This window comes from Thalassospira sp. MCCC 1A03138 (genome assembly GCF_002115785.1).
Classification (GTDB): domain Bacteria; phylum Pseudomonadota; class Alphaproteobacteria; order Rhodospirillales; family Thalassospiraceae; genus Thalassospira.
Genome location: NZ_JFJY01000003.1, coordinates 287,518 through 345,188, shown reverse-complemented (window position 1 = coordinate 345,188; position 57,671 = coordinate 287,518). Strand labels below are relative to the sequence as shown.

The following is a 57,671-nucleotide window of genomic DNA, read 5'->3' as shown; positions in this document are numbered from 1 at the left end:
GTATCGCATTTTGGGTATTTGCACCTGTCAGACATCCACGAACTAGCATTATCGGCGTCCGACAATACCGGAGGAGTGGCATGAGTATCGGATCAGGCAAACCGTCGCTTCGGGCGGACAAATCGAAAATGCCGGTGGTGAAGGCATTTTTTGACGAGGCGACCTTTACGATCAGCTATGTGGTGCGCGATCCGCAAAGCAGTTGTTGCGCGATTATTGACTCGGTTCTGGATTATGACCCGGCAAGTGGCCGGACCAATACCGTTTCCGCCGATGCGATTGTTGCCTTTGTCCGCGAGGAAGGGCTTACGGTGCAATGGATACTTGAAACCCATGTCCATGCCGATCATCTGTCGGCGGCCCCGTATTTGAAGGACAAGCTGGGCGGGCGCATGGGTATCGGATCAAAGATCAGTGTGGTGCAGGAAACTTTTGGCAAGGTGTTTAATGCCGGAACGGAATTCCAGCGCGACGGCAGTCAGTTCGACCATCTGTTCGAGGATGAGGAAACGTTTGAAATCGGCGGGCTTTCGGCGCGTGCGCTGCATACGCCAGGGCATACACCCGCCTGCATGTCCTATGTGATTGGTGATAGCGTTTTTGTCGGCGATACGTTGTTCATGCCCGATTTTGGCACCGCAAGATGTGATTTTCCGGGTGGGGACGCGGCGACACTTTATCGGTCGGTGCAAAAGATTCTGGCCCTTCCGGGAGAAACACGGATGTTCCTTTGCCATGATTACAAGGCACCGGGGCGCGATATTTATATCTGGGAAACCACGGTGGCCGAAGAACGCGCCCATAATGTCCATGTCCGCGAAGGTATCAGTGAGGATCAATTCACCAAAATGCGCAAGGCCAAGGACGCGACATTGGATATGCCGCGCCTGATCCTGCCATCGGTTCAGGTAAATATGCGCGCTGGGGAGTTGCCACCAGCCGAAGATAATGGCATCCGTTATCTCAAGATTCCGCTTAACAGCCTTTGAGGGCAAAGGCGGGACGTTTCCGACGCGAAAGAATGGATGCAAGGACGATGAAACGCCTGAATGACGATCTTACCGTATCGCCCCAGATGCCGATTGAGGCACTGGATCACATTGCCCAAGCCGGTTTCAAGACGATCATTTGTAACCGGCCGGACAATGAAGATCCCGGCCAGCCACCGTTTAGTGCGGTCAAGGCGCGCGCCGAGGAACTTGGCCTTACGGCGGTGTTTCAGCCCGTGATGAGTGGCAATGTGCAGGACGGCGATGCCGATGCCTTTGCCAAGGCGTTAAACGAAGCTCCCAAACCGGTGTTTGCCTATTGCCGGACCGGAACGCGCTGCACGATTTTGTGGTCGCTTGCCAATGCCGGGAAGATGCCGGTCGAGGATATTGTCAAAACGGCTGCGGATGCGGGGTATGACATGTCTGGTCTGGCACCGCGGATCGCCGCACGGAGCTGATGATCCAGCGGTGTAGCCATTGGCGGAAACGGGCCGACGTGATTTGTGGCCTTGATGCCCCGGAGTGCCGAATGTGAAACGGTTGCACCGTTATTTTCCGATCCTCGACTGGGGACGGACCTATAACCGGCACGACGCCGCCAACGATATGACGGCGGCGGTGATCGTGACGGTAATGTTGATCCCGCAAAGTCTGGCTTATGCGATGCTGGCGGGATTGCCGCCCGAAGTCGGGCTTTATGCCTCCATCCTGCCATTGATTGCCTATGCGGTGTTTGGCACGTCCCGTGCCTTGGCCGTCGGGCCGGTTGCGGTCATTTCATTGATGACGGCATCGACCATTGGGGCGGCACAATTGCCCGAGGGCGTTAATGCCTTGATGGCGGCGGTGACATTGGCGGTGATGTCGGGTTTGATGTTGCTGGCGATGGGGATTTTCCGTTTGGGATTTCTGGCCAGCTTTTTGAGCCATCCGGTCATATCAGGTTTCATTACCGCATCGGGCATCCTGATTGCGTTGGGGCAGATGCGCCATATTCTGGGCCTTCAGATCCCGTCGGGAAATGCGATGCAAACCGCGACTGCGATTGTGCGATCCGTTGCAGACAGCAACCTTTCGACGGTTTTGATCGGGATTGGCAGCCTGATTTTCCTGTTTTGGGTGCGGATGTCGATGGGGGCGCTTCTGGTGCGGTTGGGGATGGCCAGGGTTTGGGCGTCGTTCTTGACCAAGGCCGGGCCGGTTCTGGTGGTGATCGTCACAACGTGGCTGGTCTGGCAGTTTGATCTGGCGGCGGTGGGCGTGCGGATTGTCGGCGATGTTCCGGTCGGGTTTCCAGGGCTGTCGATCCCATCCTTTGATCCGGAACTTGTCGTGCAATTTGTGGTGCCGGCATTGCTGATCAGCGTGATCGGATTTGTTGAATCGGTTTCGGTTGCCCAGACATTGGCGGCCAAGCGCCGCCAGCGCATTGTTCCCGATCAGGAATTGATTGCCCTTGGCGCATCGAACATCGCCGCCGGTTTTTCGGGCGGATATCCGGTGACGGGCGGGTTTGCCCGGTCGGTGGTGAATTTCGATGCCGGGGCGCAAACACCCGCCGCCGGTTTGATAACCGCGATTGCGATTGGGGCGGCGACATTTTTCTTAACGCCGCTTTTGTATTTTCTGCCGCATGCGACATTGGCCGCAACCATCATTGTCGCGGTATTAAGTCTTGTGGATATTGCGGCGATCCGGCGGGTCTGGGTTTATTCGAAACGCGATTTCAGCGCGATGATGGCAACCATTGCCGTAACGCTTTTGTTTGGTGTCGAGCCGGGGGTGATCAGCGGTGTGCTGCTGTCGATCATTTTGCATCTGCATCACACCAGCCGCCCGCATATTGCGGTGGTCGGTCTGGTGCCTGGAACCGAACATTTTCGCAATATCCATCGTCATCAGGTTTTGACCGGCACGCGGGTTTTGACGGTGCGCCCCGATGAAAGTCTTTATTTTGCCAATAGTCGTTATCTGGAAGACCGGATTTATGATCTGGTGGCGAAGAATCCGGGTTTGGCGCATGTGATTTTGATGTGTCCGGCGATTAATGAAATTGACGCTAGCGGTCTTGAAAGCCTTGAAGATATCAATCTGCGTCTGCGCGATGCCGGGGTTAAATTCCATCTATCTGAGGTCAAGGGACCGGTGATGGACCGGTTGGCGCGCACCGCGTTTTTATCGCATCTGAGCGGGCAGGTGTTTTTATCCCAATATGCCGCGATTGCCGCCCTTGACCCAATGATCATCAACCCGGATCAGGATGGCGACGGCATCGCGACCGTAGAGGCAGGATAGCGTTTTTGCGTGACACATCTGCCAAAATTGCACTTTAAGTTTCGAGGGATTAGAACGATATGGTCACGGCGCGCGACAATGGCGCGCATGCCATGTGTTTGAAGGTGCCGTTTTGAGCGACTTATCACTTCGTATGGCGGTCGAGGGCGATCTGGATGCCCTTTGTGCCATCGAAAACCAATCCTTTTTGATCGACCGTCTGTCGCGCCGCGCTTTCAAGCGTTTCCTGGGCAGCGAGACGGCGCGCCTTTGTGTTGCCGAACGCGATGGCGCGGTTGTCGGCTATGCCCTGGTGATTTTCCGATCCAACGTCGCGATGGCACGGCTTTATTCCATGGCGGTCCTTGATGCGCACCGCGGGCATGGGATCGGCCGGGCACTCCTGACCCGGGCCGAGGAACTCAGCCTTGATTTCGGGGCCCCGATCCTGCGGCTTGAAGTCAACCCGGGTAACGAAACGGCGATTGGATTGTTCAAGGCGGCGGGATATCGCGAATTTGCCCTGTATCCCGATTATTATCCCGATCATTCCGACGCGCTGCGCATGGAACGTGTTCTGGTGCCGCAATCCCTGCGTCGGCCATCGCCGATCCATTTTTATCACCAGACCATGCCATTCACCTGTGGACCGGCGGCATTGATGATGGCGATGAATGCGCTTGATCCCAATGTCGAAATGGATCGCAATCAGGAAATTGCGCTTTGGCGTGAGGCAACCACGGTATTCATGACATCGGGGCATGGCGGCTGCGGGCCGCTTGGCCTTGGACTGGCGGCGCATAAACGCGGATTTGATGTCGAGGTTTTAAGCAGCCGTGACGGGCCGCTTTTTGTTGATACGGTGCGTAAACCCAAAAACCGCGAAGTTGTCGAGCTGGTGCATTATGATTTCGCCCGGCAGGCACGCGAGGCCGGTATTCCGGTAACCACCGGGCCGTTCAGCATTGCCGAGATCGAAGAGCGGTCAAAACAGGGCAAGATCGCGCTTGTCCTGATCAGCCAGTATCGTATTTACGGCGATAAAATCCCGCACTGGGTCGTGGTTTCGGGTTTTGATGACCGCTATGTCTATGTCACCGATCCGGATATTGGCGAAGATCACGAACCGTTCAGCGGCAGCGATTGCGTATCGACACCGATCCTGCGCAACGAGTTTGACCTTATGGTTCGTTATGGCCGGGACAAGCTGCAGGCGGCGGTATTTATTGAAAAAAGGGCCGGATAAACCGGCCCTTTGTCATTTTGATTGGAATGCATTACGGACGCGCGATCTTGCCCAGAAGGTGGGCGATGATCCGGCGATACAGGTCCATGCCGAGCACGACATCCTCGACCCCGCCGTCGATGTTGGGGTTGTCGTTGACTTCGATCACCATCGGGCCGTGCGGGGTTTCTTTCATATCGACACCATAAAGACCATCGCCCATCAGGCGGGCCGCAGCCAAGGCTGTGGAAACGATATCAGCCGGGGCATCTTCGACGGCGACGGTTTCAAAGCCGCCTTCCTCGAACGATTTGCCGTCGTCTTCGTGTTTGACGATCTGCCAGTGGCCCGGCGCCATGAAATAGCGGCTGGCAAATAGTGGCTCGCCCCCCAGAACGCCAATGCGCCAGTCAAAGGTGGTTTCGACATATTCCTGAATGACGAGAAGTTCGGAATTTTTGAACATCTCGGTCGCGACTTCGGCCAGATGTTCGGGTGATTTCACCTTGCGCACCCCGCGCGAGAAGCAGCCATCGGGTACCTTGAGCACCGATGGGAAGCTGAATTGCTGTCCGATTTCGGCAATGCGGCGTTTATCGAAAATCATGCTGCGCGGGGCCGGAATACGGTGCGTACGCAGCAATTCGGCAAGATACACCTTGTTCGTGCAGCGCAGGATTGAGTCCGGATCGTCAATCACCGGAATGCCTTCCTTGCGCGCCCGTTTGGCAAAGCGATAGGTGTGATGATCAAGGGCGGTGGTTTCGCGGATCAGCAGCGCATCAAATTCCGACAGGTGATGGAAATCCTTGGCCGTGATCAGTTCGGCCTTGGCACCAAGGTCGGAGGCGGCCTGAATGAACAGGGCCAATGCATCACTATCGGATGGCGGCAGGACCGCATCGGGATCATGCAGGATCGCCACCAGCGCGCTTGGCGGGTTGCCGCCAGATGCCGGTTTGCGCACGCGACCGCGCAGATAGGCACGGATGGCGCTTTCGAATGCGGGCAGGTCTTCGGCACCCAGTTGGCTTAGTGCCGGGGCTTCGATTTCGCGCAGGATTTTCTTGTCCGACGGGTTCAGATGCAGACGCAGGATAGGACAGCGGAACTGGTCAAAGGCGCGTTGAGCGATATCGCGGAAGCGTTTATCGACGGTGCGGCCAAAGAATACGTCGATCTTCGTCGGGTGATCGCCCGGTTTGGCCAAGGCCTCGACGATTTGCGGGCTCATTTCCGCGCGTGCGGTTTTTTGCAGCCGTTTCCAGTTCAGATCAAGAAGGACGTCTGCTTCGGGGATTACGCGTTCGCTGCGTGCGGCGGCAAGCAAGCTGCAATAATAACCGCGTGACAGATATTCATAGGACTGGCACAGGTTGATGACACGGCGGTTACGCACCCCATGATCAAGCGCAAGATATTCGCGCACCCGCATGATGCGTGCGCCGGGGACCTGAAACGGCAAATCTTTCAACCGGTCGACAAGGATCAGCGGCGCACCGGTTGCGACCGCGGGGGATCGTTCGGTCGGGATGTCATACAGATCATGTTGCAGGCGAATGCCATCGGCACCGTCTTCGTAATAGCCGGGCAGATCGGCAATCTGTTGATAGCCGTGGCGGTCATAAAGATTGCGGGCATTGCTGTTTTCAACGCGCACTTCAAGGCGGATACGCACACATCCGGCATCAATCGCCAGGTTTTCAAGCCCGGCCAGAAGTTGGGTGCCAAGGCCCTTGCCACGCCATTTATCGGAAATCGCCAGCGAATAAATGCGTGCGGTTGTCGTATTGGCGCGCAGCAAAAGCAGGCCATAGCCGACAATGTCGGGTTTGCCGCTTTCGCCGGCATCGGCGACCAGAAGGCGGGCGGAAGATTGGCGCAGGAAGCGTGAAAAGCCCGATCGTGAAATCGTATCGCTGGTGAAGCTGCCAGCTTCAAGGGCGCACAGGCCATCCAGATCGGACCGGGTTGCTGTGCGGATGATGACGGGCAGGGAGAAATTTGATGTCGCGTTCGAATTCACGTGGGGCCTCCGGCTTTTGGGTGGCAGCAGCAAAAATTGCTTTCAACTTCGAGTAAGGCTGGCACATTTTTATGACAAGTGCGTTTAACGATCACAGCCATGCCATTTTTTCATGCTGTCTGATCCTTGGTGTCTTCGACCTGCGTATAGAATGAAAATATGGTAGACGCTTGGCAAGTGGCTTAAAACAATAAACGGATTGGTCTGCGCGAAAATGCGGCCAACCGTTAAATAAGTCTATCGGGACAGAGTGAAAATATTGGGGACGTCTTTGGCCAACAGGGGTAAACGCTACAACCGCAAATCCAGACTGCGTGGCATTGGTGTTGTGTCTGTTCTGTTGATGGGGACGGCGGTTTCGGGATGTTCGGGCGATGGCGTTCTATCCGAACTTGGTTTCGGTAAGGACAGCGATAGTGCGGCGCAGGATGCGCTAGGTGCCAAAGTTCCCTATCAGGTCAAGATCGAAGGCATTGATCCGCAGGAAGAAAAACTGATCAATGCGTTGCGCGAAGTCAGCACATCAATCCGGTTGCAATCGCGTCCCACGCCATCACTTGCCGGGCTTGAACGCCGGGCCGAGGATGATGTGGAGCGGTTCGAGACCGTTTTGCGGGCCTTCGGGTTTTATGACGGGCAGGTCGCGTTCAATATCCGCAAGGCAGAACCCGATGATCCGAACATATCGGACGACGAAAATGGCGGCGATGGCGATGACGTTGTCAGCGCGACAAGCGAGCCGGCTGCTGGCGCACCGGCAGGTGGGGAACAACCCGATCCGGTCGACTTAGTTTATGTGGTCGATGTCAAGCAGCCCTATCTTTTGTCTGAAGTGAAATTTTCAATTGTCCGTCCGGATCATACGACCAAACGCGAGGCCACGGATGAGGAGCTTGAGCGGTCAAATTTGCACCTTGGACAGCGTGCAGCCGCAGATCCGATTATTCTGGCCGAACAATATGCCGTCGATATCATGCGTGATCGAGGTTATCCATTGGTGGAAGCGGGCCAGCGAACCGTAATTGCAAATACCACCGAAAAGACCATTTCGGTGACCTATGAGCTGATCACCGGTGCGCAAGCCAATTTTGGCAAGGTCAATGTCAAAGGGGCAGAAAGTGTTGATGAGGATTTCATCGCCGGTTATCGCAGTTGGAAACCAGGGCAGAAATATTCCCCCGAAGAAGTCAAAACGACGCGCCGCGATCTGGCGCAATCGAACCTGTTTGACAGCGTGATCGTCAAACCGGTCGGGCCGGTTGCCGAAAATGGTGAAATCCCCGTCGAGATCGAAGTGCACGAACGCAAACATCGTACGATTGGTGGCGGGGTTGATTTTTCAACTGCCGAAGGGCCGGGGGCGAATGCGTTCTGGGAAAACCGCAATCTGTTCGGGGCGGGTGAACGGCTCAGACTTGGTATCGAAGGTTCGGGACAAAGCCAGGGGCTTGAGGCAACATTCCGCAAACCGCAATTCCTTAAGCGTCGTCAGGCGCTTGTGGCGGATGGGTCGGCCAAGAATTACAGCACGGATGCCTATGACGGCGAACTGGTCGAAAGCTTTGTCGGGGTCGAACGCAAGTTTGGTGATTACTGGTCTGTCACGCTTGGCCCGACGGCAGAATATTCCAACCTTACCGGTGCGGATTCGCCCAATGAAGAATTCTATCTGGGTGGTTTGCGGGGGATTTTGCGGCGTGACAGCACGGATAATCCGCTTGATCCGACCGAGGGCAACCGGCTTGAATTCAATGTGTCGCCCTATACCAGTCTGAGCGGTCCAAGCGCACAATTCACATCCGTTTCATTGAACGGATCGCAATATTTCGCCTTTGACGAAGAAGGCGATTATGTCCTTGCGGGGCGGGGGCGTGCGGGGATGATTATTGGCGAAGACAGATCGGATCTTCCGGCCAACAAACGGTTCTATTCCGGTGGTGGTGGATCGGTTCGCGGTTACGAATATCAGAAAGTCGGGCCGCTTGATGAGGATGGTGATCCGCTTGGCGGGCGTTCGGTGCTTGAGGCCGGGGTCGAATTCCGGGCGCGTGTGACGGAAAGTTTTGGCATCGTGCCATTCATCGAAGGCGGCAACGTGTTTGAGGCAAGTGACCCCGAAGACCTTGATCTGCTTTGGGCGGCGGGGCTTGGTTTCCGGTATTATACGGCGGTCGGGCCGTTGCGTTTTGACGTCGCCGTGCCGCTTGATAAGCGTGACAATGTTGACGACGATTTCCAGATTTATCTTAGCCTTGGACAAGCATTTTGACGTTGCCTGACGATCCCAAACCATCCGGAACCACCAAACGCGGAAGGGTTGCCAAATGGGCGCGACGTGGCGCGATTGCGTTTACATGTCTTTTGCTGACCGTGATCCTGATTGTCGGTATTGCGGGGACCGGGCCGGTATTGCGTGCGCTAACGCCGTGGCTGAACGATACGGTTTCTGATGCGATAGAAGGCGATTTTGAACTGGGCCGGATCGAGGGCAGCCTTTGGACGGGGCTTTCGCTTGATCGTTTGTCGATGTTGATGCCGTCATCCGGCTTGGCCGTGGATGTCAGTCAGTTCGGGTTTGACTGGTCCCCGCTTGCCCTTTTGGGTGGGACGCTTCGGATCAATCGCGTCGAAAGTGCCGCGATTGATGTGGTCTTGCCCGATATGTCCGGCACGGACGAGACGGCAGAGGAAGAAGAGGCCGCATCAGGCGGTTTTGCACCGCCATTGGCCATCGAGCTTGGCAAACTGGCGCTTGGCAATGTACGCATTTCCGATCCCGCCAGCGGCAAAAGTTTTGACTATGGTCTAAGCGCCAGTGCGGCAATTCGCGAAAACCTTGAAGCGGCCTTGTCACTTGATCTGCAACCGCTTGATGACAGCATTGACCGGTTGCATGTCGAGCTTGATCTTGATGCTGATGCGCAGCGATTAAAGGCCGATATCGAAGGCGAGCTTGATCGTGCAGGGTTGGTCATGACCCTTGCCGGGTTGGCACCAGAAGATGCGCCAAATATCACGATCAGCCTGAAAGGGGATGGCCCGGCGACAGGCTGGAAAGGGCGGATCGAACTTGCGGCAAGTGACTTGGTCACGCTTGGCGGTGATTTGGGCTTGCTGCTTGATGACAGCCGGATCGGGTTTGACCTTGATGGTCTGTTGGCAATGCAGGGAGAGCTGGCCGGACAGCTTCCCGACCCGTTGAAGGGCGACGTTGATTTGGGGATTGGCGGGCAGTTTGATGCGGATGCCAATATCCTTTCGGTCACACGCGCCGACATCGCAAAATCCGGTCTTGCGACGATTGGCGCGACGGCGGAAATCGATTTTGATGAGAGCACTCTTCTGGCCGATCTGCACGGGGATATTGATCCGGCGACATCGGGACTGATTGAGGATGCGGTGACATGGGGCGGGCTTGATGTGGTCGCGCATGCCGAAGGGCCGCTTGAATTGCCTGATGTGACGGTGATGCTGCGCGGGGATCAGGTTGCGACACCGGTATCAACCATCGAAACATTGGCACTTGATGCCGATCTGCGCGGGGATGAAGACGGGTTTTCTGTTCAAAGCCGGATCGATGTTTCGGGCAATGAATGGCAGGATGCCGATCTTGGCGCGATGCTGGGCAATGCGCAGCAGGTTGCCCTTGATGCGGCAATTGCACCGGATTTCAGCAAGTTTGCCCTTGGCAACATCAGTATCATCACGTCGGGTATTTCGGTTAACGGTAAGACCGATATCAATGACGTGATGGCGGTGACGGATGGCGAATTGATTGCCGACATTCGTGATCTTGCTATTTTTGCGCCGATTTCGGGTCTTGACCTGCGCGGGACAGGTCAGGTTGCGATACGCGATCTGACATGGTCGGTTGAGCAGGGCGGGACGGCTAATATTGCAATCGAGGCCGATCAGGCCGGGTTTGGCATTGCCGATCTTGATCGCATTGTCGGGGCGACGCCAACCATTGATGGCAAGCTTGCGGTCAGTGATGCATTTGATCTGTCGATCACGCTTGATCAGATTGTCACCGCGATGGTTTCCGGCCCGGCGCAGATCGATATTTCAAATGAATTCAGCGATTTGTCGATTGATTCTGAACTTTCAGTTCAACCTGGTGTGGTGCCGCCTGATGTCGGTGTTTCCATCGCCCCGGCGACGATTTCGATCAATCTTGACGGGGATATTGCGGCACCGGCGGGAACGATAAAGCTTGCGACACCATCGGTTTTGGCCGATGGGCAGAAGTTTGAAAAACTTGATCTTGTGAGCGAAATGCGCTGGTCCGATCAGGCGGTATTGTCGCTGATCAACAAGGCCGGGTTTGCCTTGATGGGGCGTAATTACGATCTGGCGGCGGATGTGGTTTTGCCCACGGATGGATTACGGGTTGATAACATTGCCCTGAGCGGCGAGCGGCTTGAGCTTGTTGGTAGCCTGATGTTGCCAGATTACGCCGTGCCGATGCGTGGCAAGATTTCGGTGCGTAAACTTGATGCCGTGATGCTGTCTGATTTCGGGGCACCGGTGACGAACGGTGCGCTAACCGCGGATGTGGCGTTTGTACCGAAATCAGGCCAGCAGCAGATTGACGTGAATGCGAACATCAAGGGCATTCGGCTTGCCGCCGAAGAAGGTGCGGAGCAATCTGCGATCGAGGATGTCGTTCTGGCGGGATCGATCCTGAACGCGTTTGAAAAGCCCGGCTTTGATTTGACCCTGAACGGGCGTGATATTCGTTTTGCGCCGCTTGCCATCAATGAGTTGCAGACCGAGATTTCCGGCGATCTTTCGGCCATAGGAATTGCAACGAATGCCAATGGTCAGCTTCGCGACAGTATCCCGATTAAACTTGATAGCATGGTCGAACTTGGGCTTTCGGATGGCATCAATGTTCGTGCCGATCTGCTTGATATCAATATCGGCAGCCAGAGCATCGCGCTTCGTGAACCATTGCTGTTTAGCCAAACCGACACAGGGCAGCAGAAGCTTGATGCGGCATTGAATGTGGGCGCGGGGCAAGTGATTGCCAAGCTTGATCTGACGCCAAAGAAAAGCTTTGCGGCCAAGGCGCAGATTTCCGATCTGGTACTAGGCCCGTGGGGAGAGATGTTTGGCCTGAGCGGGCTGGACGGCACAATGAATATCGCCGCTGAGATGTCGGAACGTGCCGGGGAACTGCCGGTGGCGACCGTTTCGGGCGGGATTGGCAAGATCACGACCGTCGCGGTCAAGGACCTGAAGCCATTTGAAATGGTGCTTGATCTGGCGTTGCGTGACGGTCAGTTCGATGGCAATGCGACACTTGGTAATGATGAGGCCCAGATTGTAGAGGCGCGCGGTACCGTGCCGCTTGGTATTTCCATACTTAAACAGGATTACACCCTTGATCCGGTGGCTCCGATTGATGCACTGGTCAAGGTTGATGGCGAAATCGCGCAATTCTGGCCATATGTCCCAGCCCCTGATCATGTCCTGTCTGGCAATCTCAAACTTGATGTGGTCGCCAAGGGTACACTCGATGCGCTTGATTGGAATGGCAATATCGCCCTTTCGGGTGGGGCGTATGAGCATCTGGAATATGGCACGCTGTTAAAGCAGATCACGATCAATGGCGATTTTGATCAGAACGGTTTGCGGGTTTCGGAAATCTCGGCAACCGATGGCGGCAATGGCCGGATTAGCGGGGCAGCCGAGGTGACGTTGGATGGCGATCCGCTTTTGAGCTACAAGGCGGAGCTTAAGGTTGATAACGCAGCGCTGTCGCGTAAGGATGAACTGCAATTCTGGGCTGATGTGACGGCATCTGTTACCGGAACCGAACAGACTGCTGATATCCAAAGCAATGTGACGCTGCGCCGTGGTGAAGTCGACCTGACCCTTGCGCTGCCAGTGTCGGTCTCGACGCTTGATGTCGAGAATATCGAAGATTCCAGGCAGCGTGAGGAAGAAGAGGAAAAGAAAAACGCGGCATCGGGTTTTGTCGGCAATCTTGACGTGACGGTTGATATTCCAGGGCGTTTGTTTGTGCGTGGGCGGGGGCTTGATTCCGAATGGGGTGGCAAGCTTGATATCAGCGGGACAACCGCAGAGCCGATCATTGTCGGGCAATTGCAGGCGCTTCGCGGGCAGCTTGATATCATTGGCAAGACATTTGTGATCAAGGATTCCAAAATCACGTTTTCCGGTGCGACACCGCCCGATCCGTTGCTGGATATCGCAGGGGTTTATACCACTGATGATCTGACTGTAACCGCCGGGTTCCAAGGCCCGGCAAGCGACCCGGAACTGGTTTTGACATCCAATCCGTCCCTGCCAGAAGATGAAATCCTGTCGCAGGTCCTGTTTGGCAAGTCCCAAGGCAGCCTGAGCGCGATTGAGGCCGTGCAGCTTGCCAGTGCGGTGAACGAGCTTTCGGGTGGTGGCGGTGGCCTTGATATTGTTGGGTCGATCCGCCGCTTTATCGGGGCCGATGTTTTGCAGGTTGGCGGCGGCGAAGACGGCCCGAACGTCAAGGTGGGTAAATACCTGACGGACGGGGTCTATGTCGGGACCAAGACCGGCACGACCCCGGGGTCAAGCGGGGTCGAGGTCGAGATTGAATTGACGCCAAATATCAGCGTGACCAGTGAAACCACCGAAATCGACAGCAAGGCCGGTGTTCAGTTCCGGCTTGATTACTGATCAAGTTTGATGTCGCTGATATCAACCAGCGCCCCGCGCCGTGAAATCACACGGCCTGCGACCTTTTGCGCAACCGCGATCGCGGCGGGCACATCACGCCCGGCATTGCGGGCGGCAAGGTATGATCCGTTAAACGAATCCCCGGCCGACGTCGTATCGACGATATCGGTGACTTTGGGTGGTGTTACGGTGCCGGTTTCGCCGTCCTTGATCGAATAAAAGGTCGGTTCACCACCGCATTTGACAACAACCTCGTCCGCGCCCAGCGAATGCCAGCGTTTGGCGGTGGCAGAGGCCGTTGCATCGCCAAACAGCGCGCTGTCGTCATCAAATGTCGGCAGGACGGTGTGGCAATGGGGGGCAATCGCCAGATAGGTTGCCATTGCATCGTCCTGATCGGCCCAAAGGCGCGGACGGTGATTGGTATCAAAGCAGACTTTGCCGCCCTGTTTGGCAAAATCCTTTGCAATGCTGATCAGGGTCTGGCGGTCTTTATCAGACAGGATTGCCAGTGTGATTCCCGAAAGATACAGGCAATCGAACCCGCCAAGCGCATCGCGCACCACGGTATCGTGGCCGCCCTGAAGCATCTGTTTGGCGGCGGCATTGTTGCGCCAGTAGGAAAAGCTGCGTTCACCGGTTTCATCGGTCTGGATGGCATAAAGACCGGGAAGGGCGCCATCGATGCGACGAACCAGCGTCGTGTCGATATTATCGTTCTGCCAGGCGGCAATCATCGCGTCGCTATAGGGGTCCGTGCCCAGTGCCGTGATGTAGGAAACATCTGTATCAGGTGTCGCAAGCAGGCGGCTGGTGCGTGCCATATAGGTTGCACCATTAAGCGTATCACCGGCAAAGCCGAGATTGGCCGCGCCAAAAATGCTGCCGGGGGATGTTCCGGCAAGCTCGATCATACATTCGCCGATAAAGGCAGTACGGGTCATTGGGGCCTCGATGGGGATGGTGGCGTGATTAGTCGCCGATAGGCTGGCGGCCGGTCGGCGGATTGAGAGTCAGCAAAGATGACCTGATCCGGCGAAGTTTTTCAAGTGTTCGGTCCGGCGTGCGCCGGGCAACCGCGGTGGCAATGATATCGATGGTTGCCAGAAAAACATGCCGGGTGGCCGTTGGCTTATAAATATCAGGGTTTTCAGGCATATCAATGCCAATCACAAGGTCGCTTTCGGCGGCAAGCGGACTTTGCGGGTGGGTCATTGAGATGACCTTCGCGCCATATTGGCGGGCAATGGCGGCACTGTGGATCAGTTCGGTCGGGCGGCCGCTGGTGGAGATGGCAAAAAGCACATCTTCCTCGCCAAAGGTCGAGGCCAGCATGCGCTGAAGGTAACCATCACTTTGTGCCTGTGCGGGAATGCCAAGTCGGAAAAACCGGTTGGCGGCATCAAAGGCAACCGTCGTGGAGCCGCCGCCGACCCCCATAAAGGCGATCTGACGTGCGTTGGCCAGAATATCGGCGGCCTTGTCGATTTCAGTACTTGAAAGCTGTTCGCGCAGCAGACGCAGGTTATCGACAATCACGCCCAGCACGTGATTGGAAAGCACGTCGGCGGCAGTTGTATCGTCGGCCAGGTCTTCGGGGGCGAGATATTGCATGCTGACCGCAAGGTTCTGCGCCAGCCGTATTTTAAAATCGCGAAATCCGTCACAGCCAAGGGTCCGGCAAAACCGGATCACGGTCGGTTCGCTGACGCCAACCTTTTGCGCAAGATCGGATAGCGCGATCGTGGTGACATCTTGCAGGTGATCCTGAACGTAGTCGGCAACCCGCTGTTCACGTGCGGGAAAGGTTCCGGCCTTTCGACGCAGGAGGCTGATGATATCGACAGTAGGTTGCATGCGAGCGTTCCGATCATTCTCGAATATGAGGTGTTGTTGTCGACACCCCGCTGATAAATATCACTTTTTGGTTTGCAGGCGATAGCTTGGATCTTGATGCCGAGATTGCCCATCCTGTCGGGGATAACCGTAAAGCGGGCAGGGCGTTCATTGCCGAATTGCTTGATCGCTATTGTTGTCTTCCGGTGGTTTTGGGTGGTTGGCCCAAATAGTATAGGTAAAAATGTAGTTTAACTACCTATAATGTCACTGGTTGCAGATCGTTCGTGGTGATATTTGCAATTATGACTCAAAAATATGTAGACAAGCTACAAAAATGTCATCACGATGTAGAAAAATTACATAAAACATTCATCAGCGGAGAGATTAAGTAAGATGGCGTTGCGCCGTGTTGAAGCCACAGCCGCATTGATCAGCCGGTCGTTGAACTGGGTGGTCGAACGAGTAATTGCAGTCCTGATGCTGGCCCTTGTGCTGGATGTCTGGCTTGGCGTGATTGATCGTTACATTTTTCACTGGCAATTACCCTGGCCCGAAGAACTTGCACGCTACCTGATGATCTGGGCGGCTCTTTTGGCGGTATCGGCCGGGATTGCGCGGCGCGAACATATCGGCATCGGGATGTTTATCCTTAGCACGCCAAAGCCGGTTCAGCGCACGATTCTGTTCTGTGTCGATCTGATTGCGCTGTGTGCGTTTCTGTATCTGGCGATTTACGGCTTTGACTTTGCCGCCGGTGGCATGCGCCGTCAGGCAATGATTTTCGGTATGACGCTGATGCTGCCATATGCGGCGGTGCCGGTTGCATCCCTTCTTGCTGCCATCCAGCTATTGCTGGTCGCGCTGCGCGATCAGGGGCGCTTTGTTCCCATTGATCTGGCGGAGGGCGCAGAATGATCGTCGGTATTACATTTGTCGTTCTGATGGTTCTGGGCATGCCGATTGGCTTTGCCCTTGGCGTTGCCGGTGTGATCGGCCTTTATGACATGGGCGGGGGCATGTTCCTTGTTCAGGGGCCAAGCAAAGTCTTTAACGGTCTGAACGTATTCCCATTTCTTGCCATGCCGTTCTTTATTCTGGCGGGCGAAATCATGAACCACATCGGCATCACCAGCCGCCTTGTCCTGTTTGCGCAGGCGCTGGTCGGGCATTTCCGTGGCGGGTTGGCGCATACCAACATGTTGGCATCGGTTTTCTTTGCCGGGTTGACCGGGGCGGCGACCGCTGATGCGGCGGCCTTTGGCAAGACACTTGTGCCAGCCATGGTCGAACGGGGTTACCGCCGTGATTATGCCTGCGCGGTGACGGCTGCCGGATCGATCATCGGCCCGACCATTCCGCCGTCAGGATTGATGGTTGTTTACGGGTCGTTGATGGGGGTTTCCATCGGCGGTTTGTTTGCCGCCGGTATCCTGCCGGGGCTGATGATCTGTCTGATCTGCATGACGGTGATTGCGGTAACCGCGCGGTCCAAGAACCTGCCGAAGAACGAACGTCGGGCAAATCTTTTGGAAATCTGGAAGATTTTCAAGTCATCGATCACGGCGTTGATCATGCCCCTGATCATTCTGGGCGGCATTCTGGGCGGGATTGTCACCCCGACGGAGGCGGCATCGGTCGCCGTCGCCTATGCCCTGTTTATCGGTATCTTTATTTACCGTGCGCTGACATTTGCCGATTTCTTCAAGATGCTGATCCGCACCGCGCGCGTTACGGGGGTGATTTTCATCATCATTGCCTTTGCGTCGATCCTTGGCTGGTGGCTGAGCTTCAATCGCATTCCGCAGGAAGTCGCAAGCCTTGTGCTGAGCCTGTCATCCGATCCCTATATGGTCATTTTCATGATTGTCGCCCTGTTGCTGATGATCGGGATGGTCATGGATATCAATGCGATTCTGATCATTTTGGCCCCGGTTCTGGTGCCATTGACGGTTCAGATCGGCATGGACCCGATCCATGCCGGGATCATCTTTGTCCTTGCGCTTAACATTTCCCTGATGACGCCGCCCGTGGGGGCCTGCCTTTTCGTGTTGTCGTCTGTCACGGGTGAAAAGCTTGAAAAAATTGCTGCACAGCTTTGGCCGTTCCTATTGGCGGAACTGGGTGTGCTGTTCCTGTTTGCCTTCTGGTCCGATCTTGCACTCGCGATCCCGCGATTGCTTGGCTTCCGGTAACCAGTGGCAATGAAACGCCCCAGTCACGTCCGGATCGGGGCTCCAAAACCAAGACCGCGGACAGAAATAAAAGGCCTTAATCAAGGAGAGGTAGAATGAATACGATGAAGCGTTTCGGGGCATTTGCCCTTGCGACGGCCATGCTGGCCAGCACCACGTCATTGGCTTATGCGGAACCCAAGGTTCTGAAATTTGCCCATGACAACAAGGAAGACCCGTTTGAAAACCCGGCGCATGCCTGCACCGCTGTTTTTGCCAACATTGTCGAAGCCGACACCAATGGTGAGATCAAGGTAGAGGTTTATCCGTCCAACCAGCTTGGTTCGGCGGCCGAACATGTGCAGATGGTTCGCGATGGTCTGATCCAGGCGACCCTGACCTCGACCGGGGCGATTGCATCCTACTATCCGCGTATCGACGTTCTGAACCTTGCATTCGCATTTGACAGCAACGCATCGACCTATGACGTGTTTGATGGTCCGTTTGGTCAGAAACTGGCGGCGGATATCGAAAACACCCTTGGCGATGTCAAGGTTCTTGGTTTCCCGGATACCGGTGGGTTCTTTGCCGTGACCAACTCCAAGCATCCGATTGCAACGCTGGACGATTTCAAGGGCATCCGTGTTCGCACCATGTCGCTGCCGTCGCATCAGAAAATCATGCAGGCACTGGGCGCAGAAGCCTATCCGATGGCGTGGGGCGAAGTTTATGCCGGTCTTCAGACGGGCGTGATCGATGGTCAGATGAACCCGGTCCCGACCGTGACCTTTGCCAAATTCAACGAAGTGCAGGGTTATCTTACCCTGACCAACCATCTGTTTTCGCCCTATACCTTCATGCTGTCGAAAGCATTCTGGGATGATCTGACTGCCGATCAGCAGAAGATTGTTCGTTATGCAGCACAGTCCTGCGTTGTTGCCAGCCGTGGTGTATCGCGCGTGATCGAAGCATCTGACCGTGGTCTTGCCGGTTTGACCGACAAAATGGAAATCACGGCACTGAGCTCGGAAGAGCGTCAGAAGCTTAAAGATGTGACCCAGCCGGTCGTGGTCAAACACGTTCAGGAATCTTTGGGCACGGAAGGCGTTGAACTTCTCGAACTGTTCCAGACGGAAGTCGATAAAGCCAACGCCCACCGCTACATGGAATAATCCATGCGCGTGCGGGTGGTGCTTCACCCGCACGCATTTTTCTTTTGCACATAAAATATGATGATTACAAAGAACAAAAAGGATGGGGTCATGAGGATTTTTTGCGCCTCTATTGCGACCGAAACCAATACATTCTCGCCGTTGCGTACCGATTTTTCCGATTTCAAGGAAAGCTTCTATGCACCGCCCGGACAGCATCCGGTAACCCCGACGCTGTGCAGTGCCGTCTTTACCGAGGCGCGCGTGCGGGCGGCAAAGGAAGGCTGGGACCTGATCGAGGGTACGGCCACCTGGGCCGAGCCGGGAGGATTGGTCAATCGGGAAACCTATGAACAATTGCGCGACGAGGTTCTGGGTCAGTTGCGTGCGGCGATGCCGGTTGATGCGGTTATTCTGGGCCTGCACGGGGCGATGGTGGCGCAAGGATATCTGGATTGTGAAGGTGATCTGATTTCGCGTGTTCGCGACATTGTCGGGCCCGACGTTATTATCGGCACCAGTTATGATCCGCACAGCCACCTGACCGAACAGCGCATTGCGAACGCCGATATTATCGTTGCGTTCAAGGAGTTCCCCCATACCGATTTTGTCGATGCCGGGCGTTCGGTGGTTGATTTGGTATTGCGCACGCTTCGTGGCGAGATCAAGCCGACCAAGGCGGTTTTTGACTGTCATATGATCGAAGTTCTACCGACGTCACGCGAACCGATGCGGTCCTTTATTGACCGGGCCAAGGCGATGGAGGGGGCGGGTGATGTCCTTTCGGTATCGTTTATTCACGGATTTATGGCCGGTGATGTGCCTGATCTTGGTGCCAAGGTGATTGTGACCACCGATAATGATCCGGCCAAGGCAAACGAGATTGCCCAAAAACTGGGTCAGGAGCTTTTCGGGTTCCGTGGTACGACACGGCCAAGTTTTGTAACAGCGGATGTCGCGCTTGATCAGGCATTGGCAAGCGACGCACGACCGATTGTTCTGACCGATGTCTGGGATAATCCGGGTGGCGGTGTTCCGGGTGACAGCACGATTTTGCTGCGGGCCGTAATGGCGCGCGGGCTTCGTGATTTTGCGGTTGGCACCATCTGGGACCCGATGGCGGTTCGGATTTGCATATCGGCCGGCGAGTGCGCGACATTGCCGTTACGCTTCGGCGGGAAAACCGGTGCACATGCCGGGGCACCGATTGATGCCGAAGTGCGGGTGAAAAAAATCCGGCGCGACTCATGGCAGTATTTCGGTGACAGCATCGTACCGCTGGGTGATTGCGCGGTGATCGAGCTTCCGGGTGGGGGAGAGGTGATCCTGAATTCGAACAGATCGCAAAGTTTCGATCCCAGCCTGTTTTCGAATATGGGCATTGATCCGACGGCGAAAAAATATCTGTTTATCAAATCGACCAATCACTTCTACGATGCGTTCGCCAAGATCGCGGGCGAGATCATTTATGTCGATGTCCACGGACCTTATCCGTCCGATCCCAAAACCAACGGATATCGCCATGTGACACGCCCGCTTTGGCCGATTGTCGATGATCCGTTTGCGGCCATCGCAAGCTGATTTCTGCCACCACCTGATTTGATAAGGACGCTGCCCCGATGACCGGAATGCCCCAATATCCCGAACTTGATACGCCGTGCGCGGTTGTTGATCTTGATATCGTTGACCGAAATATCGAAAGCTATCAGGCTTATTGCGACAAGCACGGGATCGGGCTGCGTCCGCATATCAAAACCCATAAAATCCCTGCCTTCGCCGCCCAGCAGATGAAGGCAGGTGCGATTGGCATCACCTGCCAGAAAATCGGCGAGGCCGAGGTGATGGCAGATGCGGGGCTGGATGATATTCTTCTGACCTATAACGTTTTGGGCGAACGCAAGCTTGCACGTCTGCGGGCATTGTTTAACCGCGTAAAAAGCCTGCGCGTGGTGGCCGATAATGCGGTTGTGGTTGAAGGATTGTCCAAGACCTTTGCCGACAGTGCCAAGCCGCTTGAAATCCTGATCGAATGCGATACCGGCGGCGGGCGCTGCGGGGTGCAAAACCCGGCAGAAGCCGTTGAACTGGCAAAGAAAATCAAATCATTGCCGGGGATCAGTTTTGCCGGGATAATGACCTATCCGGCGACCGGCGGTGGTGCCAAGGTTGAGGCATTTTTTACCACGGCCATGAAGGAACTGGATGCGATTGATATTGAATGCCCGGTGCGCAGTTCCGGCGGGACACCCGATATGTGGCTGGCCCACGAAGTACCGTCCGTGACCGAACATCGCATCGGAACTTACATCTATAATGACCGGTCCCTTATGGCGCGCGGCGTTTGCAAGGAAGATGATTGCGCGCTTCGGGTGTTGAGTGAGATCGTATCCTTGCCAACCCCGGGCCGGGCGATCATTGATGCCGGGTCAAAGGTTCTGACATCCGATTTGCTGGGCCTTGAAGGATATGGCTATGTCGTCGGGTACCCCGATGTCGCGGTCAAATCGCTTTCGGAAGAACATGGCATTCTGCATTTTGATCCGGCGACACAGCCGTTCGAGATTGGCCAGCGGATTGAAATCATCCCGAACCATGTCTGCGTCGTCAGCAACATGCTTGATCAGGTGCATCTGGTGCGCGATGGCGATATCGAAACAGTTGATGTTGCCGCGCGTGGTTGCGTGCTTTAAGGCCGGTTTTTATGCCGGATCATGGTTGGGCAGATAGCCGGTGAAACCGGTAATCTGCCATTTTCCATCAGACTGTTTTTCACAGTAATAATGGGTTTTCCAAAGCAGACGGTCGGTTGATCCGTCTGCTTTTTTTATGGTGCCGTTGAAATGTTTGCGCACCAGTGCACGGTTGCCGGTGATATCGATTTTCGAAAGGTCTGTGGCCCGGAAAACCGCGTCAAACAGGTCTTCGGCATAGTCGATTTTCTGTGCTGCAACCGCCTGACGCAGCCATTCATCACGATAGGCGGCCAGATCGGGAAACATCATTTTCCAGTCATCAGGATCGTCGGATATACAGGCATCAATCGCGTAAAAGCCGTTTGCCTTGAAGTCATCTTGAACCATGGACCAGTCGGCCGCGACGAAGGCTGCGATGTCGCGTGGCACCAGCATTTCCCAAATCTGGTTGCGATCCGTGTCATCGGCGGGGAACGGGCTTTGGGTTTTGCGGTTGCTCATGGTCTATCCAACTGATTTTAAAATTGATTTTCGATATTCTGCCATTGCCTTTCAGGTCTTGCAATCACGACCGCATTTGTATCGCATTGCGTGAAGAACCTTAGCGTAGCATTTGCAAAAACCTGAAAAATAAAGAAAGATTGCCCGACAGGTTTGATATGGCAGCAATGATTCCGGTCGGGCAACGCAAACGAGGTTCAGATGAGTTGGGGTGGTTTTACCCTTGCCGAACTTGAATGGCAGTATAATCCGCGCGAAACCGTGCCGGAATATATGACCTGTTTTGACCGCTTTGTTCGGTTGTCCGACGACACACGGGCAAGTGTCCACCACATGACCGATATCCGCTATGGGGACGGGTCAAAGGAAACCATGGATGTTTACCCGGCGGCCGAGCCGGACGCACCGGTGCATGTGTTTTTTCATGGCGGTTATTGGCGAAGCCAGGACAAAAAGGACTATGCGTTTGTTGCCCGCGACCTGAATGCCGCGGGCTTTACTGTCATTTGTGCGAATTATGATCTTTGCCCGGATGTGACGGTGGCGGAAATCACCCGGCAGGCGATCCGTTGCATGACCTTCATTTGCCAGAATATCGGCGAATTTAACGGGGACCGGGATCGTATCAGCATTTCCGGTCATTCGGCAGGCGGGCAGATTGTCGCGCGCCTCGCGGTCCATCATTGGGAAGATACCCTTAATGATGCCTATCCGTTTTGTGCGGTTGTTCCGGTTTCCGGGGTTTTTGATCTGGAACCGATCCGGTTCACCAGTATCAACAACGATGTGCGGCTTAATGCCGCGACGGCGGCTGATAATTCACCGATGCTTGATGCCGTCCCACACGACATCAAAATGATGGTCGTGGTCGGCAGTAACGAAAGCCCGGAATTTGTCCGCCAAAGCGATGCTTATGCCGCCTATTGCAGTCGGGAAGGGCTGCATGTTCCGGTTTATAAGGCATGGGGGGCGAACCATTTCACGGTGCTTGAAGAACTTTATCTTGGCACCGGTTCACTGTTTGGCCATTTTAAACGTTTTTTGCAGCGTTAATTTCACCCTTTTGGGGAAGATTTTTCACCGGAAACAAAGTGAAAAACAGTGTGCGATCCTGTGACGCATGTCCTTTGACGTGGTATAAGATATCCACGCTACCATGCTGAAATCGAAAATAAATTTACAGGAAGGCCCATGCGTTTCATCTCTGCCGAAGAAATCGATAAATTCGTCTCACCCCGTGATCTGGTTGAGGCGCTGCGCAAAGGATTTGCCGAAGGTTGCGAAGCTCCGTTGCGAAGCCATTTCAACATGGAACGCAGCAATGAGGATGACGCGACGTTTCTGATCATGCCTGCCTGGCAAAAGGATGGCGCGGCCGGGGTGAAGGTTGCCGCCGTGGTGCCGGGCAATTCGGCGCGTAACCTGCCGGCTGTTTCGGGGACTTATATCCTGCTTGATGCGGTCACCGGGCAACCATCCGCCGTGATTGACGGCACCAAACTGACCACACGCCGGACGGCGGCGGCATCGGCATTGGCGTCGGATTACCTTGCACGCAAGGACGCCCGCGAAATGGTCATGGTCGGTTCCGGGGCGATGGCACCCAATCTGATTAATGCGCATGCCTCGGTGCGTCCGATCAAAAAGGTCACGATCTGGAACCGCAATGGCGACAAGGCCCGCGCATTAGCAGCCGAAACCGCCACCCTTGGGTTTGAGGCGGTGGGCACGGATGATTTGGAAACGGCCTGCAGGAGTGCCGATCTGATTTCATGCGCGACACTTTCGACCGAGCCGCTGGTGCGCGGTGAATGGCTTCGTGAGGGGACGCATGTTGATCTGGTCGGGGCATTCAAGCCGACCATGCGCGAAACCGATGATGCCCTGATGCAGAAATGCCGGATTTATGTTGATAGTTTTGAAGGGGCCGGGGCCGAAGGCGGTGATGTGGTGCAGCCGTTAAATGCCGGATCGATTGCCAAATCGGATATTCTCGGCGATCTGTTTGGTCTGACGCTTGGTGAGGTCAAGGGACGCCAAACCGATGCAGAATGCACCGTTTTCAAATCCGTCGGTCATTCGCTGGAAGATTTTGTCGCAGCAGTCGCGGTTGTCGATGCAGTGGGAAAGGCCGGTAAATGATCCGTACCGACCTTTTTGCCCCGGAGATGCTGGAAAGCTATCGCGGGACGGTACCGCAGGACTGGATCGATTTTAACGGGCATGTGAATGTCGGGTATTACGTGGTTGGTTTTGATCTGGGATCTGTGGCGTTTCTGGACGGGGTCGGTATGGGGCGGACTTATCCCGAACGGCGCGGATTTTCGACCTTTGCGCTTGAAATGCACATTACCTATGACCGGGAAATTCACCTTAACCACCCGTTCGTGATCCATACGCAAATTCTTGATTGCGATCACAAACGCATTCACATGTATCACGAATTGCGCCACGGGACTGAAGGGTGGCTTTCGGCGACCAATGAAATCATCACGATGCATATCGATATGGAAACGCGTCGGTCGGCACCCTTTCCCGATGACATTCAAAAGACGCTTGATCTGATCTGTGAGGCGCATCGCGATTTGCCGGTGCCAACGGGTGTCGGTCGCAAGATCGGTATTCGCCGCAAGGAATAACGATTTTCAATGCTCCGAAATGAGCAAACCCGCATCATCAGATGCGGGTTTTTGCGTTCAGGCGACCTTTACAAACAGCTTGCAGATTTCACCACTATTATTGACGTCCTGATCCCGTTCATAGGTCAGGCCCAGTTTGGCGAGAAGTTTCAGCGATACGGTATTTTCCGGCAGCGTATAGCCAAATATCCGATCAAAGCCCAGCGTATCGTGACCATAGTCGATCAGGGCGGTACTGACTTCAAACGCATAGCCCATGCCATGATGGCTTTCGGTAATGGCATAGCCGATATCGGGCGCATCAAGGGTATCGCGTTTGACAAAGCCGCATAGACCGATTGCGGTATGCGTTGCTTTTTCGTCCACGATATAGAGCCCGAAACCGTGTTTCAGATAGCTGCTGAGAAGCCGTTCATCGATATAGTCACGAGCGGCATCAATATCCCGAATGTTGCGATCCCCGATAAACCGGATCCAGCCCGGTTCGTTCAGCAGTTGCAGGATAAAGGGAGCATCATCATGGGTGGCATGACGGACAAGCGTTCTTTTGGTTTCCAGTATTGTCATACTGTATTACCCTTGGTTTCGTGGTGGCGGATACGCATGCTAACGCAGAACGTGTGTAAACAAATAACGAATTCGCGAAACACCGGCAGCGGAGGTCCGATATGGCTGTAAGGCCGATTAAGCTTAGCTTTGAAGGTGCACTGGGGGCACAGCTTTCGGCACGGTTGGATTTGCCAACGGGGCCGGTTAGGGCCTATGCGCTGTTTGCGCATTGCTTTACATGCTCCAAGGACCTGACGGCGGCACGCAAGATCGCCCAGTCACTGACCATGCAGGGGATTGGGGTCTTGCGGTTTGACTTTACCGGGCTTGGCGGGTCGGGCGGTGATTTTGCATCAACCAATTTCACATCCAATCTGGATGACCTGAAACGTGCGGCTGATTTCCTTCGGCATGAATTTGCCGCCCCCCGTTTGCTGATCGGGCATTCGTTGGGCGGGGCGGCGGTTTTGGCCGTGGCCGATAGCGTGCCCGAAGCAACCGCGGTTGCAACGATTGGTGCGCCCGCCGATGTCGAGCATGTGACCCATAATTTCGCAAGTTACCTTGAAGATATCGAACGCGACGGGCAGGCCGAAGTTTCGTTAAGCGGGCGGCCCTTTGTGATCAAAAAGCATTTCATTGATGATCTGCGCGCCCACAATATCGAAAAATCGGTCGGCAAATTGCACAAGGCGTTGCTGGTTCTGCATGCGCCGATGGATCAGACGGTGGGCATCGAAAATGCGGCGCGGATTTTTGATGCAGCCAAGCATCCGAAAAGCTTTGTGTCGCTTGATAGTGCCGATCATTTGTTACGTGATCCAGATGATGCGACCTATGCCGCCGAGGTGATCAGCGCCTGGGCCAAGCGTTATATTACCGACGAAGACCCGGTAAATGACGAAGTGCCGGACGGTGCCGTCGTGGTGCGTGAAACCGGGCTTGGCAAGTTTCAGGCGATGGTTCTGGCCGGGCATCACAGAATGCTGGCCGATGAGCCCGAAGATGTTGGTGGGTTTGACAGCGGACCGTCACCTTATGATTTTCTGGCAGCCGCCCTTGGGTCATGTACTGTCATGACCATACGGATGTATGCCGATCAGAAACAGATACCGGTTGATGGCATTCGGGTTGAAGTCAGACATGATAAAATCCACGCAAGTGATTGTATGGAATGCGGGGCAGAGTTCGAACAAAAGGGCGGCAAGATCGACCGGTTCGAACGGATCATTACCCTGCATGGTGATTTTACCGAGGAAGTCCGGGGAAAGCTGATCGCGATTGCCAATAAATGCCCGGTGCATCGCACGCTGGAAGCCAAGTCGCTGATCGTGACACGGGACGAGCGGGATCGGTAGAATTCATATTCCCTTACAAATGGCCAAAATAAAAACGCCCGGCGAAATCAGCCGGGCGTTTTGTATTCGGGTCGGAAGTGACCGGACTACGGTTTTGCCGCAATCACGATGAATTCAACCAGATAGTCCGGGGTGGCAAGTTTGGCTTCGCCGCATGCACGTGCCGGGGTGTGACCCTGCGGGACCCATGCATCCCAGATTTCGTTCATTTTCGCGAAGTCGGCCATATCGGCAAGCCAGATGGTGGTCGACAGGATGTTTTCCTTTGACGCGCCGCATTCGGCCAGAAGCGCATCAACCTTGGCAAGGCATTCCTTGGTCTGGTTGGTGACGTCACTGCCCGGTTCGCCAACCTGACCGGCAAGATAGATGGTGTTACCATGGACAACGGCCTGGCTCATGCGGGGGCCGGTGTGAAAACGCTGAATACTCATCAAAGTCTCCTGATATCAAGATATGATTGGGTTTTGGTATGATTATGCGGCGTGATTATCACGTTTGGTAACGCCGCACCAGTCGGCAATAAACAGGGCAAGGACTTCGGTGACTTCCATCATGCTGGAAATCGAGACCCGTTCGTCAATGCCATGAATTCGTTCGACTTTCGGGCCATAACAGGTGGCCGGGATATTGCCGTAAATCTGGAAGAACCGCGCATCCGTTGTCGCGGTGGAAGCATAGTTTTTGATCGCATTGCCGGTGACTTCGTGATGGATGTCGCCGATCATCGTCATCATTGGATGGGTTTCGTCCATCACGCATCCCTCGGCCTGAAAACCGCGATAGGTTATCTTGAATTCTGCCCCCTTGCAGGCCGGATGATTTTCCATCGCACTTTGTGCAACCGCCTCGATGGTTTCGCGGACCTTGGATAATTCCATACCGGGATAAAACCCGACACGGATATCGGCCGAACAAACCGGCGGTACGGTCGATGCCCATTCACCACCTTCGATCTTGCCCAGATTGAAGTTCACCGGATGGACATGAGCACCATAGGCCGCATGACGGTGGGTGGGGTGGTTCCAGATGTCTTCGACTTCTTTCAGGGTTTCGAAAAAGCCAAAGGCCGCCTCGATCGCGTTGCTTCCGGCTGAGGTATCAAGCACATGCGCCGGACTTCCCGTGATGTGAAGCTGAAACCACATCACGCCAAGCTGGGCGGTCATCAATGTTTGATTGAACGGTTCGGGAATGATCGCACAATCGGCGCGATACCCGGCATGCAGGCAGGCCAGCGCGCCATTGCCGGTACATTCTTCTTCGACAACCGATTGCAGGATCACCGGGGCGGCGGGCTCAAGCCCCAGATCATGAAGGGCGGCAAGGGCGTTACAATAGGCAATGATGCCGGCCTTCATATCGCCAGCCCCACGGCCATAAAGCCAGTCGCGTTCGACATAGGGATCAAACGGTCCGCGTCGCCATTGCGCCACCGGTCCGGTCGGCACGACATCGATATGCCCGTTTAAAATCAGGCTGCGTCCGGTTTGTTTGGCCGGTTGATGAATGCCGACGATATTTTCCCGTCCGTTATATTCCGTCGTAACCGGTGGGGAAAAGCCCGGTAAATCGCGCAATTCGTCAATATTGATTGCAACCCGTTCGACCGAAAGCCCCATATCGGCAAAACGATCCGCAACCCAGTTCTGGGCCGATGTTTCATTGCCCAGAAGGCTGTCATGGCGAACCAAGGCACACAGATCGTCAATTGCACGATCCCGGCGATTGGCAACGGCACTGCGCAGTTCATTGCGATCAAAATGGTTCATGGCACGATTTCCGTATTCTTCCTTACGCGGTGCGGGCAAGGCCGGGGCGGGTGGCGGCAAGGGCACCTTCGGTCACGCCAAGTTTCACCATCCGGTCCGGAATGCCATCGCCGCAAATCAGGCTGGCGGCATATTCGCCCATGGCCGGGGCGGTTTGAATGCCATAGCCGCCCTGACCGGCAAGCCAGTAAAAGTCATCCGAATCCGGATCGAACGCCGATACCGGATCGCCATCGGCAAAGAAGCTGCGCAAGCCCGCCCAAGCTTCGCCGGGTCGATTGACCTTAAGCGTGGTTGCCGTCATCAGGCGGTCAATCGTGATGGCGATATCGAGTTCTTCGGGCTGGACATCATGGGGAACCGTCGGTGTCGCATCGGATGGCGATACCAGAAGGCGACCGGCATCTTCCTTGAAATACAGGCCTTCGCCCAAGTCTGACACCATGTGCCAGCCATGCGCATTGACATCAGATGGCAGATCAACCATCACCGCCGTACGACGTTTGGGGGTAATACCCAACGGGGTAACGCCCGCCAGTTTTGCGATTTCATCCGCCCAGGCACCGGATGCGTTGACGAGGATTTGCGCCTCATAGGTTTCGCCACCCGCCGTGACCTGCCAACCGGTGGCGGTCTTTGTGATTGTACTGACGCCGGCATTGACGACCAGATCACCGCCAAGTTTTTTGAAATGGCGGATAAAGCCCCAATGCAGCGCATGAACATCAATATCCATGGCATCGGTTTCAAGGGCACCGCATGCGATCAGATCGGTGTTTAGGATCGGGATCAGTTTTTTGATGTCATCGGCTGTCAGGGCGACAACATTCGCGCCATTCGCGCGGCCTTCGGTAAGCAGTTCGTCAATTGCGCCTTCATTGCCGTGGGCAGCGGTCAGTATCACACCACGCGGGGTCAGGATCGGATTTTCGGTGAAACCTTCGGGCGGGTTCAGGAAAAAGTCACGGCTGGCGGTCGACATCTTGCGGATGATTTTCGGGCCGTAGGTTTCGCTGTATAGAGCGGCTGACCGGCCGGTGCTGTGATAGCCGGGCTGATCTTCGCGTTCGAGAACCGTGACGGATTTTCCACGTTTGGCGAGAAAATAGGCTGCTGACATGCCGGCAATACCGCCGCCAATGATCAGGATATCGGATGTTTTCATTTGGGGCTCCATGCGGTGGTGCCGTGAAAGGCGCTGATAAACTGAAAAAGGTTTTCAGCCAGTGTGTTACTGACATAACCACCTTCCTGCACTAGCACGGTTGGCAGATTGATGCCGCCAATTTTTTCGCCGATTTTGGCAAATCCGCCGGGTGTGACTGCCAATCCGCCAAACGGATCATCCGATGATGCATCCAGCCCCAGTGCGATGACAACCGCATCGGCGCTGAAATGATCAATCATGACAAGCGCACGATCAAGGGCGGACAGAAACGCATCATCGCCGCTGCCAAGGGGCAGGGGATAATTGTGGTTGAAACCAAGCCCGGCATCCTGTCCGCATTCTTCGGCATGGCCCCAGAAAAACGGATAGAAATCGCGTGGATCGGCATGGATCGACAGCGTCATGACATCATCACGGGCATAGAAAATATGCTGCGTGCCGTTACCATGATGCAGATCGACATCAAGGATCGCAACCCGGTCGTATTTGGCGCGCAGTTCCTGTGCGGCAATCGCGCTGTTGTTCAGGTAACAAAAACCACCAGCAATATCGCGGCTGGCATGGTGGCCGGGCGGGCGGCACAGGGCATAGGCCGATTGGGCATTTTCATCGCGGACGCGGCGGGTGGCGGCAATCGCGGTTTGCGCACTGGCATAGGCCGATTGCCAGGTGGTTGCCGATATCGGGCAGGATGTATCGCCCATATGAAAACCGGCCTTGCCCGCCGGGGATCTTGGATAGGGGCCAAGCCGGTCAAACGGATGAATGCCGGGTACGACCAGATCAGAACCACCAAAAACCTTCCATTCGGCATGGATGGTTTGCAGGAATTTCAGATATTCCGGCGCATGAATGGCGGCAATCGGACCCATGCCGAAATCATCAGGGTTACGCAAATCAAGGCCAAGCCGTTTGACGGCCGTGGTCAGGATTTCCGCCCGTTCGGGGACTTCGGGGATTGGCCGTGCTTCGCCTGCGACCATGAATGTCTGGCCGTGATGGCGAAGCTGATCGGCTGAGAAATAGGCATGCATCATGGGCGCCGCCTTTCGTTGGCTTTGCGTCGTGGTGTTGGTGGCAGTTTGTTATTTCCTAAAAGGCGACCTGATCGGCACCTTTCAGGCCCAGCATGGTGCGGGCTTCGTCCGGAGTTGCGATTTCAAGGGATAACCCGTCGAGAACTTCACGGATTTTGCGAACTTGTGATGCGTTGTCCGGGGCCAGTTCGCCCTTGCGCAGATACAGGTTATCTTCAAGTCCGACCCGGACATGACCGCCCATGGTGGCCGACATCGTGGCAAGCGGCATCTGATGACGGCCGGCACCCAGAACCGAAAACTGGTACTGATCGCCAAAAAGTTTGTCGGCGGTGCGTTTCAGATGGGCAAGGTTATCGGGATCAGCCCCGATGCCCCCCAGAACGCCCAGAACGAACTGAATGAAAATCGGACCCTTGATCAGGCCGCGATCAACAAAATGAGCCAGCGTATAAAGATGCCCGACGTCATAACATTCAAATTCAAACCTTGTGCCATTGGCATCACCCAGATCGGCCAGAATGGTTTCGATATCGGCAAAGGTGTTTTTGAATACGAAATCACGACTGTCTTCGAGAAATTTCGGTTCCCAGTCGTGTTTCCAGTCGCTGCGTCCGGCAAGGGCTGGGAACAGGCCAAAATTCATCGTGCCCATGTTCAGCGACGCCATTTCGGGCGCGGCCTGCTTTGCCGCACGAATACGGTCCTTGACCGTCATGGTCATGCCGCCGCCGGTCGAAATGTTGATCACCGCATCGGTAGCCGATTTGATGCGTGGCAGGAATTGGTCGAAAACAGCCGGTTCCGGGCTTGGAAACCCGGTTTCGGGATCGCGGGCATGCAGATGCAGGATGGCTGCCCCGGCATTTGCCGCCGCAATTGCCTGATCGGCAATCTGGTCGGGGGTGATTGGCAGATGCGGGCTCATGGACGGGGTGTGAACCGATCCGGTGATTGCGCAGGTGATGATGACTTTCCGGCTCATGCGAAGGCTCCGGCACGGGTGAGTTCGTCCTGAAGGTCGCCAAGGGCGGCGCGCAACGGAATGAGGATGTCGTCAAACTGATCGGGTGTGATCGTCATGGGCGGGCAGACCATCACATGATCACCGCGATAACCGCCGCGGGTGTGACGCCAGTAAATGATCAGGCCCTTGTCATAGGCAATGTCCACAAGGCGGGCAGCCGCAAGGTGTTTGGGATCAATCGGTTCCATGGTTTCGCGGTCTTTGACCAGTTCGACCGCAAGCAGCAATCCAAGGCCACGCGCATCGCCGATGATCGGAAATTCATCGGCAAGTTTGCCAAGTTCGGCCTTCAATGCCGCCCCGCTTTGGGCGGTATTTTCCAGAAGGTTATCTTCGTCGATAACATCAAGAACCGCGTTGCCCGCCGCACAGGCCATCGGATTTCCGGCATAGGTATAACCGTGAATAAACCCGCCATGATCCAGAACCGGTCCGACAATGCGATCAGGCGCAATCATCGCACCCAGCGGGGCATAACCCGCCGCCAATCCCTTTGATACGGCCAGAATATCAGGCGTGATGCCCCAATGTTCGGCAGCGAAATATTTGCCAGTGCGCCCGGCACCGGTCATGACCTCGTCATAGATCAGAAGAATGCCGTATTGATCGCAGATTTCACGAATGCGGGCATAGTAGCTGTCAGGCGCGACCAGCGCGCCGGTCGCAGCTCCGCCAACCGGTTCCATGATGAAACCAAGAACGGTTTCAGGGCCCTGTTTGAGTATTTCGGCCTCTAGCATGTTGGCGTATTTCAGGCCGCGTTCATGATCAGTCAGATCATCGCGATCCAGATAGCAGGTCGGGGCCGGAATTTTGGGTTGGTCCACCATCATCGGGGCAAAAGGTGCGTGCATCGGCGTATAGCCGGTGATGGCAAGCGCACCAAGGGTTGAACCGTGATAGCTGGGGAAACGCGAAATGATCTTGGTCCGCTGGGCTTGCCCCTTTGCCAGGGCATATTGACGGGCAAGCTTGATGCAGCTTTCGACAGCTTCGGACCCGCCGGAGACAAAGAATACCCGTTCAAGATCGCCCGGTGCGCGTTCGGCAAGGCGGAATGCCAGATTTTCGGCCGCATCATTTTCAAAATGCAGGCGATAGGCGAAGCTGGCCTTTTCAAGCTGCGCATTCATCGCGGCAATCACGCGCGGGTCGCTATGGCCGATATTGCTGACCATCGCACCGCTGGAGGCGTCGATATAGCGTTTGCCATCGACATCCCACATATAGACGCCCTTGGCATGGTCGATCAGCGGCCGGCGCGAACGGCTTTGATAAAACAGGCGGGATTCCCGGTTATGGCCGGTTTTGGGGTTATCATGCGTCACTTCGGGTGGCACTCCAGATCCGGTCAGTCGTGATGACCGGGCAACAACACACAATTTCGGGCGGCAATGTGCATGAACACATCGGCACCTTCGTGATGGGGGCGGGCATCAATCGGATTGATCACCTGCCAGTCACGACCATTGACCGTGACGAAATAGCGGGCCTGCTGCCCCAGATAGTCGACCGTTTTGATCCTGCCGGGGATGGCGATCACACCGTCCGTGGCACCGTTTTGATCCGACAGGCCGATTTTTTCAGCGCGGATAACGGCGCGGACATCTGTTGATCCGTTGGCTTTGGCAGTCTGTTCGGATGTCGTCAGCAATGTTTCCCCGCTTTGCAGGGCGACATTGGTAAAGGCCGCATCCGGTGTGCCAAGGGCGGCAGGAATGATATTGGAATGACCAAGGAAGTCGGCAACAAAGGCCGATGCAGGATTGTTATAAACGTCTTCAGGCGCGCCTTCCTGTTCGACGACACCGTTATTCATCACCACCAGCTTGTCGGACATGGCAAGGGCTTCGGATTGATCGTGGGTCACAAAAACCGTAGCAATACCCAGTTCGCGCTGAATGCGTTTAAGTTCGACCCGCATTTCTTCACGCAGGTTGGCATCAAGGGCAGATAGCGGTTCATCAAGCAACAACACATCGGGTTCGATCACGATGGCACGCGCCAGTGCAATACGCTGCTGCTGTCCGCCGGAAAGCTGATTGGGATACCTGTCGGCGACATGAGGCAGTTGCACGAGATCAAGGGCACGATTGACCTTGTCGCGGATGTCGGATTTGGACACTTTGCGGTATTTCAGGCCAAAGGCGATATTGTCGTAAATCGACTTATGCGGGAACAGGGCGTAGTTCTGAAACACCAGACCCAGATTGCGTTTGTGGATCGGCAGGGCATTGACCCGTTTGCCACGGATCAGCAGGTCACCCTCGGTAATGTCGGTCAGTCCGGCAATCATGCGAAGTGTCGTGGTCTTGCCGCAGCCCGACGGACCCAGAAAGGTCACGAAACTGTTGTCCGGCACGGTCAGGTCCATGCGTTGGACGGCGGTAAATTCGCCATAACGCTTGACGACATTTTGCAGTTCGACCGCATTTTCGATGTCAGCCATCACAAATAACCCTGTCAGAAAAAGGCGGTGGTGCCCCGGTCGCCAGTTTGAAACCAGCGACCGGAGATCCGGTTTATGCGATCAGTCCGGCCTAGTAGCCGCGCTGAACCCGCGAGAAGGTTTTCGACCAGTCGGCTTCGTTTTCGTTCCAGTAGGCCGGATCAAAGAAGCTGAGTTCCTTGAGTGTGCCGGATGGATCAAACGCGGGCAGGGTCGGGATGACTTTGCCGAGTTCGACTTTCTGCGGATCAAGGGCCGGCGGATAGCTTTGGCCTTCGGCAACCGCAATCGCGACTTCGGGTTCAAGCATGAAGTTCAGAAGTTCTTCACAGGCGGCCATCGGGCTTCCGCGCAGAACGAACAGGCATTCCTGCCAGCCAAGACCGCCTTTCGGGTCGTGATAGCCGATATCGTGGCCCTGATCCTGCAATGCCTTGATGCGACCGGACCAGCCTTCGGTGACATAGATTTCTTCTTCGGCCAGAAGGCTCATCAGTTCGGCCCCTGAGCTCCAGTATTTCAGGGCGAGATCGCGATGGGCACGGATCATGTCCCAGACGGCATCGATATCCTTGATCGCGTTCGGCTCCTGATCGGATTGGAGGGCACCGTACCAGACGCGGGTTTTCCATTCACCCCAGCCGCCGATCTTGCCTTTGTAAGCTTCATCGACCATCAGCTTGGCACCTTTGGCCTTGGCTTCATCGTCGCTGATATATTTGCGGTTATAGGCTATGCCGGTGGTGCCGTAATCATACGGGACTGCCGAAATGGTGCCGCCGGTGATTTTGCGCAGCGGTTCGATCAGGCCGGGAATGACGTTTTTCAGGTTCGGAATATTGGCTTCGTTCAGTTCGGACGTCAGTTCCAGACCATGATAGCGGGCATAGTCAAACACGCCCGACAGGTGGGCAAGGTTGAACTCGCCCGGTTGGCCCGCCTTGACGCGGGCAATATATTCATCCGCACCGCCAAAGGTGCCTGATACGACCTTGATACCGGTTTTTTCGGTATAGGGGGCAAAGGCGTATTTTTCGAATGCTTCGGATACCACGCCGCCCCAGCCATCAAAACGGACCTGTTCTGGTGTTGCGGCAAGGGCGTTGCGGGCCAGCATGCCCATCGGGCCACCGGTGATCCCGGCGGTGACACCTGCAGCCCCCAGAACGGTCAGGAAAGTGCGACGGTTGATATCACCGTCTTTGAGGCGGGTAAGCAGGCGTTCATAGCGTTTCGTCTCGTCCATTTAGGCCTCCTGATAAAGGTTTTTATCCGTTTTCTTGTCGGTCTTGTGGTCTTCTTTTTGGGTCTTGTTGTTGGTTTTGGCGGTTTCCCGCGGTATCTGGTTGTGCGTTATGCTGTTGTTTTCTGTGCCCGTATTTTTTGCGCCGATGCAACACGCGCGATTGCGGTCGCAATCAGCGGCAAGGCAATGGTGAAAATCACCATCACTGCCCCCAGTGCATTGATTTCCGGGCTGATGGAATTGCGCAGCATGGCAAAAATCTGGGTCGGGACGGTTTCAACCCCGCCCGGTTTCCAGAACAGGGTGCCGGTGATGTCGTCAAACGAGATGGTGAAGGAAAATAGCATCCCGGCCATGACAGCCGGCATCATCAGCGGCAGGGTGATTTCAAAAAAAGTCTGGATCGGAGTTGCGCCAAGGCTCATGGCGGCTTCTTCGACGTCGCGCCGGATTGATACAAGGCGCGCCTGAACCACCAGAACCACGAAGGGCAGGGTAAATACGACATGTCCCATCAAAAGCAGGCCAAAGCTTTTGGGCATGGAGAGGAATTGCAGAAACAGCAAAAGAGCCACAGCCAGGACGACTTCGGGTATCAGGATTGGGGCAACCAGAAGCGTCGAGATTGAGCGCTTCCCCGGAAAATCGTACCTGACCATGGCAAGGGCTGCGAGCGTGCCTAGTGTCGTTGAAATGGCACTGGTCAGCGCGCCGAGTATCAGGGACGTTTTGAATGCACGGATAATGGCATCGTTGTTCCATAATGCTTCGAACCAGCGTGTCGAAAAACCTTCAATCGGGAAACTGCCGAACTGGTTGGCATTGAAGGCCAGCAGAATGACAACCGCGACCGGGGCAAACAGAAACAGATAAACAAGGATGGTTGCGATACGGATCAGGGACCAGCCGGACATCATTACATTCCCCCTATTTGAAGCTTTTGGCGATCTGATCGACGCCAAGATAACGGGTGTAAATGACAACCAGCGCACCCAGAAGCGCCAGCAGGACAAGCGAAAGAGCGGACCCCAGCGGCCAGTTAAGCTGTGTCACGATGGCCTCGAACACGAGATTGGCAAACATTGCGTCACGCGGGCCACCCAGAACAATCGGGGTGATATAGGTGCCTGCGGCCAGCACGAAACATAACAGGGATCCGGCAGCAAGACCGGGGAAGGACAGCGGCAGGGTGACTTCGCGGAAGGCCTGCCAGCCGGTGCAGCCAAGGCTTTGGGCCGCTTCGGTCAGGTTTTTGTCAATACCATCCAGACTGACATAGACATTCAGGATCATGAAGGGCAGCAGATAATGCACAAGGCCTAGAACAACCGTGGTCTGGTTATAAAGCATCTGTATCGGTTCATCGATGATGCCAAGCGACAGCATCAATGTGTTGAGCGCGCCCGAAGTGCCAAGGATGTTGATCCAGGACATGGTGCGGATGATGTAGCTGATCCAGAAGGGCAGCATCAGCATCAACAGCAGGAACGTTTTCGATTTCATCGGCGTGTTGGCGACGAAATAAGCCGGGATATAGCCAACCAGCGCACAGATCACCGTGGTATAAAAGGCAATGGCAAAGGTCTGAAACAGAATGTCGCGGTAAAACCGGTCGCCAAGGGCTTCGACCCAGTTATCAAGATAAAACCCGACCTGATCGGCACCGGTTGCGGTGCGCAGCCAGAATGAATAAACCACGATGAACATCATCGGGACGATCAATAGCAGCGATATCGTCGCCAGTGACGGCGACAGCAGGACCCAGGGCGTTCTGCGTGCCCCGGCTACATCTGCGGCCATTTTTGCCTCCCGTTATTGTGCTCTGGCAATTGCCTGCCATGCGCGGTTATCTGGCCGTGAATGAATATGTCTGACTATTTCACCCCAGACTTGCACATAGCGCAAATAGATAAGTAGAATGGATTGCATAGCCAATTGCTATGGGTGGGGAAATGAGCGACCTTTTAAAACGGCAATTCGACTGGAACCTGTTGCATACCTTTACGGTGATTGTCGAAGAACGGTCGATCACCGGGGCGGCCAACCGGCTGCTTTTGCGCCAGCCCAGTGTCAGCAATGCGCTTAAACGGCTTGAAGATCAGATCGGCGCGCGCCTGATTGACCGGGAACGCGGCCGGTTTGAGTTCACCGAACAGGGATTGGCGCTTTATCATGAATGTCGCGAGATTTGCGGGGCGATTGGCCGACTTTCGGATGTGATGTCGGACAGTGGCAATCAGCTTAGCGGGCATTTGCACTTGTGGCTGGCAAGTCACGTGGTGTTTCCGCCGCTTGACGATGCGCTGTTTGAATTCAATCGCGAACATCCCGAAGTCACCTATGAAATCAATGTCGCGACATCCGCCCATGTCACAAGCCAGGTTTTATCCCAACAGGCAAGTTTCGGCATCTGTCTTGTGAATGAACAGCATCCCCGGCTGGAATATCGCAAACTGTATCGCGAACATTTCGGGTTCTTTTGCGGGCCGACACATCATTTGTTTGGCCGGGAAAACCTGACGCTTGCCGATCTGCGTAGCGAAGCATTTGTATCGTTCTCCACCGATCAGCTTTCCGATGCGCTGGCCCCGGTTGCTGTTCTTCGCGCGCGCGAAGGCATGAAGGGAAAGGTGATCGCCACCAGCCCGCATCTTGAAGAAGTGCGCCGCCTGATCAATGCCGGGCTTGGCATTGGTCCGTTACCGATCCATGTCGTGCAAAATGCGATGGAACGCGGGCAGTTATGGCGCCTGCCACCCTATGACGCACCGCCAGCAATTGATATCTATCTGGTGACCAATCCGCGCATGTCGCTTGGCCGGGCGGAGCGGTTTTTCATTGATAACCTGACCGGGCGGCTGGGCAGTGCGCCGGATGGTTATTTTGTTTATCCGTAAACAGGACGTGATCGGGGCTTGCGGATTGCGGGTGTTTGCGCAAGCATGCGGCCAAGCACAGACCTGAAGTGAACGGGATAGAAGATGAAGCTGGTTTATTTTTCCTGGGTCAAAGACCGTATCGGCATGGCCGAGGAAGATATTGAACTGCCGGAAAATGTGAAAACCGTTGCCGACCTTCTGGCATGGATGCCGGGCAGGGGGGCGAATTACGCCGATGCGCTGGCCGATCCGGCGATTATCCGGGTGGCAGTTGATCAGGAATATGCGCAAGGCGATCGCGATGTACGCAGTGCGAGTGAGATCGCGCTGTTTCCGCCGGTAACCGGCGGATAAAACGATAAGTTCAATAGTATTATTAAAAAAGGCGCCCGGTTTAAGGAGCGCCTTTTTTGATGGTCAGTCTGCGACGGTCGCCGTTTGCGTCAGGCTTTCAAAGAATTCCTTGCGACCCAGTGTGCCGGAAATGCGTCCCTCGCGGGTTAGCAGAACCGGGTTTTGGGTGATGCTTCGCATTTCGATCAGATCCTTGAGAAGCACGGTGTCATCGGCAACGAAGATGACCGAATTGTCGGTCGCATCAAGATCAGTCGGCAATTCACCGGTATAGTTGATCAATCGCAGCTCGCCCCGTTTGCCGTTATGGGCGGCCTTGATGATGCCGTCCTGAAGCGTGATACGGATATCTTCGTCCTCGACAGGAAGTTCGCCGGAATCGTTGCGCTGGTCCCTGTCAACACGATGCATGATGGCGCGACCACGCAGGATATTGACCGGGTTCATATGGGCAACAAAATCGGCGACATATTCATTGGCCGGACGCAGGGCGATGTCTTCGGGCGTGCCATGCTGCACGACATAGCCACCTTCCATGATGGCAATTGAATTGCCAAGTTTCATGGCCTCGTCGAGATCATGACTGACAAAAAGGATGGTCTTGTTGAGCTTTTCCTGAAGATCAAGAAGCTCGTCCTGCAGGCGGTTACGGATCAGCGGATCAAGGGCCGAAAACGGTTCGTCCATCAAAAGGATCGGTGCATCGGTGGCAAAGGCACGGGCAAGGCCGACACGTTGCTGCATACCGCCTGAAAGTTCGTGGGCATATTTACCCGCCCACTGATCCAGCCCGACAAGGGCCAGCTTTTCACGCACGATTTCACGGCGTTCCTTCGGTCCCATGCCGTCAAGCTCAAGTCCGAAGCCGACATTGTCTTCGACGGTGCGCCACGGGAACAGACCGAATTGCTGGAACACCATCGCAACGCATTTGCGCCTGAGGTCGCGCAGCGTATTGGCGTCACAGCTGGTGACATCGACCATCCAGTCACCATCATGTACCCGAAGCGATCCGCGTGAAACGCGGTTAAGCCCGTTTACGCAGCGCAGCAACGAGGATTTACCCGAGCCCGAAAGCCCCATCAGAACGCAGATTTCACCCTGCGGGACGTCAAAGCTGACATTGGCAACACCAAGGATATTGCCGGTTTCCTTGGCTATTTCGTCACGGTTTTTACCGGCGTCGAGGAGGGCAAGTGATTCAGCCTGCTTGTCCCCGAAAATGACGTCGATATTATCAAATTCAACAGCATTGCTCATGATTACTGCCCCGTATTTTCAGATTTGTCGCGGCGGCAGATGCGGTCCAGCACAATGGCAAGGATCACAATTGCAAGGCCGGCCTCGAAGCCTTGGGCGATATTGACCGTATTAAGGGCGCGAACAACCGGTTTGCCAAGACCATCAGCTCCGACAAGGGCGGCAATCACCACCATTGAAAGTGAGAGCATGATGCATTGGGTCAGGCCCGCCATGATCGATGGCATGGCAGATGGCAGTTCGACCTTGAACAGCAATTGCCGTGGCGTACAGCCAAAGCTTTTGCCTGCTTCGATTAGTGCCTTTGGCGTGCTGGCGATGCCAAGATGCGTCAGGCGGATCGGGGCAGCGATGGCAAAGATCACGGTCGAAATCAAGCCCGGAACCACGCCAAGACCAAACAGGATCAGGGTCGGGATCAGATAGACAAAGGTCGGGATCGTCTGCATCAGGTCAAGAACCGGGCGTAATGCCTGATAAAGCCAGGGACGATGCGCGGATGCGACGCCAAGTGGTACACCGATCACCATGCAGAACAACGTCGCATAGATCACAAGTGCGAGCGTTTCCATGGTGGCTTCCCAATAGCCGAGATTGACGATCAGAAGCAGGGAAAGAACAGTGAAGGCCGTCAGTTTCCATGATCTGTGCAGCCATGCAGCCAGCACACCAAACAGCGCGATAATCAGAAACGGCGGTAACCAGACCAGCAGATCGACTGTGTTTTCGATAATGAATTCAAGAACGTCCGAGATGGTGTAAAACACGAAGTCGGCATGCTCATTAAGCGCATCCATCAGGGATGCAATCCACCGTCCCAGCGGAATTTTAGTTTCCGTGAGCCATTCCATTGGATTTTTCCATTATTTGAACAAAGAAAATGTGCCGATACGCTGCCCCTGATAGGGACAACGTATCGGCATTATGAATTCGAAGCTGGACCCTAGAGACCGAGTTCATCTTTGAGCGCTGCCTTGGCATCGCCACCGTCAAAGGTGGTGACGCCATCAAGCCAGGCCATCGCGGCATCCGGATTGGCTTTGAGCCATGCGGTTGCCGCTTTTTCCGGATCGGTGCCCTCGTTCAGGATGGCATCCATGATCTGGTTTTCCATATCGAGGCTGAATTTCAGGTTGGTGACGAATTTACCGGCATTCGGGCATTCGTCAGTGTAACCGGCGCGCACGTTGGTATGAACCGTGGCACCGCCGAAATTCGGGCCAAATACATCATCGCCACCATCAAGATAGGCCATGTCATATTTGGCATTCATCGGGTGCGGTTCCCAGCCAAGGAAAACAATGAATTTGTCACGTGCCGATTTGCGTTTGACTTCGGCCAGCATGCCCTGTTCGGAAGATTCAACAAGTTCAAAGCCTTTGAGGTCGAACTGATCATTGTCGATCATGTCCTGGATCAGGCGGTTGCCATCATTGCCCGGTTCGATACCGTAGATTTCGCCATCAAGATCGTCCTTGAATTTGGCAATGTCGGCGAAATCCTTGAGGCCAGCATCATAAGCATTCTTCGAAACGGCGAGGGTGTATTTGGCACCTTCAAGGTTGGCACCGGTACTGACGACGGTCTTCTTTTCCAGATAGGGCGCAATGTCCGCAGCCATGGTCGGCATCCAGTTGCCGAGGAAGACGTCAACGTCCCCGTTGGCAAGGCTGGTGTAAGTGACAGGAACGGAAAGAAGTTCGGTTTCAGCGTCATAGCCAATGGCTTCAAGGATAACCGATGCGGTTGCCGTGGTCGCGGTGATGTCGGTCCAGCCAACATCCGAGAAAGTTACGGTTTTGCAGGCATCGCTATCAGCCGCCTGTGCACCGGCCGCCCCCAGAAGGGTGGTGGCAATGACAGTGGTGCCAAGAAGACGGCCGATGGTGGAACGTGTGGTCATGTTTATGGTTCTCCCTTGTGTGGACCTAACGGTTACTGATGGTGGCAATAACGCCGCCATCAGACTTTCGGTTCCGGAGGCCAGACGCATGTGAAGCGATGCGCATTTGACACCGCGAACATTCGTCCAAAACCATGTGATCGGGTCCCCTGAACCCGGTCACATAGACCGGAATAATCATAAAAACAGCCGTAAAGCCGCGCAACCAAGGCACTTTCCCTGAGAACGTAGCGCCACAAAAGACGGCGTTTTTTATTGATTGATTGTTCAATTAAAATACAGCATATTCCCCCAAGGTCAATTGCGAAGGGCGAAAAAGTCGCATTTGCGTCACCAGACAGGCCTAAGTCCTTCGGATCGCTTAGAATTGGATTAGTAATGCCCAAGGTTGGAATGCAGCCTGTACGCCGCAGGCAACTGATCGATGCCACGATCGAGACCATTCACCGCTTTGGTTTTGCCGATGCCACGATCAGTCGGATTGCCGGGGCGGCGGGAATGTCGTCGGGAATTATTTCGCACTATTTCGGCGGTAAAAATGCGCTTCTGGAAGCAACGATGCGGTTTTTGATGCAGGAATTGCGCAGCGATTTCCTGGACCGTGTCGCGAAGGCAAAAACACCCCACGAACGCCTTGAAGCGATTGTTGATACCAACTTCAACGAAGAACAATTCACGCCGCAGGTGATTGGTGCGTGGTTGTCTTTCTGGTCGCAGGTGCCGTTTTCCGATCCGCTGCGCCGATTGAATGCGGTCTATTTCAAGCGACTGGCATCTAATTTACGCCATGAGTTGCGCCGCCTGACAACCGATCAGCGGGCCGAAGAAATTGCTGCGGTGACTGCTGCCATGATCGATGGCATCTGGGTGCGATCCGGTTTGACGCCGGGACGAGCCAATGTCGCCGTGGCGCGCAAGATGGTGCTGGATACCATGCACCTGCATCTGGCGAGTTCGCCCGCGCGCTAGTTCAAGAGACATACACTTATAAAAGGGCTGCTCGATTCCGGTGTGGCCTGCAGGAGTTTCGACATGAGCCTTTATCAGATCCAGAACTTTATCAATGGCAAGAAAGTTGCCGGTTCAGGGGCGGAAATGGTCACGCTGAACCCCGCAACCAACGAGGTACTCGCCAAAGGTAAGGAAAGCACCGCGGCTGATGTCGATGTCGCAGTGAAGGCCGCGCGTGCCGGGTTTGAAATCTGGAAGAACATGCCTGCGGCCGAACGGGCGCGGGTTCTGTTCAAAGCGGCCCAAATCCTGCGTGATCGTAATGATGAACTGGCATTGGTCGAAACCCGTGATACGGGCCGTGCCATTCAAGAAACCGAAATCGTGGATGTGATTTCCGGTGTCGAATGTCTTGAATATTTTGCCGGTGTGGCCGGAAGCCTATCGGGCGAGCATATCGATCTTGGCGGCAATTTTGCCTATACCCGGCGCGAGGCGGTTGGTGTTTGCGGGGCAATTGGCGCGTGGAATTATCCGATCCAGATTGCCTGCTGGAAAGCGGCACCGGCATTGGCGTGCGGGAATGCGGTTGTTTACAAACCGTCCGAAGTCACGCCGCTTTCAGCGATTGCGGTGGCTGAGGCGTTGCAGGAGGCGGGGCTTCCCGATGGGGTTTACAACGTCGTCCAAGGCGCGCGTACCTGTGGTGCTGCGCTGGTTGAACATCCGGGCGTCGATAAGGTTTCCCTGACCGGTTCGGCTGAAACCGGTGCCAAGGTTGCTGCGGTTGCCGCAGGCGGCATGAAGGCCGTCACCATGGAGCTTGGTGGCAAATCGCCGATGATCGTGTTTGAAGATGCCGATCTGGATAACGCGGTATCGGGCGCGCAGATGGCGAATTTCTATTCATCCGGGCAGATTTGTTCGAACGGCACGCGCGTTTTCGCCCATGAAAGCGTTGCCGATGCCTTCATCGAAAAGCTGATTGCACGGAGCAAGCACCTTGTTCTTGGTGATCCGGAAAAACCGGAAACCCAGGTTGGTCCGATTGTGACCAAAGCGCAGTTTGAAAAGATCATGTCCTATATCGAGGCAGGCAAGGGCGAGGGCGCGAAATGCGTTCTGGGCGGTCATGCGGTGACCGAAAACATGCCCGAAGGTGGGCTGTTTGTTGCTCCGACCATTTTTACCAACTGTACCGATGACATGGCCATCGTGCGTGAGGAAATCTTTGGGCCGGTGATGTCGGTCCTGACCTTCAGGGATGAAGACGAAGTCATCAAACGTGCCAATGATACCCAGTATGGTCTGGCTGCGGGGGTCTTTACCAAGGACCTGTCGCGCGGGCACCGTGTTGTCGCGCGGCTTGAGGCAGGAACTTGCTGGATCAATACCTACAACATCACCCCGATTGAAATGCCGTTCGGCGGGGTCAAGAAATCCGGGGTGGGCCGGGAAAATGGCCGGGCCGCGATTGAGCATTATACACGGATCAAATCCGTCTATGTCGAAACCGGTGACGTCGAGGCGCCTTATTGATCACGGTTCCGAACTGTGAATGGCTGCCTGCAACCTGTTGAAGATAAGGAAAAAGCATGAATACGCCGACCACCAAGGAAAAGTATGATTACGTTATTGTCGGTTCCGGTTCCGCCGGTGCCGTTCTGGCCAGCCGTCTGACCGAGGACCCGGAAGTCAGGGTCCTGGTGGTAGAAGCAGGACCGGTTGATCATTGGTGGGACTGGCGCATCCATATGCCAACCGCACTTTCCTATCCGATGCAGTCGGAAACCTATAATTGGGCCTATTGGACAACGCCACAGGCAAACCTGAACAACCGCCAGATGGAAACGCCGCGCGGGCGTGTTTTCGGTGGTTCCAGTTCGATCAACGGCATGGCCTATGTTCGTGGTCATGCACTTGATTACAATCGTTGGGCGGAACAGGATGCGGCGCTGAAAGAATGGGATTATGCGCGGTGCCTGCCGTATTTCCGCAAGGCCGATACACGCAACGAAGACACCAATGGTGACGAATATCATGGCGGAGACGGCCCGCTGCATGTCACCACGGGGGCTTGCAAAAACCCGTTGCACAAGGCGTGGATCAAGGCCGGTCAGGAAGCCGGTTATGAATTTACCCCCGATCAGAATGGCTATCGCCAGGAAGGTTTGGGGACGATGGATATGACGGTTTACAAGGGGCGTCGCTGGTCAACCGCGCGGGCCTATTTGCATCCGGCAATGAAACGTACGAATTTGACAGTTTATGACAAGGCATTGGCGCAGCGCGTTGTTTTTGATGGAAAACGGGCCGTCGGACTTGATTTCACCCATCGTGGGGAACTTAAGCGCGCGACCGTTGATCGCGAGGTGATCATTTCGGCTGGATCGATCAATTCGCCAAAAATTTTGATGTTGTCGGGGGTTGGTCCGGCCGCACATTTGCGCGAACACGGGATTGATGTGGTTGCCGATCTCCCCGGTGTTGGTGAAAACCTTCAGGACCATCTGGAACTTTACGTCCAGATGGAATGCACCCAGCCGATCAGTCTGAACAGCAAGCTTGATCCTTGGAACAAATTCAAGATCGGGTTGGAATGGTATCTTTTCAAAACCGGGCTTGGTGCGACCAACCATTTTGAAGCCGGTGGGTTTATCCGGTCAAAAGCGGGTGTTCAGCATCCTGACCTTCAATATCACTTTATACCGGCTGCGATTAACTATAACGGATCCAAAGCCGCCGAAAAGGACGGTTTCCAGGCGCATGTCGGTCCGATGCGGTCCAAGTCACGCGGGACAGTCCGGTTGGCATCAAGCGATCCGGCAAAGCGCCCGATTGTTGATCCCAACTATATGAGCCATCCGGAAGATTGGGAAGAAATGCGCGCATCCGTGCGTCTGACCCGCGAGATTTTCGCACAGGATGCCTTCAAGGACCTGCGCGGTATTGAAATTTCGCCGGGCAGGGACATCCAGACCGATGATGAAATCAATGCATGGGTCGCCGATCACGCCGAAAGTGCCTATCACCCGTCCTGTTCGTGCAAGATGGGCAGCGACGATATGGCCGTGGTGGATGAAAAAACGCGCGTGCATGGTATCGAAGGCCTGCGTGTGGTGGACAGTTCTATCATGCCGACAATCGCATCGGGCAATTTGAATGCCCCGACCATCATGATCGGGGAAAAGGCAGCAGATATCATTCGCGGACGCGATCCGTTGCCACCATCAAATGCGCCATATTTCGTCCATCCTGAATGGGAAACCAAACAGCGTTGATTTCGATTATCCCCGGTCTTTGATCTTTCAGGATCGGGGATTTTTGTTTCGGTGATTGCTTTCGTTCATCTGGCGGGTGATCATCGCGGAAATCATATGCAATTTTCCCGGATTGCCCCGCCATGCAAGAAATCAGCCTGCTTAATTCCGTGATCGGCCCCGTGATGCGCGGTCCGTCAAGTTCCCATTGCGCAGCGCCTTATATGATGGCGAAGGTCGCACGCGAGTTGTCATGCAGCGATGGCGAGGTCTTGAAACAGGCCATTGTCCGGTTTGATCCACGCGGATCATTCGCGCCAGTATATCAGGCCCAAAGCTCGGACGAGAATTTTGCTGCCGGTTTCGCCGGGGCAGCACTGACGGATGCGGATTATCGCGACATTTTGCCGCGTGTGATGCGCGGCGAGGGATTTCTGTTTAGTGTTGAAATCATTGAACTTGAAAACAACAACCATCCCAACCGTGTTGATCTTGAACTAACCGTAACCGACCGGAATGGCACGGAACGCATCGATCTTTATGCCGGTGCATCGGTTGGCGGCGGGATGTACTACATCGATGCGATGAATGGCGAACCGGTCTTTCTAACAGGCAAAACCGCAAGCGTGTTTGTCTGGGGCTCTGATATCGGCGCGCGGTCGGATGATATTGCCGCCGGGCTTGTTGAGAATGGCAACAGGTTGCTCGGCATATCGGTAGACCCGGACCATGACCGCTGCGAAATTGCCTTGCAGGCCTTGCCTGATACAAAGTTGATAGCCTCTTTGCGTGATCAGGACGGTATCAAAAACGTTCGGTTCGCGGCGGCCTCGCAATATCCGGTGTGTGCGACTGACGATCTGTTTTCGACCAGTGATGCGGTGATCAACGTGGCCGAACAACAGGGTGGATCGCTTGCCGAGGCGGGGCTTGTTCTGGAAGCCAGGCGTCTTGGTCTGTCTCATGATGCAACGCGTGAACTTTTCCGCGAACGGTGCGAATTGATGTTGCGCGTGGTGGCAGAAGGATTTGATGCCAAACCCGAAGACAATGTGATGCGGTTTTTAACTCTTCGCGCACGCAAGGTCCGGGACGCCAATCTGCCTGCTGGGCTCGGCGGGGCGGTTTTGCAGGACGCGATTGCAGGCGCCCTTTCGGCGATGGAACGGGATTCCAATCGTGGACTGGTTTGTGCCGCACCAACCGCGGGCAGTGCCGGTGTGGTTCCGGGGACGCTGTATGGCCTGATCCGGCATGGCATTGATCTGGATGGGGCGACGGATGCGTTGCAGGTGATGGCGCTGGTGGGGGCTGTGTTTGCTGCACGCGGCACATTTGCTGCGGAATGTGGTGGCTGTTCGGTAGAAACGGGGGCGTCGGCGGCAATGGCGGCCGCGGGGGTGGCTCAGGCATTTGGCGGAACACCTGTGCAATGTTTTGACGCGGCAAGCATGTGTTTGATGAATACGCTGGGCCTTGTGTGTGATCCGGTTGGCGGGGATGTTGAAATTCCGTGCCATGCGCGTAATATCGCCGGGGTGTCGCACGCCTTTTCATCGGCGATGGCGGTTCTTGCCGGGTTTGATGCCGTATTGGGATATGACGAACTGGTCGATCAGACGGTTAAAATCGGCGCAATGATGCATCCGGATTTACGTTGCACGGCACGTGGTGGATGTGCGGCCACCAAAACCGCCCTTAGGATGGTTGAGGCGGTAACGCAGGCGCGCTGAATGACCCATATAAACCGGTTTTTGCGCAATCCTTTGTTCTGCATGTTGCCTGTTTTTGCATAATCGGTGAAAAGCATTCAGAAAGGCCGGTTTTAGCCAGTTTTCCCTTGATGGTCCGATCAATTCCGGCACCATGAGGGGATTATAAATCTCAAGATAACCAATCCGAGGCATCGCGTGTTTACCCCAAACTTCCTGACCGCAAATGACAAGTCCGGTGCATATCCGTCGTCCTATTACGCGGCGACGGCAAACAAGACCGAACCCTTTGTCGAACTGGAGGGGGATAAGGCTTGTGATGTCGTTGTTGTGGGTGGCGGGTTTACCGGTTTGTCATCGGCACTTCATCTGGCGGAACGCGGATACAGTGTTGTGTTACTTGAAGCGCATCGGGTTGGTTGGGGTGCATCAGGACGCAATGGCGGACAGGTTGGATCGGGGCAGCGCCGCGAGCAGGACGACCTTGAAAAAATGGTCGGTCGCGAAGACGCCAGAAAGCTTTGGGATATTGCCGAGCAATCCAAGGACATCGTCAAAAGCCTGATCACCAATCATGAGATCAAATGTGACTGGAAACCGGGCATTCTGCATGCAGATCATCGCGAACGATTTGTTGCAGGCACGCACGAATATGCCGAAAAGCTCCGAACCGAATACGGTTATGAAGCCATTCGTGCCGTTGACCGGGATGAAATCCGCGACATGCTGGGGTCGGAATTTTATCATGGCGGGTCGCTTGATATGGAAGCAGGGCATCTTCATCCGCTGAACTTCGCGCTTGGGCTTGCGGATGCGGCACGTGCTGCCGGGGCGCAGATTTTTGAAAATGCGACGGTTACAGGCTATGACAATGACAAAAAGGTTGTTGTCAAAACGGCATCAGGCCATCGGGTAACGGCGGATATGATGGTGCTGGGCTGCAACGGGTATCTTGACGGGCTCGAAGACCGGGTTGCCAGACGGGTGATGCCGATCAACAATTTCGTTATCGCGACCGAGCCATTGGGCGATGATCTGGCGCGGGAATTGATCCGCGATGATGTTGCCGTTGCGGATTCAAAATTCGTGATCAATTATTATCGTCTGTCGGCCGATAAACGGATGCTGTTTGGCGGCGGGGAGACATATAGCTATCACTTCCCCAAGGATATCAAATCCTTTGTCGCACCCCATATGCTGGAAGTTTATCCGCAGCTTAAAGACGTTAAAATCGATTATGGCTGGGGCGGGACGCTTGCGATTACGATGAACCGTATGCCGTTCTTCCGCAAGATTGAGAACCGTGTTTTTACCGCGACCGGTTATTCCGGGCACGGGGTGGCAATGGCGACACTGGCGGGGCAGATCATGGCCGATGCCGTATCGGGCACGATGGAGCGGTTTGATGTGATGTCAAATATCAGCATTCCCAGCTTTCCGGGCGGGAAGGCATTGCGCTATCCATTCCTGGTGCTTGCCATGACCTGGTATTCAATCCGCGACAGGCTGTAAAATTTCAGGATGCTTCGGCTGATGCTTGTGCGCTGCCGCTCGTCACGCCACTTGCGGCAAGGCGGGCCTTGGTCTTCTGCCAGATGGCGGGATTGACCGCTAAAATACCTGCGTCGGTAAATGATACGTCATATCCGCGATTAATGGCTGCCTGCATCGTTGCTTTGACACAGTAATTGCCATCCAGACCGACGATTTGCAGTCTGCCGACTTTCTGGCGTTCCAGAACGCGTTCGAGTTCCGGTGCGGTAAAGGCATCGGCACGGGCCTTTGTGATATCGTGGTCGATATCACCGTTCAGGCGGGAATCAAGATCAAGGCCAGCTGATTTCGGGCTTCCGCGCCCCTTGTTCAACAGCTTCACCAGAAGATTGATGTACCAACCCTTGAATATCTGACGAACCGAGATCACCGGTTGGCCGGTTTCGTTGGCAATTTCAACAAGTTCATTGATTGCGGAAATCGTTTTTTCGACCATGGCCGGGTCATAGGCATTTTTGCCCGTGGCCAGCGTAAAATCTTCTTGCAGATCAATGATGACAAGGGCGCTGTTGGGGCGTTGCGAAAAGTCTATTTTCTTGCCCTTTGTCGGGTTCAGATGACGCTTGTGGCCATAAATCGTATAGGTAATCAGGGCTAGAATGATGACTGCTCCGATGCCAATCCAAAGCCACATATCGTCTTTCTCCGCTGTCGTCCGTTCGTCCGTCGTACTTTGCAATCGGTCTGGCACATAGCAATCTTGCAGGGCTGCGAATATAAGCCCTTGTGATTTGCCAGTTCAGTGCGCGTGAAGATTGCCCCCGTTTAGAAATAACACGTAACAATATTTTGTTCGGAGCAGGACAATGTTGTCAACATGTCGGTCTTAAGAAAGCGGATAAAAAGTTTTGCAGTGTGCTGATTGCTATGAATTCTGGCCTATTTCGGGGACCATGCCGAAACCGGATCGTAACGTTCGCCTTTACCCAGAATGACACCATTGTGCGCAGCGATCCCGATTTCGAAACTTGATGCAATCCGAAGGGCGCGTTCCATGAAATGGCGCGCGGCGGCTGTTTCACAGTATTCTGAAAGTGTTTCGGCAAACAATTCCAGCCAGCGATCAAAATGGTTCCGGTCGATCCTGAGCGTCAGGTGCTTTTGCATCGGACGGCCGTCATAGGCACCACTGGCAAGTGCCACAGATGCCCAGAACATGCACATCCGTTCCAGATGGTGATCCCAATCCGTAATTTTTTCCGCGAATACCGGGCCCAGCATCGCGTCATCGCGCACTTTTGCGTAAAAGCCATGCACGATATTTTTGATCATGTCGTGATCAATGCCGGTTTCCTCGTGGATTTTCCGGGTCGCGATTTCACGGCGTTCTTTGATTTCGGCAAGGGTCGGTTGATCTGACATGGTCGTCTCGTGCTCGATAAGGATTGATTCGGGCAATAGCGCAAAGGCCGGAGCCGTGACATGACATAGGTCAGTTCGCCCGATTACGCAAACTCGTCACGCAAACCATAATATCGATAGGCAAGGCTGCGACCGATCCGGCGGAACCGTGCCAGCGGGAAACGATCAGGCGGTGTACCCATGATCGCGCCGATGTCATCCGGGCCCTTGATACCAAGGATTTGCTGACCCAGCATTTTTCCAGCCAGACTTCCAAGTGCGACGCCATTGCCATGCCATGCAAGCCCGGTCCAGACATCCCGATGTCCTGGAACCCGTCCCACATAGGGGCGGAACGACTGTGACAGACAGGCAAGCCCATTCCAGTGGTGGGTGATTTCAACATCCTTCCACGCCGGGAACATCCGGTGAAAATGCGACAACAGGTGCCGTTTTGCGGCATCAAAGGCCGTCGGGGTTGCCGTGATACCGCCACGTCCACCAAACATGAAGCGATTGTCGGGAAGTTTGCGGAAATAGTGCAGCAAAGTGCGGCTATCAAATGCCATCAGATCGCTGGTCCAGCCTTGGGCGGCCAGTTCATCATCACTCATCGGACGTGTGACAAGAATACCAGAAAACACGGGCATTAATCGCCCTCCGATCCAGTCGGGCAGGTTTTCGGCACTGTAGCCGTTGGTGGCGACGATGACCTTTTTCGCCGAAATTCGCACATTTTCGCAGGTCAGGATGTAGCCGTCCCCGGTGTCTTGAAGGTCTTCTATGGCCGCCTGTTCGAATATCCGAACACCTTTGGTCGTGCAGGTGCGGTGCAATCCGGCAAGATATTTTAACGGATGTAGTCCAAAGCCCTGTTTGACATGCAATCCGGCATGGGTTTCCCTTGCATCAAGGCCGCGTTCACAAAGCTGGTCCTTCGTCAGGAATTCGGTTTCGATACCGGGGAAATGGGCATTTTCGGCTGCCTCTTCACGCAATTCTTTCACGCGGTTGGCCTTGTGCGCCAGTATGACTTCGCCGTCCGAATGACGATCCGCATCAACATTCCACTCTTCAAGCCGTGATGCGACAAGGTCGATTGCAGCACGCTGAAGCTTGGCAAAATGGCGTGTTTGGTTATCACCAAACTGCTTGGCAAGCTGGGCATAGCTTTTGCCGCTTCCGCCCATGCAGCAAAATCCGCCATTGCGCCCCGATGCGCCCCAGCCAGAACGCCCGGCATCAAACACGGCAACATCAACACCATTTTCGGCCAGTTCCAACGCAGCCGACAGCCCGGTATAGCCGCCACCGATGATCGCAACATCGGCCGTGACCGTGCCATCCTCGGGGAGGTGATCACAGTCGGGCAGGGTGGCGGCACTGAGAGCCCAGAAGCTTTGGGGCATGCTATTGGTTTGATAGGCCGCAGGTTGATAAAGGCGTTTAAGCATGGCGGACTCTTTAGAGATGGCGCGTCTAAGCGGTGTTCTGGGGGGAAATGATAAACACCCGGCGGATGATATATCGCGCCGGGTGTTTGTGTAATGTCTTGATTTAAATCGGAACTTACATTTTTCCGATTTTTTTGGCTGTCGCATCAAAAGCGGCACGGGCTCGTTTGACCAATTCATCAACTTCGCCGTGCGTGATGCAAAGCGGCGGCGAGGCCACCATGCGATCACCGCAGGCCCGCATTATAACGCCATTTTCCACACAGGCATCACGGCAGATGGTACCGACCGTGCCCGGTTTATCGAACGGTTTGCGCGTTGCCTTGTTTTCTACCAGCGGAATACCGGCAATCAGGCCGACGGTTTCAACGGCCCCGACCAGCGGATGATCGGCTAGGGTTTTGAGCTTTTCGGCAAAATACGGACCGATATCATCGCGAACACGTTCAACCAGTTTTTCATCACGAATGATGCGGATGTTTTCCAATGCCACGGCTGCTGCTGCCGGGTGGCCGGAATAGGTAAACCCGTGGGTGAACTCGCCGCATTCATTGATCAGGACATCAGCAACTCGTTCGCCGACCATGACAGCCGAAATCGGAAGGTAACCCGACGACATGCCCTTTGCCATCGGCATCAGGTCCGGCTTGATATCGAACGTGTCCGACCCAAACCAGTTACCAGTGCGGCCAAAGCCGCAAATAACCTCGTCAGCAATCAAAAGGATATCGTATTTTTTGCAGATGCGTTGAATTTCCGGCCAGTAGGTTGACGGCGGAATGATCACGCCACCGGCCCCTTGGATTGGCTCACCAATGAAGGCACCGACGCGATCAGCACCGAGTTCTTCGATTTTTTCTTCGAGCTTGCGCGCCGTAATCAACCCGAATTCTTCGGGGGTGTGATTGCCGCCTTCACCATACCAGTATGGCTGATCGATATGAGCGACATCCGGCAGAAGCGGCCCGCCCTGAGAATGCATGCCCGCCATGCCGCCAAGCGACGCCCCGGCAATGGTCGAGCCGTGATAGGCGTTTTTGCGGCTGATGATAAAGGTGCGTTCCGGCTGACCTTTAAGCTTCCAGTACTGGCGGACCATGCGAACAACCGTGTCGTTCGCTTCCGAGCCGGAATTTGCATAAAAAACATGGTTTAATCCGTCCGGCGTGATTTCGGCGAGAACCTTTGAAAGCTCGATCGCAGGCGTGTTCGCGCACTGGAAGAAGTTGTTGTAGTAGGGCAGTTCAAGCATCTGATTATAGGCGGCGTCGGCAAGTTCCTTGCGGCCATAGCCGACATTGACGCACCAAAGGCCTGCCATGCCATCCAGATATTGTTTGCCGTGCGAATCTTCGATGAACACACCTTTGGCGCGTGTAATCACGCGTGTGCCGCGGCTGTTCAGATCCGCTGTATCGGTAAACGGATGAATATGGTGCTGCTGATCGATATCCTGCCAATAGGCGGTTTTGTCGAAATTATTCATAACGTCTCCTGACAGCGATACTTGCCTGTTTTGTGCGATATGTTGAACATCTCGGATAAGTGTTCGTTTTTTTGAACACCTTTGCAAGGGGAAATTTTATGAAACAAATTTGTCGTCCTGGAGCCAAATTTGATATGGGCTGGTTGTTTCAAACCATTCTTAATATCCATGGGAACCGCGTCAGGGATTTATTTTGCACTGCATTATTTGCACGATATATCGAACGAGGGGCTTGACCGCAATCATTGGGCGGGGCACGATGAAAAGGTGAAATAAATAGGCTTTTCTGGGAGTATTAGACGATGAACAAGTCGTTCGTCGAAGACAGTAGGGCGGAAGCTCAACGATTCTTTGAAGCAAATCCGGATATAGAACTTGTCGAATTACTCATTCCTGACGTGAATGGGGTGTTCCGGGGCAAGCGAATCAGCAAGCAGAAGTTTCTCAAAAGCTTCCATGAAGGCATCAATATGCCGGGTTCTGTGTGTCTGGTGGATATCACCGGCGACAACCCGGAAGGTACCGGCATGCTTTGGTCCAGTGGTGATCAGGACAATATCGCCAAGCCAATCCCGGGAACCCTGCATGCGGTTCCGTATGGTGAACTGCCGTTGGCCCAGGTCATGATGAGCCTGTATAATCTGGACGGTACAAAATTCTTTGCCGATCCGCGCAACGTTTTGCAGGCGGTTGTGGATCGTCTGGCAGCGGATGGTTTCTATCCGACCGTGGCGCTGGAACTTGAATTCTATCTTGCCGATCAGAACGAACAAACTGCCGCACCCTTGCCACCCGCACCGCTTGGCGGCGGGATCGCGTCGGATGGTGTGCAGGTCTATGGCCTGCAACAGATCGAGGATTTCGAAAAAGTCCTTCATGACGCGGTTGCCGAACTGAACCGTCAGGGCATTCCGGCCGATACAATTGTTGCCGAAGCAGGCCCCGGCCAGTTCGAGATCAATCTGGGGCATGTGAATGACCCGATGCAGGCGGCTGATCACGCCATGCAGCTTAAGCGCGTTGTCAAAGGCATTGCCTGGGATCACGGCGTGACCGCAACATTCATGGCCAAGCCGTATTCCGATCAGGCGGGCAACGGATTGCATGTTCATGTGTCCCTGCGTGACAAGGAAGGCAAGAACGTCCTTTCCCCCAAGGGGGACGAGGATGTTTCCGACCTGCTGTTGCACGCGATTGGCGGTTTGCAGGCGTCAATGTTTGAAAGCATGGCGATTTTTGCGCCCAACCCGAATTCCTATCGCCGGTTCCAGAACAAGGCCTATGCGCCGATGTCTCCGAACTGGGGGCTCAATAACCGTACCGTGGCACTTCGCATTCCGGCAGGCGGCCCGGAAGCGGCCCGCATCGAACATCGTGTGTCGGGCGCGGATGCCAACCCGTATCTGGTTCTGGCCTGTGTTTTGGCAGGCATGCATTACGGCATGAAGAACAAGCTTGATCCGGGTGATCCGATTGTCGGCAACGGCTATGAGCAGCATGGCGGGCGGATCGTGCCGCGCAGCATGATTTCGGCACTCGACCGATTTGTCGAAGGTGACATCGTCAAGGACTATCTGGGCGAGCGGTTTGTCGAGGTTTTCGATATCTGCCGACGTTCCGAATATGACGAATTCTTTTCCGAGGTCACGCCGCTTGAGTACCGTTGGTATCTTGACGCGGTATAACGCCACTTTTGCAAAATGGTCGCCGACAAGAGCGGCCGACAGGGAAGAGACCGGATGTCACAAAAGGTTGGGGATCGCCTGAAAGCAGTACGTACCATGTACGGGCTATCCCAGCGTGAACTGGCGCGCCGCGCCGGTGTCACCAACAGCACGATATCGACGATTGAACAGAACCGGGTCAGCCCGTCGGTTGATAGTCTGGCCAAGGTTCTGGCGGGTATCCCCATGAGCCTGATCAACTTCTTTACGATTGATCTGGAAAACGGCGAAGAGATTTTCTTTCGCAAGGAAGATCTCGTCGAACTTTCCGATGGCACCATGTCGATGCGTCTTGTCGGCGCAACACGCAAGGACCGCAATCTGCGCGTCCTTCATGAAATTTATCCGCCCGGCGGTGACACCGGCGACAATCTGATCGTCCAGAAGGGCGAGGAAGCCGGTGTTGTTGTTCGTGGCAAGCTTGAAGTTACAGTGGGCGAACGTGTTCGTGTTCTGGGACCCGGGGATGCATATTATTTCAATGCCGAAATCCCGCACCGGTTCCGAAATGCTGGTGACACGGAATGCGAAGTCGTCAGTGCCGCAACACCGCCGTCATACTGATTGCACAATCATCATGTTTGAATATCGCGCGGAACAAACAGAACGCGCGACCCGTCAGGAGGATTTCCGATGACAAACCAGTTGAATTTCGAACAGCTGAGCGCACAGGCCGCCAGCCTGACGATCCGTAACAAGGCCTTTATCAATGGGACTTATGTCGATGCGGCATCGGGTAAAACGTTTGATTGCATCAGCCCGCGCGACGGCAAGATTTTGACCAAGGTCGCCGAATGCGACGGTGAAGACGTCAATCGCGCGGTGGCATCGGCCCGTGCGGTCTTTGAAAAAGGCAGCTGGTCGGAAGCATCGCCGGGCAAGCGCAAGGCCGTGATGATGAAGTTTGCCGATCTGATGGAAAAGCATGCTGCCGAACTGGCGCTGCTTGAAAGTCTTGATATGGGTAAGCCCATCAGCTTGGCAGCCGGTGATGACATCCCGTTGTCCTATAAATGCATTCGCTGGTATGCCGAGGCGATTGATAAGATTTATGACGAAATTTCACCTGGCGAAGCGCGCGCAATCGGCATGATCACGCGTGAACCGCTGGGCGTCGTAGCGGCAGTCGTGCCATGGAACTTCCCGCTGATGATGGCGGTTTGGAAGCTTGGCCCGGCATTGGCGATGGGGAACTCGATCATTCTCAAACCTGCCGAACAGTCGCCACTGACCGCGATCCGTGTTGGGGAGCTGGCGGTCGAGGCGGGCATTCCGGCTGGTGTTCTGAACGTTCTGCCGGGCTTTGGCCCGACGGCGGGCAAGGCACTTGGCCTGCATCCGGATGTCGATTGCGTGACCTTTACCGGGTCGGGCGAGGTGGGCAAACTGTTCCTGCAATATTCCGGTCAGTCGAACATGAAACGCGTCTGGCTGGAATGCGGTGGCAAAAGCCCCAATATCGTTCTGGCCGATTGCCCCGATATGGACGCGGCAGCAGAAGCCGCAGCAGGCGGCATTTTCTATAACCAGGGCGAAGTTTGCACAGCCGGTTCGCGCCTGATTGTCGAAGAAAGCATCAAGGATGAGTTCATCGAGAAAGTGGTAGCAGCAGGCCGCAAAATGCAGCCGGGTGACCCCCTGGACCCGAACAGTCAGATGGGCGCGATTGTCGATGAAAATCAGATGAACCGCGTTCTGGGCTATATCGAGAAGGGGGCGGCAGAAGGGGCAAAACTTTGCACGGGTGGCAAGCGCGCACGTACCGAGTCCGGTGGATATTATGTCGAGCCGACCGTTTTTGACGCGGTCAAAAACGACATGACAATCGCCAAGGAAGAAATCTTTGGCCCGGTTTTGTCGGTGATTTCGGTCAAGGATTGGAAAGAGGCTGTTCAGACGGCGAATGATACGCCATATGGACTTGCCGCAGCCGTATGGACGCGCGATATCAACAAGGCCCATCTGGCGGCTAAAAAGCTGCGTGCCGGTCTTGTCTGGGTCAATTGCTGGGACGGTGGATCCATAACCATGCCGTTTGGCGGTTACAAGCAATCGGGCACCGGTCGCGACCGTTCGCTGCATGCGATGGACAAATATTGTGAAATCAAGTCGACCTGGATTGCACTGGGCGACGTCTGAGGTTCGGAAAGGACAAGGGGACGAATTATGAGCAGTACCGGGGTTATTGATACCAAAGGCGGCGACAACGCTTTTACTGCGAAATCCGTGCATCAGAATACCAGCGAGCCGATGTATTCCGGTGCGCTGTCATTCATGCGCCGCAAATATACCCGTGATCTTACGGGCATTGATGTTGCGGTAACCGGTATTCCCTTTGATCTTGCAACGTCAAGCCGTCCTGGTACGCGCCTTGGTCCGCAAGGGGTGCGCCGTGCTTCGGTCAATCTTGCATGGGCACCACATTTTCCGTCCGGGCGCGATATCTTTGGCGAACTGGCCGTGATTGACTATGGCGATATGGTCATCGATCCCGGTTATCCGCATAAAATCCCGGAAATGATCGAGGATCACGCACGCGATATCGTCAGTTCCGGGGCAAAGATGTTGACGATCGGCGGCGACCATTTCATCAGCTATCCGATCCTGAAGGCCCATGCTGAAAAGTACGGCAAGGGGATTTCGCTTATTCAGTTCGACGCCCATTCCGACACTTGGGAAGACGATGGTGATCGGATCGATCACGGGACCATGTTCTGGCATGCGGCGAAGAACGGCATTGTCGATGCGTCGAAATCCATTCAGGTCGGCATCCGCACGCATAATGAATCGACCCATGGATACAACATCCTGTACGGGCCGGATGTGCAGGCGATGTCAATTGATCAGATCGTTGCCAAAATCAAGGACGTGGTCGGCGACAATCACGCCTATATCACCTTTGATATCGACGGGCTTGACCCGTGCTATGCACCGGGTACCGGTACGCCGGTTTTGGGCGGATTGACCAGCCATCAGGCGGTTTCGATCCTGC

At 54.9% G+C, this 57,671-nt stretch carries 49 protein-coding genes (2 of these 49 only partly in view); 27 read left to right on the top strand and 22 right to left on the bottom strand.

Going from position 1 to position 57,671, the window contains the following annotated elements; genetic code table 11:
* From TH468_RS09400 to TH468_RS09380, 5 genes are all read left to right on the top strand, one after another.
* Positions 1–46 carry the final stretch of a DUF2892 domain-containing protein gene (locus tag TH468_RS09400; protein WP_037991445.1) on the top strand. Its footprint begins 185 nt before the window's first position, so the window shows 46 of its 231 coding nt (coding positions 186–231); the start codon falls outside the window, past its left edge; its stop codon occupies positions 44–46.
* A 34-nt stretch (positions 47–80) separates the two neighbouring features.
* Positions 81–989 (top strand): MBL fold metallo-hydrolase, encoded by a 909-nt coding sequence (locus TH468_RS09395; protein WP_085643505.1) that lies wholly within the window; start codon positions 81–83, stop codon positions 987–989.
* 47 nt (positions 990–1,036) lie between these two features.
* Positions 1,037–1,450, top strand: coding sequence for a TIGR01244 family sulfur transferase (locus TH468_RS09390; protein ID WP_085643660.1), 414 nt, complete (start codon positions 1,037–1,039; stop codon positions 1,448–1,450).
* A gap of 73 nt (positions 1,451–1,523) precedes the next feature.
* Positions 1,524–3,287: a SulP family inorganic anion transporter gene (locus TH468_RS09385; protein ID WP_085643658.1), complete on the top strand. Its 1,764-nt coding sequence runs from the start codon at positions 1,524–1,526 to the stop codon at positions 3,285–3,287.
* Positions 3,288–3,399: 112 nt separating this feature from the next.
* Positions 3,400–4,512: a peptidase C39 family protein gene (locus TH468_RS09380; protein WP_246832276.1), complete on the top strand. Its 1,113-nt coding sequence runs from the start codon at positions 3,400–3,402 to the stop codon at positions 4,510–4,512.
* A 31-nt stretch (positions 4,513–4,543) separates the two neighbouring features.
* Here the strand turns inward: TH468_RS09380 and TH468_RS09375 are convergent, their stop codons facing one another.
* Positions 4,544–6,517, bottom strand: coding sequence for a GNAT family N-acetyltransferase (locus TH468_RS09375; protein ID WP_085643501.1), 1,974 nt, complete (start codon positions 6,515–6,517; stop codon positions 4,544–4,546).
* A gap of 271 nt (positions 6,518–6,788) precedes the next feature.
* On the opposite strand from TH468_RS09375, the gene TH468_RS09370 reads away from it, so the two are divergent.
* Together TH468_RS09370 and TH468_RS09365 are read left to right on the top strand one after the other, a co-directional pair.
* Positions 6,789–8,786, top strand: coding sequence for an autotransporter assembly complex family protein (locus tag TH468_RS09370; RefSeq protein WP_085643499.1), 1,998 nt, complete (start codon positions 6,789–6,791; stop codon positions 8,784–8,786).
* The gene (locus tag TH468_RS09365) at positions 8,783–13,201 is read left to right on the top strand and encodes a translocation/assembly module TamB domain-containing protein (protein ID WP_085643497.1); all 4,419 of its coding nucleotides are present in this window, start codon (positions 8,783–8,785) and stop codon (positions 13,199–13,201) included. Before TH468_RS09370 ends, TH468_RS09365 begins: the two co-directional genes overlap by 4 nt.
* Here the strand turns inward: TH468_RS09365 and TH468_RS09360 are convergent.
* Both TH468_RS09360 and TH468_RS09355 read right to left on the bottom strand, forming a co-directional pair.
* The gene (locus tag TH468_RS09360; RefSeq protein ID WP_085643495.1) at positions 13,195–14,145 is read right to left on the bottom strand and encodes a sugar kinase; all 951 of its coding nucleotides are present in this window, start codon (positions 14,143–14,145) and stop codon (positions 13,195–13,197) included. The genes TH468_RS09365 and TH468_RS09360 overlap by 7 nt on opposite strands.
* 28 nt (positions 14,146–14,173) lie before the next feature.
* Positions 14,174–15,058: a MurR/RpiR family transcriptional regulator gene (locus TH468_RS09355; protein ID WP_063091877.1), complete on the bottom strand. Its 885-nt coding sequence runs from the start codon at positions 15,056–15,058 to the stop codon at positions 14,174–14,176.
* A 375-nt stretch (positions 15,059–15,433) separates the two neighbouring features.
* On the opposite strand from TH468_RS09355, the gene TH468_RS09350 reads away from it, so the two are divergent.
* The 5 genes from TH468_RS09350 (at position 15,434) to TH468_RS09330 (ending at position 21,052) form a co-directional block, all read left to right on the top strand.
* Positions 15,434–15,955, top strand: coding sequence for a TRAP transporter small permease (locus tag TH468_RS09350; RefSeq protein ID WP_085643493.1), 522 nt, complete (start codon positions 15,434–15,436; stop codon positions 15,953–15,955).
* Positions 15,952–17,232, top strand: coding sequence for a TRAP transporter large permease (locus TH468_RS09345; RefSeq protein ID WP_085643491.1), 1,281 nt, complete (start codon positions 15,952–15,954; stop codon positions 17,230–17,232). Before TH468_RS09350 ends, TH468_RS09345 begins: the two co-directional genes overlap by 4 nt.
* A gap of 95 nt (positions 17,233–17,327) precedes the next feature.
* Positions 17,328–18,383 carry a DctP family TRAP transporter solute-binding subunit gene (locus tag TH468_RS09340; protein ID WP_139834674.1) on the top strand — a complete coding sequence of 352 codons (1,056 nt, stop codon included), beginning with the start codon at positions 17,328–17,330 and terminating at the stop codon, positions 18,381–18,383.
* A 90-nt stretch (positions 18,384–18,473) separates the two neighbouring features.
* A complete protein-coding gene (locus tag TH468_RS09335; RefSeq protein WP_085643654.1) occupies positions 18,474–19,943 on the top strand; it encodes a M81 family metallopeptidase in 1,470 nt (489 codons plus the stop codon).
* 38 nt (positions 19,944–19,981) lie between these two features.
* Positions 19,982–21,052, top strand: coding sequence for a D-TA family PLP-dependent enzyme (locus tag TH468_RS09330; protein WP_085643489.1), 1,071 nt, complete (start codon positions 19,982–19,984; stop codon positions 21,050–21,052).
* A 9-nt stretch (positions 21,053–21,061) separates the two neighbouring features.
* Here TH468_RS09330 and TH468_RS09325 read toward each other — a convergent pair whose 3' ends face one another.
* A complete protein-coding gene (locus TH468_RS09325; RefSeq protein ID WP_085643487.1) occupies positions 21,062–21,556 on the bottom strand; it encodes a hypothetical protein in 495 nt (164 codons plus the stop codon).
* A 201-nt stretch (positions 21,557–21,757) separates the two neighbouring features.
* On the opposite strand from TH468_RS09325, the gene TH468_RS09320 reads away from it, so the two are divergent.
* From TH468_RS09320 to TH468_RS09310, 3 genes are all read left to right on the top strand, one after another.
* On the top strand, positions 21,758–22,609 hold the full coding sequence (locus TH468_RS09320) for an alpha/beta hydrolase (protein ID WP_085643485.1): 852 nt from the start codon (positions 21,758–21,760) through the stop codon (positions 22,607–22,609).
* 138 nt (positions 22,610–22,747) lie between these two features.
* On the top strand, positions 22,748–23,698 hold the full coding sequence (locus tag TH468_RS09315; RefSeq protein WP_085643483.1) for an ornithine cyclodeaminase family protein: 951 nt from the start codon (positions 22,748–22,750) through the stop codon (positions 23,696–23,698).
* Positions 23,695–24,195, top strand: a complete 501-nt coding sequence (locus TH468_RS09310; RefSeq protein ID WP_085643481.1) for a thioesterase family protein — start codon at positions 23,695–23,697, stop codon at positions 24,193–24,195. The genes TH468_RS09315 and TH468_RS09310 overlap by 4 nt, the downstream gene beginning before the upstream one ends.
* A gap of 57 nt (positions 24,196–24,252) precedes the next feature.
* Here the strand turns inward: TH468_RS09310 and TH468_RS09305 are convergent, their stop codons facing one another.
* A complete protein-coding gene (locus tag TH468_RS09305; protein WP_085643479.1) occupies positions 24,253–24,762 on the bottom strand; it encodes a GNAT family N-acetyltransferase in 510 nt (169 codons plus the stop codon).
* 101 nt (positions 24,763–24,863) lie between these two features.
* Between TH468_RS09305 and TH468_RS09300 the strand changes: the two genes are divergently transcribed.
* Positions 24,864–26,102 carry a bifunctional alpha/beta hydrolase/OsmC family protein gene (locus tag TH468_RS09300; protein ID WP_085643477.1) on the top strand — a complete coding sequence of 413 codons (1,239 nt, stop codon included), beginning with the start codon at positions 24,864–24,866 and terminating at the stop codon, positions 26,100–26,102.
* An 86-nt stretch (positions 26,103–26,188) separates the two neighbouring features.
* Here TH468_RS09300 and TH468_RS09295 read toward each other — a convergent pair whose 3' ends face one another.
* The 10 genes from TH468_RS09295 to TH468_RS09250 form a co-directional block, all read right to left on the bottom strand.
* A complete protein-coding gene (locus tag TH468_RS09295) occupies positions 26,189–26,536 on the bottom strand; it encodes a RidA family protein (protein WP_085643475.1) in 348 nt (115 codons plus the stop codon).
* A 42-nt stretch (positions 26,537–26,578) separates the two neighbouring features.
* The gene (locus TH468_RS09290) at positions 26,579–27,874 is read right to left on the bottom strand and encodes an ArgE/DapE family deacylase (RefSeq protein WP_085643473.1); all 1,296 of its coding nucleotides are present in this window, start codon (positions 27,872–27,874) and stop codon (positions 26,579–26,581) included.
* Positions 27,875–27,896: 22 nt separating this feature from the next.
* The gene (locus tag TH468_RS09285; RefSeq protein WP_085643471.1) at positions 27,897–29,039 is read right to left on the bottom strand and encodes an FAD-binding oxidoreductase; all 1,143 of its coding nucleotides are present in this window, start codon (positions 29,037–29,039) and stop codon (positions 27,897–27,899) included.
* Positions 29,036–30,079, bottom strand: coding sequence for a histone deacetylase family protein (locus tag TH468_RS09280; protein ID WP_085643469.1), 1,044 nt, complete (start codon positions 30,077–30,079; stop codon positions 29,036–29,038). The genes TH468_RS09285 and TH468_RS09280 overlap by 4 nt, the downstream gene beginning before the upstream one ends.
* 55 nt (positions 30,080–30,134) lie before the next feature.
* Positions 30,135–31,064, bottom strand: coding sequence for a 3-keto-5-aminohexanoate cleavage protein (locus tag TH468_RS09275; RefSeq protein WP_062953102.1), 930 nt, complete (start codon positions 31,062–31,064; stop codon positions 30,135–30,137).
* Positions 31,061–32,434, bottom strand: a complete 1,374-nt coding sequence (locus TH468_RS09270; RefSeq protein WP_085643467.1) for an aspartate aminotransferase family protein — start codon at positions 32,432–32,434, stop codon at positions 31,061–31,063. The genes TH468_RS09275 and TH468_RS09270 overlap by 4 nt, the downstream gene beginning before the upstream one ends.
* A gap of 23 nt (positions 32,435–32,457) precedes the next feature.
* Positions 32,458–33,555: an ABC transporter ATP-binding protein gene (locus TH468_RS09265; RefSeq protein WP_085643465.1), complete on the bottom strand. Its 1,098-nt coding sequence runs from the start codon at positions 33,553–33,555 to the stop codon at positions 32,458–32,460.
* Positions 33,556–33,646: 91 nt separating this feature from the next.
* Positions 33,647–34,801: a PotD/PotF family extracellular solute-binding protein gene (locus TH468_RS09260; RefSeq protein WP_085643463.1), complete on the bottom strand. Its 1,155-nt coding sequence runs from the start codon at positions 34,799–34,801 to the stop codon at positions 33,647–33,649.
* Positions 34,802–34,908: 107 nt separating this feature from the next.
* Entirely contained in the window at positions 34,909–35,718 is an 810-nt protein-coding gene (locus TH468_RS09255; protein WP_085643461.1) for an ABC transporter permease, read from the bottom strand.
* Positions 35,719–35,728: 10 nt separating this feature from the next.
* Positions 35,729–36,601, bottom strand: coding sequence for an ABC transporter permease (locus tag TH468_RS09250; protein ID WP_085643459.1), 873 nt, complete (start codon positions 36,599–36,601; stop codon positions 35,729–35,731).
* 152 nt (positions 36,602–36,753) lie between these two features.
* On the opposite strand from TH468_RS09250, the gene TH468_RS09245 reads away from it, so the two are divergent.
* Both TH468_RS09245 and moaD read left to right on the top strand, forming a co-directional pair.
* The gene (locus TH468_RS09245) at positions 36,754–37,698 is read left to right on the top strand and encodes a LysR family transcriptional regulator (RefSeq protein WP_246832275.1); all 945 of its coding nucleotides are present in this window, start codon (positions 36,754–36,756) and stop codon (positions 37,696–37,698) included.
* An 84-nt stretch (positions 37,699–37,782) separates the two neighbouring features.
* Positions 37,783–38,034 carry a molybdopterin converting factor subunit 1 gene (gene moaD / locus TH468_RS09240; protein WP_085643455.1) on the top strand — a complete coding sequence of 84 codons (252 nt, stop codon included), beginning with the start codon at positions 37,783–37,785 and terminating at the stop codon, positions 38,032–38,034.
* A gap of 63 nt (positions 38,035–38,097) precedes the next feature.
* Here moaD and choV read toward each other — a convergent pair whose 3' ends face one another.
* From choV to TH468_RS09225, 3 genes are all read right to left on the bottom strand, one after another.
* Positions 38,098–39,294, bottom strand: a complete 1,197-nt coding sequence (gene choV, locus TH468_RS09235; protein WP_085643453.1) for a choline ABC transporter ATP-binding protein — start codon at positions 39,292–39,294, stop codon at positions 38,098–38,100.
* A gap of 2 nt (positions 39,295–39,296) precedes the next feature.
* Positions 39,297–40,145, bottom strand: a complete 849-nt coding sequence (gene choW, locus TH468_RS09230; RefSeq protein ID WP_085643451.1) for a choline ABC transporter permease subunit — start codon at positions 40,143–40,145, stop codon at positions 39,297–39,299.
* A gap of 92 nt (positions 40,146–40,237) precedes the next feature.
* Positions 40,238–41,197 carry a choline ABC transporter substrate-binding protein gene (locus TH468_RS09225; RefSeq protein WP_085643449.1) on the bottom strand — a complete coding sequence of 320 codons (960 nt, stop codon included), beginning with the start codon at positions 41,195–41,197 and terminating at the stop codon, positions 40,238–40,240.
* A gap of 378 nt (positions 41,198–41,575) precedes the next feature.
* On the opposite strand from TH468_RS09225, the gene betI reads away from it, so the two are divergent.
* The 5 genes from betI to TH468_RS09200 all read left to right on the top strand — a co-directional run bounded on the left by betI (position 41,576) and on the right by TH468_RS09200 (position 48,632).
* Positions 41,576–42,166 (top strand): transcriptional regulator BetI, encoded by a 591-nt coding sequence (betI, locus tag TH468_RS09220; protein ID WP_062953117.1) that lies wholly within the window; start codon positions 41,576–41,578, stop codon positions 42,164–42,166.
* A gap of 63 nt (positions 42,167–42,229) precedes the next feature.
* A complete protein-coding gene (betB, locus tag TH468_RS09215) occupies positions 42,230–43,687 on the top strand; it encodes a betaine-aldehyde dehydrogenase (protein ID WP_085643447.1) in 1,458 nt (485 codons plus the stop codon).
* Positions 43,688–43,743: 56 nt separating this feature from the next.
* Positions 43,744–45,429: a choline dehydrogenase gene (betA, locus tag TH468_RS09210; RefSeq protein WP_085643445.1), complete on the top strand. Its 1,686-nt coding sequence runs from the start codon at positions 43,744–43,746 to the stop codon at positions 45,427–45,429.
* A gap of 122 nt (positions 45,430–45,551) precedes the next feature.
* Complete coding sequence (locus TH468_RS09205; protein ID WP_085643443.1) at positions 45,552–47,141, top strand: L-serine ammonia-lyase, iron-sulfur-dependent, subunit alpha; 1,590 nt, start codon at positions 45,552–45,554, stop codon at positions 47,139–47,141.
* Positions 47,142–47,318: 177 nt separating this feature from the next.
* Entirely contained in the window at positions 47,319–48,632 is a 1,314-nt protein-coding gene (locus TH468_RS09200; RefSeq protein ID WP_085643441.1) for an FAD-binding oxidoreductase, read from the top strand.
* 4 nt (positions 48,633–48,636) lie between these two features.
* Here TH468_RS09200 and TH468_RS09195 read toward each other — a convergent pair whose 3' ends face one another.
* The 4 genes from TH468_RS09195 to TH468_RS09180 all read right to left on the bottom strand — a co-directional run bounded on the left by TH468_RS09195 (position 48,637) and on the right by TH468_RS09180 (position 52,955).
* The gene (locus TH468_RS09195; protein WP_085643439.1) at positions 48,637–49,308 is read right to left on the bottom strand and encodes a cysteine hydrolase family protein; all 672 of its coding nucleotides are present in this window, start codon (positions 49,306–49,308) and stop codon (positions 48,637–48,639) included.
* A gap of 245 nt (positions 49,309–49,553) precedes the next feature.
* On the bottom strand, positions 49,554–50,036 hold the full coding sequence (locus tag TH468_RS09190; RefSeq protein ID WP_085643437.1) for a group III truncated hemoglobin: 483 nt from the start codon (positions 50,034–50,036) through the stop codon (positions 49,554–49,556).
* A gap of 83 nt (positions 50,037–50,119) precedes the next feature.
* Positions 50,120–51,469 carry an FAD-binding oxidoreductase gene (locus TH468_RS09185; RefSeq protein WP_085643435.1) on the bottom strand — a complete coding sequence of 450 codons (1,350 nt, stop codon included), beginning with the start codon at positions 51,467–51,469 and terminating at the stop codon, positions 50,120–50,122.
* 115 nt (positions 51,470–51,584) lie between these two features.
* Positions 51,585–52,955, bottom strand: coding sequence for an aspartate aminotransferase family protein (locus tag TH468_RS09180; RefSeq protein ID WP_085643433.1), 1,371 nt, complete (start codon positions 52,953–52,955; stop codon positions 51,585–51,587).
* 302 nt (positions 52,956–53,257) lie between these two features.
* Here TH468_RS09180 and TH468_RS09175 point away from each other — a divergent pair, with 302 nt between their 5' ends.
* The 4 genes from TH468_RS09175 to speB form a co-directional block, all read left to right on the top strand.
* On the top strand, positions 53,258–54,640 hold the full coding sequence (locus TH468_RS09175) for a glutamine synthetase family protein (RefSeq protein WP_085643431.1): 1,383 nt from the start codon (positions 53,258–53,260) through the stop codon (positions 54,638–54,640).
* 54 nt (positions 54,641–54,694) lie between these two features.
* The gene (locus TH468_RS09170; protein WP_062953127.1) at positions 54,695–55,243 is read left to right on the top strand and encodes a cupin domain-containing protein; all 549 of its coding nucleotides are present in this window, start codon (positions 54,695–54,697) and stop codon (positions 55,241–55,243) included.
* A gap of 69 nt (positions 55,244–55,312) precedes the next feature.
* A complete protein-coding gene (locus TH468_RS09165; RefSeq protein WP_085643429.1) occupies positions 55,313–56,818 on the top strand; it encodes an aldehyde dehydrogenase in 1,506 nt (501 codons plus the stop codon).
* 27 nt (positions 56,819–56,845) lie between these two features.
* Positions 56,846–57,671: the 5' portion of an agmatinase gene (gene speB / locus TH468_RS09160; protein ID WP_007089376.1), read on the top strand. It continues 146 nt past the right edge of the window; 826 of the gene's 972 nt are visible here — the first part of the coding sequence; its start codon is at positions 56,846–56,848; its stop codon lies beyond the right edge, outside the window.

Excerpts from the sequence above, each read along its gene's own strand:
- TH468_RS09395 (WP_085643505.1), top strand. The coding sequence starts at position 81 with ATGAGTATCGGATCAGGCAAACCGTCGCTTCGGGCGGACAAATCGAAA.
- TH468_RS09390 (WP_085643660.1), top strand. The coding sequence starts at position 1,037 with ATGAAACGCCTGAATGACGATCTTACCGTATCGCCCCAGATGCCGATT.
- TH468_RS09360 (WP_085643495.1), bottom strand. The coding sequence starts at position 14,145 with ATGACCCGTACTGCCTTTATCGGCGAATGTATGATCGAGCTTGCCGGA.
- TH468_RS09355 (WP_063091877.1), bottom strand. The coding sequence starts at position 15,058 with ATGCAACCTACTGTCGATATCATCAGCCTCCTGCGTCGAAAGGCCGGA.
- TH468_RS09350 (WP_085643493.1), top strand. The coding sequence starts at position 15,434 with ATGGCGTTGCGCCGTGTTGAAGCCACAGCCGCATTGATCAGCCGGTCG.
- TH468_RS09345 (WP_085643491.1), top strand. The coding sequence starts at position 15,952 with ATGATCGTCGGTATTACATTTGTCGTTCTGATGGTTCTGGGCATGCCG.
- TH468_RS09340 (WP_139834674.1), top strand. The coding sequence starts at position 17,328 with ATGAATACGATGAAGCGTTTCGGGGCATTTGCCCTTGCGACGGCCATG.
- TH468_RS09335 (WP_085643654.1), top strand. The coding sequence starts at position 18,474 with ATGAGGATTTTTTGCGCCTCTATTGCGACCGAAACCAATACATTCTCG.
- TH468_RS09330 (WP_085643489.1), top strand. The coding sequence starts at position 19,982 with ATGACCGGAATGCCCCAATATCCCGAACTTGATACGCCGTGCGCGGTT.
- TH468_RS09325 (WP_085643487.1), bottom strand. The coding sequence starts at position 21,556 with ATGAGCAACCGCAAAACCCAAAGCCCGTTCCCCGCCGATGACACGGAT.
- TH468_RS09320 (WP_085643485.1), top strand. The coding sequence starts at position 21,758 with ATGAGTTGGGGTGGTTTTACCCTTGCCGAACTTGAATGGCAGTATAAT.
- TH468_RS09315 (WP_085643483.1), top strand. The coding sequence starts at position 22,748 with ATGCGTTTCATCTCTGCCGAAGAAATCGATAAATTCGTCTCACCCCGT.
- TH468_RS09310 (WP_085643481.1), top strand. The coding sequence starts at position 23,695 with ATGATCCGTACCGACCTTTTTGCCCCGGAGATGCTGGAAAGCTATCGC.
- TH468_RS09305 (WP_085643479.1), bottom strand. The coding sequence starts at position 24,762 with ATGACAATACTGGAAACCAAAAGAACGCTTGTCCGTCATGCCACCCAT.
- TH468_RS09300 (WP_085643477.1), top strand. The coding sequence starts at position 24,864 with ATGGCTGTAAGGCCGATTAAGCTTAGCTTTGAAGGTGCACTGGGGGCA.
- TH468_RS09295 (WP_085643475.1), bottom strand. The coding sequence starts at position 26,536 with ATGAGTATTCAGCGTTTTCACACCGGCCCCCGCATGAGCCAGGCCGTT.
- TH468_RS09290 (WP_085643473.1), bottom strand. The coding sequence starts at position 27,874 with ATGAACCATTTTGATCGCAATGAACTGCGCAGTGCCGTTGCCAATCGC.
- TH468_RS09285 (WP_085643471.1), bottom strand. The coding sequence starts at position 29,039 with ATGAAAACATCCGATATCCTGATCATTGGCGGCGGTATTGCCGGCATG.
- TH468_RS09280 (WP_085643469.1), bottom strand. The coding sequence starts at position 30,079 with ATGATGCATGCCTATTTCTCAGCCGATCAGCTTCGCCATCACGGCCAG.
- TH468_RS09275 (WP_062953102.1), bottom strand. The coding sequence starts at position 31,064 with ATGAGCCGGAAAGTCATCATCACCTGCGCAATCACCGGATCGGTTCAC.
- TH468_RS09265 (WP_085643465.1), bottom strand. The coding sequence starts at position 33,555 with ATGGCTGACATCGAAAATGCGGTCGAACTGCAAAATGTCGTCAAGCGT.
- TH468_RS09260 (WP_085643463.1), bottom strand. The coding sequence starts at position 34,801 with ATGGACGAGACGAAACGCTATGAACGCCTGCTTACCCGCCTCAAAGAC.
- TH468_RS09255 (WP_085643461.1), bottom strand. The coding sequence starts at position 35,718 with ATGATGTCCGGCTGGTCCCTGATCCGTATCGCAACCATCCTTGTTTAT.
- TH468_RS09250 (WP_085643459.1), bottom strand. The coding sequence starts at position 36,601 with ATGGCCGCAGATGTAGCCGGGGCACGCAGAACGCCCTGGGTCCTGCTG.
- TH468_RS09245 (WP_246832275.1), top strand. The coding sequence starts at position 36,754 with ATGAGCGACCTTTTAAAACGGCAATTCGACTGGAACCTGTTGCATACC.
- moaD (WP_085643455.1), top strand. The coding sequence starts at position 37,783 with ATGAAGCTGGTTTATTTTTCCTGGGTCAAAGACCGTATCGGCATGGCC.
- choV (WP_085643453.1), bottom strand. The coding sequence starts at position 39,294 with ATGAGCAATGCTGTTGAATTTGATAATATCGACGTCATTTTCGGGGAC.
- choW (WP_085643451.1), bottom strand. The coding sequence starts at position 40,145 with ATGGAATGGCTCACGGAAACTAAAATTCCGCTGGGACGGTGGATTGCA.
- TH468_RS09225 (WP_085643449.1), bottom strand. The coding sequence starts at position 41,197 with ATGACCACACGTTCCACCATCGGCCGTCTTCTTGGCACCACTGTCATT.
- betI (WP_062953117.1), top strand. The coding sequence starts at position 41,576 with ATGCCCAAGGTTGGAATGCAGCCTGTACGCCGCAGGCAACTGATCGAT.
- betB (WP_085643447.1), top strand. The coding sequence starts at position 42,230 with ATGAGCCTTTATCAGATCCAGAACTTTATCAATGGCAAGAAAGTTGCC.
- betA (WP_085643445.1), top strand. The coding sequence starts at position 43,744 with ATGAATACGCCGACCACCAAGGAAAAGTATGATTACGTTATTGTCGGT.
- TH468_RS09205 (WP_085643443.1), top strand. The coding sequence starts at position 45,552 with ATGCAAGAAATCAGCCTGCTTAATTCCGTGATCGGCCCCGTGATGCGC.
- TH468_RS09195 (WP_085643439.1), bottom strand. The coding sequence starts at position 49,308 with ATGTGGCTTTGGATTGGCATCGGAGCAGTCATCATTCTAGCCCTGATT.
- TH468_RS09190 (WP_085643437.1), bottom strand. The coding sequence starts at position 50,036 with ATGTCAGATCAACCGACCCTTGCCGAAATCAAAGAACGCCGTGAAATC.
- TH468_RS09185 (WP_085643435.1), bottom strand. The coding sequence starts at position 51,469 with ATGCTTAAACGCCTTTATCAACCTGCGGCCTATCAAACCAATAGCATG.
- TH468_RS09180 (WP_085643433.1), bottom strand. The coding sequence starts at position 52,955 with ATGAATAATTTCGACAAAACCGCCTATTGGCAGGATATCGATCAGCAG.
- TH468_RS09175 (WP_085643431.1), top strand. The coding sequence starts at position 53,258 with ATGAACAAGTCGTTCGTCGAAGACAGTAGGGCGGAAGCTCAACGATTC.
- TH468_RS09170 (WP_062953127.1), top strand. The coding sequence starts at position 54,695 with ATGTCACAAAAGGTTGGGGATCGCCTGAAAGCAGTACGTACCATGTAC.
- TH468_RS09165 (WP_085643429.1), top strand. The coding sequence starts at position 55,313 with ATGACAAACCAGTTGAATTTCGAACAGCTGAGCGCACAGGCCGCCAGC.